Here is a 57,671-nt window from a genome sequence, read left to right as displayed (position 1 = left end):
CCTCCATTAGCCTACCGGTTTTGCCCACGGGAAATTACACAACATTTGTGGCAGGAATTTTCGTGCTTACCTTAGTAGCCAGTGCCGAATCCCTGCTTTGTGCAGTAGCCACCGATAAGCTTCATACCGGCCCTCGCTGCTGCCTGCATAAAGAACTAATGGCTCAGGGTGCCGGCAATACCATTTCCGGTTTGCTAGGAGGACTGCCTATTACCGGGGTTATTGTACGGAGTAAAGCAAGCATTTCTGCGGGAGCGAAAACAAGGGCTTCGGCAATCCTTCACGGATTATGGATTCTTATCTTTGTTGTATTGCTGCCCGGCCTGGTTACCAGTATTCCCCTGTCCGTCTTAGCAGGCCTTTTGGTGTACACCGGTATTCAGTTAGTTAACTTTCACCATGTAACCGAGCTGAGAAGGTATCAGGAAATGATTGTTTACCTGATAACCGTAATTGCCATAGTTGGTATAAATCTGCTGGCTGGGTTGGGCATCGGGCTTGCAGCGGCTTTAATCAGACTGCTTTGGAAACTTACCCGCATGGATATCGCCATTGAGAAGAGCGGGGGGGCATGGCATGTAACCATCTCCGGGGCACTCACTTTTGCAGGAATCCCCAAACTTACCTCCCGGCTTGCCGACATTCCTCCCTCTGAAGAAGTTAAAATACATCTTGCTTTGCGTTATCTGGACCATGCCGGCTGTGAAGCTCTTAATTCCTGGCAGGAAAGCTATGAAAAACAGGGCGGTCGTGTGCAAGCCGCCGCACTGGAGGAAAACTGGTCATCATGTCAGCCTGGTAAAGGAGAAAATTCTCCCTTGGTTGCCTGCAATGTCTTTGAAGACATCTGGACCCGCAATAACGGTACTGTAGAAGAAGCCATGACACAAACGAAGCAAGAAATTGGATTATAGTCAATAAAAGCCGGACTGGAAAACCCAGTCCGGCTTCATGTTTCAAAGTAAAAACAGGTAATTCAACAGGTAAAAAACAGCACTTAACACCACAAACAGCCCGAGATAAGACCCTACAGCAATGGCAAAACTCTTCAGGGACAACTTTGTGCTTGGAGGTTTTCTTTTCATCTGACCACCCCTTCTAGGGACATCTGCCCATGACACTTGTCGGTGACATCTATCATGATACATGGTGCAACTTTATATAACAAGAGACATTTGCCCCAAACGCTAAAGCAGGAAATCAAAAAAATAGTACAGCAAAGCCAGGCCCATCAGCAACCCGATAAACGACGCTATGGCCAGTAAAATGCTGCTTAGTGTCAATACAGTTCTTTGCCGTTTTGTTAATTTTTTGCCCATGCACTCTACTCTCCCTCTTGCCTGGGATAGGCAACACAAACACCGCCCAACACCTTTTGCCACAAGGCATCCATCTCTGCCTCTGAAAGATTTTCCTCTTTCTGCTTTAACACTGCTGCCGCATTCATGGCCAGCGGGGCTGAGAGCATCACCAGATTTGTCAGATTGGGGCATCCCTTTTCTCCACCCAAAACAGAAAGCACCTGTTTTGTAAAACCGGGCCCCACCTGGGCTCCTTTAAGCCGTGTCACCTTGGCTTCAATGGCAGGACAGTCCGGATGGGGAATGCGGTTCATATCCAGAGATGCTTCCGTAATCTCATAGGTAACACTGGATATCTGTAAAGTCAGGCGGATATCATGATAAATATCGGTAAGAGTGGTTATTAGAATTAATTGGCCATCAGTGCCGGGATTAATATCGATTTCAATATTGCGTCGAAACAGGCTCATAACAACCTCCATTTTTAGAAACCAAACTCACTTCTATATTATCACAATTTTCTGTAAATTTATACGGTAAATTTTTGCTTTGCTGACTGCAAAGCGTTATAATTCCCTGTGGCGCACAGCACTGCTGTGCTCCACAGGGAATACATTATTACGGAACCATCAGGGTTAAGAAGCGCAGACTGAAAACTATCACTAAAGTGACAATGATGATAAACAGGCAAAGGTCCAGGTTCATCAGTGTCAGCTTCTTATACAGATGATCTCCCCGGTGGTTGTAATCCAGTTTAATCATGGTGAAAAATGCCACCCATTCCGCCTCCCGGGTATATACCTGCACTTCGTGCACCATGCTCACCACATACGTATAAACGGACTCCCGCATTTGCGTCAGGCCAAGCAGCACAGCTTCTCCCACCCGGGGCAACAGGCCTGCATCAGCGCTGCCTGCTAAACGTGCCAGAAATACACTGGGCCGCACACTGCCCACCAACACTCCTTCAGTAACGAACTCAATCCCCCTTCCCACCGCCATAAACATGTTAACGGAAAAGTTAAGAACCGGCTTATAGATTAGCCGTTCCACACTGAGCTTTTGCGGCAGGGGAAGCGCGAAATCAATGCGGGACAGCAGGATAAAGGTGACGGCGCCTATACCCAGGGAGATGAAAATGGCGGACAAATCCTCCACATTCCAGACACCGGTTTTTGCCACATAATTCAGGTAATAATCGTTATAGACAAAACCGCTGCTCATGGGCAGAATCACCCGTTCAATCACATTGCTGTAGGCCAGCCCGCCGTAGAGCAGGAAAGCGGCAAAGCCGGCAAAAATGGTGCGCTCCAAAAACGTTTCCCGGGCATACTTATGAGTTCCATCCCTGGCCGGGCCCAAAAACAGTGAGTAAAAAAGCCGGGCAATATAGCACACGGTGAGGCCACCGGTGATGGTAAAAATCTTTTCTGCATACCACAGGGAAGTAACACCCTGAGCCTGCCAGGCATCCACAATGGCGTGGTGAAGCAAAGTTTTACTGACATACCCGTTAAAACCGGGCACTCCGGCAATTGCGGCACCTGCCACCAAAAATGCCGCAGCGGTGACGGGAAATCTGCGCCACAGCCCCCCTACTTTACTGTAATCCAGGCTGTGGGTTCGCAGGTAAATGGCACCCACCATTAAAAACATGGCCGATTTGAAGAAGGCGTGGTTTAAGATATGATACGCCCAACCGGCAAAACCTATGGCTCCGTCAAAGCCCAGATAAGCCGCAGCTCCTATGCCCATCAGGATGTAGCCCATTTGACTCACACTGCTGTATGCCAATACCCGCTTGGCGTGGCGCTGTACCAAGGCCAGGACAGCTGCGGTAAACATGGTGACCATTCCAAACCAGATCAAGGCATAGCCAAACTGTTCTGTGGTATACCACAGGGGTGATTCCCCTTGCGCCGGAGTATACAACAAGGTAAATACCCGGATAATGCCGTATGCCCCGGTTTTAATCATAATCCCTGAGAGCAATGCGCTGGCCGGGGTGGGTGCCACCGGATGGGCTTGCGGCAACCAGATATGCAGCGGCGCCGCCCCCGCTTTAATTCCAAAGCCGATAAAAAACAGTGCGGCCGCCACATATCCCATGGTACCCATATCTGCCAGGGATTCAAGGCCCGGGGCAATGGCAGTGGTTCCGGCATGCATGGTTACCATCATGATGGCCACCAAGAGACACAGCCCACCGAAAATACCCATGTAAAGATAGTTGCGCCCCGCAGCCATCGCCTCTTCGCTTTGTGCGTGAACCACCAACACATACGAGAACAGGGTCATGGCTTCGAAAAACAGGAACAAACTGAGGAAGTCGCCGGCCAGAAATACACCCAGTGTTCCGCCAAGCGACAGCAGCAAAAATACATAGTAGCGCGTGGAAGCATGCTCATGGCGCATGTATTCACCGGAATAAAAGGTAGCTAAAAACCAGATGAAAGAAGCCATTACGGCAAAGACAAACCCAAAAAAATCTACCCGGAACAAAAGGCCAAGGCCCATAAATTCCGGTAATGCGTAGCTAACCTCACCGGCGGCCACCATTGGATACATGGAAATGGCCAACACACAGGTTAAAAAAGCGGTACAGGTTGCCACACAATCACGTATATCCTTATTAGAGCGGCCGATGAGTCCGGAAATCAGGGCACCGGCAAAGGGCAGCAGCACCACCAAAAGCGGGGTAATATCACTTAACAGTTCGGAGCCGGGCAAAGTGCCGGTTAGGGGCACCGCCGCTGTAAATGACCTCTGGCCCAAAACGGTATAGAGCCACAAACCAATAAAAATTATGGCCACCACAAACTCACTGCTGAATAAATCCGCCTTTCTCACGCGGTAGCGGTTAAAAAGGCCTGCGCTATGTCCTGTAGACTGGGAGATCAGACCCCGCGCCACCACTCCCGCCACCGGCAGCAGGATTAAAATTACCGGCAAAAAACTGGGAATAGCCGCGGATTCTTGCGGGACAGACGCTGCACTAAACACATTTTCTCCCTCCCTTAGTGTACTATATTCAAACAGTTAAAAGATTACCGCTGAAATTTTGGCGGCAAATACCACCGGCCAGTGGGGTTGTATAAAGGCAAAGGCTACACAGAGTACTGCCAAAAGTGCTGTGGACCACACCATCCCGGCAGGCACCTCATCTCGCAGCCAGTGCCTTTTTTTGCTGCCCGGCTCCATCACGTCCCGGGCGAAGAAAGCATTAACCACGATGGGAAAATAGTACAGGGCGTTTAGCAGACTGCTGACAATCAACACTGCTACCAGGAATGTCTGGCCGCTATCCAACGACGCCATGGCCAGGTGCCATTTACTGATAAAGGCATTAAACGGGGGGATTCCCACCATTGTAACCGCCGCCAGAGTAAAGGCCAGCATGGTCACCGGCATTTCATAGCCAATTCCCCGCATTTCACTGATATACTTTTTGCCGGTCTGCACCATAATGGCCCCGGCGCAGAGAAAGAGGGCTCCTTTCATCAGCGCATGGGAGAAAATATGAAACAGTGCCCCCATCAGGGCCTGTTCGGAAAGCATGGCAATTCCCAGCAGCACATAACCAATCTGGGCCACGCTGGAGTAGGCCAACCGTCTTTTTAATTGGTCCTGCTGCAGTGCCAACGCCGAGCCTAACAGAATAGTTATTACAGAAAGCCAAAGCAGGATGGTATCAAAGCCGATGCTTTGCACCGCCTCCACAGTGAACACATAATGTATCAACCGGATGAATCCGTAAGCGCCGGTTTTGATCATGCAGCCGGATAATAGGGCGCTTACCGCAGCGGGAGCGGCAGGGTGTGCATCGGGCAGCCAGATATGAAGAGGAAACATCCCGGCCTTAAGCCCAAAGCCTATCAAAAAAGCAAATAAGGCGTAGCCTACAAGAGGTGAAGCTTCAATATATCCTCCGGCGACAAAATCCAGCCGGCCGCCTAAAAAGTAGGTCACTGCCAGGCCAAAGAAAATGGCCAAGCCGGCTACGATGGTCATAAACAGATATTTGGAGCCGGCATACATGGCCTTATCATCCTCTTCATGGATGACAAGTACGTAGGAGATGATGGCCATCAACTCAAAGAAGAGAAAGAGCCCAAACAGGGAATAGGCCATTACCACCCCCAGAATGGAACCCTGGGAACACAACATCAGCACATAGTAGCGCAGCTTTCCGTGCCCATGGCCAAGGTAACCAAAGGAATAGATAAACGCCAACATAAAACAAAAGGAAAAGATAACGGCAAAGAAAATGCTGATCCCATCGGCCTGAAATGATATGGCCAGGGGAAATGACATATAATGCATACCGGTTCCCAATGTCTGCCCGCTTGCCAATGCGGGGAGCATGACCGCACTGGACAGAAATGAAAGAACGGAACCGGCAAGGGCCATCACTTTCATGGCAGCTTCATTTCGTCGGCAGAAAACAAGCAGGAATATGGCAAAGATAAACGGCACTATAACAGTAATTCCCGGCAATAAATGCAAACTATATCCCTCCTTTGTCAGCTTAGTTGAAGAAAGCGGCGGCAATGTTTTGCGCCCAATTTAGCGGCACATTTTCAGCTCCCAGGCCAAATGCCACACTACCTATGGCCAAAAGAAGCATGGAAACCCACATCCCCAGCGGCAACCGGTCCCAAAGCAGTGAAGCGTGTAAATCCCGGTTTCTTTCGCCAAAGAATGCCGTAAAGGCAATGGGCAGGTAATAAGCGGCATTCATTACACTGCTTAAAAGCAGAATCAGAATCAAAAGCGGCTGTTCATTAACCAGGGCTCCCAGGCTTAAATACCACTTACTAATAAAAATATTCATGGGTGGCAAACCCACCGCAGTAAGAGCCGCAAAGGAAAAGCAGCTCATGGTCAGCGGCATCTGCCAGCCGATCCCGGCCAAATCGGCAATTTTTCGCTTCCCGGTTTTAGCTAGTATGGCGCCGGCACATAAAAGCAGTGTTCCTTTCATCATGGCGTGGCCCATAATATGATAGACTCCGCCAATGAGGGCTTCGGAGGTTAAAAGAGATATGCCAAACAGGATATATCCCAGCTGAGCAATACCTGAATATGCCAGGCGACGGGGCAGGTCCCGCTCAGCAAAGGCGCAGAGGGAACCATAGATGATGGAGATGATGGCCAGGACCAGGATTACCACATGCCAACCCTGCTCACGGATTAATTCCACACCGAATACCTGATGAAAGATACGAATCATGCCATAGGCCCCGGTTTTCAGCATTATCATAGACGACAGCGCCACCGCCGGCGGAGGCGCCTGCCCATATACGTCTGCCATCCACAGATGAAGCGGAAACATCCCTGCCTTCATGCCAAAGGCGATGGCAAAACCCACAAAGGCCAGCGAGGTATACGCTCCAGCCGTCATAAACCCGCCGTCCTGCCAGGAAAAATTCTGTGACTGCACAAAAACCACTGCCAGGGCCATAAAGTAGAGCACACTGCCTCCCACCGTCATGTACAGAAATTTCATTGTAGCGGCCACGGCTTCACGGGTACGATGGTGGATAACCAGCAGGAAAAAGGAGAGGGACATGGCTTCAAAGAAGAGAAACAGCGTAAGCAGGTCCCCTGCCAGTACCACCCCGGTGGCACAGGCCAGGATAAAGAGAAATATGGCCTTAAAGCGACGGTATCCCTGTTTCAGCGGGTAGGTTGCGGTATATAATGCAAGAACTGCACCGCAAAAGAGAAACAATAGCGCCAGCGAAAGGCTGAGAAGATCTATTTGTATTGACAGGCCAAAAGGCGGCAGCATATCTAAAGTAGCACCAAGCCGCTCCCCGGCCAGAACGCTTTTGACTAAAGTGACCAAAATAACAAATGCGGCGGTAAGCGAACACAGCGAAAGAGCTGAACCTGTTTTATGGTTTTTCTCGCCGCCAAGCCATACCATCAGGGCGGACACGGCCAAAACTCCTATGGCTGCCCACGGTTGCCAGAGAATTGTGTTCATATTTGTCTACAACTCCTTTCGCTATTGGAATATGGAGGCAACAATCAGATTAACCAGCGGGAGAGTGGTCTGCTGAGCATAAAATCCAAACACAAAGCACATCACCGTTAAAACCGCAGTGGGAATAAACATGGCAGGCGGGCTTTCCAATCCCTGGGGAGCAGAGTACGATCCTTCGGAAAAATAAGCCCGGATGATGATGGGGAAATAATAGATTGAATTGAGAATAGCGCTGGTTAACAGGACAAATCCAAGAATGGGCAGGCCGGATTCAATACTACCGCCCAAGAGGTACAGTTTGCTGACATACCCTGCCAGTGGAAGAACTCCGATAAGACCGATACTGGCCAAAGAGAAGAAAAACATGGTATAAGGCATCCGTTTTCCAATGCCGTTTAACTGCTCCAGATATTTGGCGCCGGTCTGTGTAATAATAGCTCCGGCACAGAAGAACAACACGATTTTAAGGAAAGCATGATTGATGATGTGCACTATGCCGCCGGTCAAACCGTACGGGGAGAGCATAGCCGCTCCCAGGGTGATATAGCCCAACTGGCCGATGGTGGAGTAGGCCAGCCGTGATTTAAGCTTTTCCTGACGAATGGCCAATACCGATGCAATAATGATGGTGAGTACCACAATGGCCGCCAGGATATTGGTTACACCCAGATACTGCAGTGCTTCCACCCCGTAAAGATAGAACATAACACGTAAGATTCCAAAAATTCCTGTCTTAACTATAGCAACTGCATGCAAAAGGGCGCTAACCGGTGTAGGCGCCACCATGGCCGAAGGAAGCCAGGAATGAAGCGGCATTATGGCGGCTTTGACACCAAACCCCATCACCGCAATAAAAAACATAATCCATAAAGTAAGTGCATGACTCTCCAGAACGGAGCCAAAGATGCCGGCAGTACTAAAGGTCAGGCTTTCTCCAATTCCGCCGAAAATGAACATGGTGAGAAAAACCATGGCTCCGCTGACAAAACAATAAATAATATATTTGGTACCCGCCGCATAGGCCTCCCGGGTCTGGGCGTGAATAACCAGCGGATATGTAATTAAGGCCAGATATTCATAAAAAAGATACATGGTAAACAGGTTTGCAGAAAATGCCACACCCATGGTAGCACTTAATGCCAGAATATAGAAGGTAAAAAAACGCCGGCAGTGATACTCATGGCCCATATAACCGGTGGCATAAATGGCGGCAAACACCCACAACAGGGATGCCAAAACGGCAAACAGCACGCCCAGAGGCTCCACTGCAAAGGAAATGCTTAAGCCCTGTGTAATCTGTACTGCAGTCCAGGTGATGGTTTCTCCTTGCAATACCACAGGGAGGGCCGGCGCCACTATCAGAAATGTGATTAAGGCAATAATGACGGCAAGTGCATTTCTGGCACGGGCCTGATGCTCCTTAACAAGAGCAATCAAACCACCACCGCATGCCGGGACCAAAATGGCCCAAAACGGCGATATCAACATAGACTCCCTCCTAAGCAACAGAAGTTTACTACACCACAAAGAGGGCGCCGCCCTTTTGGGGACAGTACCCTCCCATTTCCCAGCTCTATATCCGGATAAGTGTATTCTGGCAACAAAACACCGGATGCCGGCTTGTTAAAACGGGTTGGTATGAATAATTTGTATTTCCAGTGTCATAAACAGATACCAAACCGCCAGCACTCCGAAAATGACTATCACAAGCATGACGTCAAATTCCAGGTTTCTGACATTGATGAAACGAAAAAATCTGGACTCTCCCGGCTGGTAATCAAGTTTCTGAAACATGCGGAAGATGGCCTTAAAGCTCAAATCCCCGGCGCCGGAAACCAACTGCTGCATACCGCCGGTGATATAGTCCACCAAATGAACCGTTCCGGTTGCAGCAGAATGGGCTGTGCCGGCGGCAATCTGCGCCAAACCGTTGGCCCATTGTGGCGCATGAATCCCCCTTTCCAGTATATTTTTCATCAAAGCAAACACACCCACCGCCACAGCTATTACCTGCAGGGAAACGAAAATTCCCTGCATAGAATAAACATTCAGGGCGGATTGGTGCGGCAACAGCACCTGCAAAGCCTGTGGGTAGACACCAAACAGAACACAGGCGGCAGCCGAAATCATGATAGCTACCGTCATAGTGGTTCTGGGCGGGCGCAAAACCCTGGCCTGGGCCTTATAAAAACCGAAGTAGATAAACTTGGTGAAAGATAAGGCCGTCCCCACACCGGCAACCAGTAAAATCGTTTCCACCGGCTCCACACCGTAGGAGGCATTTTTTATAAGATATTTACTGATATACCCGTTAAACAGCGGAGTACCGGCAATGGCCAGCGCACCAACCACTGCCCCCACGGTAACCAGCGGCAATGACCGCCAGAGAGGAGGGCCCTCTTCCCCTTTAGGAGGATGGTGCAGTTGATGCAGATCTTCCGTTCCGGTACAGTAGAGAACTGCGCCGGCGCACATAAATAACAAAGCTTTATAGACCATGTTATTAGCCATATGCAGCAGTCCGCCGTCCACTCCATAGTAATTGCCCAGCCCTATAGCGGCCACCATATAGCCCACCTGGCTGACAATGTGAACGGATAAGAGACGCCGCATATCATGCTGAACCAGGGCAAAACTGACGGCAACAATGGCCATCAAAGCACCCATCAGTGCTATGCCTTCCGACGCCGGCAAGATACGGGCCACTGCAAAAACACCGGCCTTTGTACAGAGTGCTGCCAGCAGAACACTGGCGGAAAACGGTGCCACCGGATACCCCCAGGGCACCCAGACATGCAGTGGGAGAAAGGCCGCCTTTACACCAATGCCGGCAATGAAAAAGGGCAAGCCCGCTGCAGGAGCTGTCATGGCAAAGGACCCTGTGGCATGATAATGCAATACTATGCCCACCGTCAGAGCCAGCCCACCCAACAGTTGCAAAAATAATACCCGGTAGGCCATCTTAACTGCCTGCTCTGTGCGGCGCAAAAAGATCATGGTTGCCGAAGTGATGCTTAGCACTTCCCAGAAAAACAGGAATGTGAGAAAATTGTCTGCCAAGGCTACCCCTGCCGCACCGGCCAGTGCACAAAGAGCCACCGCCTGCTGGGCTTTTGTGGATACTTCCAACCCAAAAAGCATGCCCAGCGGAATAACCATGGTAAAGCCAAGCAGGGCAATACCACCAATGGGGTGCAGGCTAAATGACAAAAATGACACTCCCGTTTGCTGCTGGAAAGCGGAAGCAAAGACAGTAACCTGGCCGCCCAAATCCACTCCGGCCAACAGCGCCACAGCCACGGCGCCTACCGGCACCAGAGAAAGGCCAATAAATACACGCCTGACCCTGGCCGGCAGAAATAGCAGCACCACCGCTGTAACCACCGGGGCCCAAACCGGTACAAGCAGCAGAGTCACAATAATCACCCTTTCGTTTTATTACATCGCTAAGGGCATTAGAAAATCAACCATACTGCGCACAAACGGAATTGTCAGATCGGGTTTGATGCCCAGCACTATGCAAATCACCGCCAAAACACATACCGGCACCAGCATGGTAAGCGGAGCTTCCGGGCCTTTGGCCCGTTCAAAAGCTCCCTGACGGAAAAACGCTGTAATCACAATGGGAAAAAAGTATAAAGCATTTAATATAGCGCTGACAACAAGTACGGCGATAACCGCCAACATACCGGCATCCAAACTGCCCTGCAACAGATAGAGCTTGGAGATAAAGCCGTTAACAGGCAAAATTCCCACCATGCCGATACTACCTACGGTAAAAGCCATCATGGTCAGCGGCATGCGCACCCCAACGCCGTTTAGTTCACTGATTTTCTTCTTCCCGGTCACCGTAATTATTGCACCGGCGCAGAAGAACAAGGTGATTTTTAAAAGGGCATGATTAATCATGTGCAGCATCCCACCGGTGGCTCCCGCCACTGAGAGCAGGCCGGCCCCCAAAATAATATAACTTAACTGGCTGATGGTGGAATAGGCCAATCGGCGTTTCAGAGCATCCTGACGCAGCGCTATAAGTGAAGCGGAAACAATGGTGATACTGGCTATAACCACCACAAACAAACCCAGGCTTAGCTCCCCCAGGGTTTCCACACCAAAAACAGAATACATGGCACGCAGAATGCCAAAGATCCCTGACTTTACCACTGCCACGGCGTGTAACAATGCACTGACGGGAGTAGGCGCCGCCATGGCTGCCGGCAGCCAGGCATGCAAAGGCATAATGGCAGCTTTTACGCCAAACCCCAAAATAAAACAGAGGAAAATGAGCTGTAGATAGTGGGCGGGGCCGTCTGCCACCGTTAATATGCCGCCGGAAGCAAAGGTGATGGTTCCCACCGCACCGGCGGTCATCACAATGGCCGACAATATCAGTCCCGCTCCCAGGAAACTGTAAATAATATAGCGCTTACCGGCGGCCTGTGCTTCGGCGTTTCCGGCATGAATTACCAATGGATACGTAAAGATGGTGAGAAATTCGTAACATAAATATAGCGTAAACAGGTTAGCGGAAAAGGCAATCCCCATGGTAGCACCCAGGGAAAGAATATAGAAAGTAAAATAACGGCGGCGGTTATGCTCATGGGCCATATAACCGGTGGAGTACAGGGCGGCAAATACCCATAACACCGAGGCCAATGTGGAAAAAGCCGCTGCCAGGGGATCCACCCTGAAAACTATATCCAACCCCCTCATCAGTGTTATCACATGGACAGCGGGCACAGCACCGTTTAGCACACGCACAAACAGGGTGACTACAAAGGAGGCGGTAATCACTGCAGTGAGAACAGCCAATGGATTACGGACCCGGTTATTTTCCTCCGGAACCAACGCCAAAAGCAACGCGCCCACCATAGGGCAAATAATCGCACCCAGAATGAGTAGAGGGTCAGACATTTACGCCCACTCCCTTACAAATCATTTGCGCTGTAACATCTTTTATAAATATTGCTCTTATAGCGTTGTTTTCTGAGAACAACCGTCCTCCTTATGCTCCACAGGGTGCCCGGTCTTTAAGCACAGGAAGATGGCAATAACTGCTACAAACAATACGGTAATTTCAACCAGAGTATCATAGGCCCGATAAGCCACGATAATATTGGCTACCAGGTTATGGCCCCCCGTCTCCTCATACCCCTGCTCCACATACCGCTGGGGGACATAATTATTGGCCGGCACATCAACTTCACCGTAAGGGGGGATTTCACTGACGGTCATCAGCAGCATATAACCAATCAACACCAAAAGCAAAACAATCAACACGTTAAAAAGTGCTTTCACTGCTCTTCCCCCCTTACCCTGGTAACCACCGCCACCATCAGCACTGTGGTGCCCACGCCCACCGCAGCTTCGGTAATGGCAATATCCGGAGCGTTAAAGTGCTGCCAAAGCAGAGCCATAACCAGGGAAAACCCGCCGAAAATGATAACGGCATAGAGCAGGCTGCGGATAAATACCACTCCCAGAGCCGCTACAATCAGAAATGTCAGCAGAATGAAAACCAGCCAATCAGGCATGGACATCCTCCTTTCCCGCCATCTCCTTACCAGGGTAGGGAGAATCGTAACAGTCAATAAAAAATGTTTCCGGCACATGCTCTTCATCCCGCAGATAAGCCACATAACCGATGATGTGTGCAACCAATGGATTGATGGACCAGATAAAGGCCCAGATAATAGCCAGTTTAATCATGGCATTATAGCCGGACACTTGCGTCATCATGGCCAGCAAAATCAGCCCGACCCCCAGCGTATCGCACTTGGAAGTGGCATGCATGCGGGTATATAAATCGGGCAAACGGATTAGGCCCACAGTACCCACAAAGAGAAAGAACAGTCCGGCCCAGAGTAAAAAACTTACCGCCAACTCATAGAGTAAGGTCATGACAATTTCCCCTTCCCCAGACTTTTCATGACACAGATTGTGCCTACAAAAGCACTGAGCACATAAACATACGCCACATCCAGGTAGGTGTAGTTCTCAAAGATATGTGCCAGAATGATAATGGCCATAATTACATTGGTTAACACCACGTTGGTGCCCAAAATGCGGTCTGAGGCATGTGGACCCCAGATGATGCGGTACAGGGCCAGAAACGACAAAACTACAAGCCCCAGGAAAACCCCTTCCAGGCTGAGTTGAATCATTCGTTGATCACCTCAACTTCCCGCAGTTTATCCTGCATATACCAATCGGAGACATTATCCGCCGCTTCTTTTGTCAGGGCGTGAACAAGCAGCCGGTCATCTTTCAGGTTAATGGTGACGGTCCCGGGTGTAAGGGTAATGGAGTTGGAATACAGGGTCCGGGTAAGTTCTCGGGTAAGTTTTGTTTTCACCACAATAAAACCGGGTGAAATTGGCATATCCCTACTTAGCACAATACGCGCCACCTGGATATTGGCTACAACAATGTTAAAGACAAGCAATACTAAATAATAAAACAGTTTGAACAGCTGCAGCGGCTTAAAACCCATGGGCTCCCCGGGCTTAAACAAGTCGGTGTTCCAGAAATACGTAACTCCCAATGCACAACCGATACCCACAATCACGTTGTACGCATCCAGCGAAGGGGTCATTAAAAACCAGAACCCCAGCAAAATGCAAACAATCATCAGAAACCCCTTTTTGTCAATAATTGCCCGAATATAGTACATTAAACCACCTCCCTAATGCAGTAAGACCCCCACAGCTTTTGTTGCCAAGGCCAGCGGGAACTCGGGATTGATACCAAAATAGATAACCGCCATGGCCAGCACAACCAAGGAAACGGACATGGAAACAGGAATTTTATCCATGGTAAACGTTTTGGGTTCCTGCTCATCCACCACGAAAAACGCCTGCCAGACAATGGGCAGAAAATAACTGGCGTTTAGTAATCCACTTAAGATGATCAGTCCTACAAACATGGGCATTCCCGCCTCAATACTGCCCAGGGCCAGGTACCACTTGGATATAAATCCGCTAAAGAGGGGCAGCCCCACCATGGAAAGGGCGGCAATACTAAAGGCAAACATGGTGATGGGCATCTGAAAGGCCAGGCCCTGCAAACGGTTCACCCGTTTCTCACCGGTTTGGCGGTAAATGGCACCTGCTGCCAAAAAGAGACATGCCTTCATAACGGCGTGATTAAAGATGTGTAAGATGCCCGCCGCCAGGCCAATGGGACTGGACAATCCAAGCCCCAGGAAAATGTAGCCTATCTGAGCCACACTGGAATATGCCAGGCGCCTTTTTAGATCCAACTGCACGAAGGCAAACATGGAGCCGCCTAATATGGCCCCGGTGGCCATAATTAAAATCATATGGCGGATAAAAATCTGATCCAACAAATCAAAACCAAAAATCTGGAAATAAAATTTTGCCAATGCAACAATGTATGCTTTTACCACCAGGCCGGACAGGACGGCGCTGGAAGTGGTGGGGGCTGAGGAGTGAGCATCGGGTAACCAGACGTGAAGAGGAAAGAGTGCCGACTTTATACCAAAGCCCACCAGGAAGAAGCTAAGCACTGTCCAAATCAAATACGGATACTGCGGATACACCAGAGCAAACTCTGCGGCAACAAAGCTGATATTCAGATTACCGGTTATCACATAAATCAGGGCGATTCCAGTCAATACAAAACCGGAGCCCACAGTGGCCAGCAGCAGATATTTAAATGATGCTTCGGTGGCCAGGCGCCCTCCTTTGGCCAGCACCAGTGCACAGGCGGCAATCCCGGTTACTTCAATGAACACATACATATTAAACAAATCATTGGTCATCACCATTCCCATCATGGAACCAACCAACAATAAGAAAGTGGTATAATACCAGCCGATGCCGCTTGCCGGGATTTCCCGCCCCAGGGAACTCATACTGTAAATCATGATTACCAGACAAACAGCGCTAATAACAAGCAGCATAAATGCGGAAAAAGGTTCGATAATTACTTCAATGCCCCAGGGAGCATCCCAGCCCATTACCGAATAGGCGATAGTTTGACCGTCACGGGTAATAAGGGCAAAATGCAAACTGTAAATAAAAGCGGCAACCATGGTTAAAACGGCGGCCGGGCCGCAGGCTTTGCGTCCGAAATGAGCAAATGCAGGCATCAGAAAAGCGGCCATCAGCACTAACAATACCAACACCGGCGGATGTGTATCCAAAAGTTCAAACATTAGTCGCAGCTCCTTATCTCAAGGATTTCGTCTGCTTCAATGGTTCCATAATACTGATACAGCTTTACCACTATGCTTAAGGCAAAGGCTGTTACGCTGAGAGCCACAACAATGCCGGTAAGAACCAGCGCCGCCGGTAGAGGATTAACGTAATGCACCCCCTCCGGAAGTTGACCATCATGGATTGGTGCCACGCCACCACGGATATTGGCTGCTGCAATCAAAAACAGGAAGATGGCGTTGCCCATAATGTTAATCCCGATTATTTTTTTCATCAGATTAGAACGGGACAGTACAGTGTAGATGCCGATACAAAACAGCACCACAGAGACAAAATAAGGATAATTCTGAACAATCCGGGATATTACATCCAAGCGGTCACACCTCCTCCACCAGTGTTGAAAAAATTGACAGAGCAACCAAAGCCACTATAAGTCCAATGCCAATCTCAAATACATGGCCGATGAGAATTTCAGCAAAAATGGTAACTATCAGGATAATCCCCCCCACCATGGCCAAATCGAAGGGAACCCGTTTTTGGCCTTCACTCAGGCCAAAGACCAGTGAATACAAAACCAACCCAATCCCCAGTACCATTCCGCCGGCAAAACCTCCGCCCGGAGCTTCATGGCCGTGAAAGATGATATACAGGCCATAAATCTGCATCACCGGCACCACATAACGGGAAACCACGTAAAGAAGTGTATTTTGCAAGCTGCTCCCCCTTTTTTGTGACCTCATTCACATATAAGTGTAAAAAAACAAAGCTCCCTCTTATACATAGTATTAAGAGGAAGCTTAATTTACCCATTATTTCATGAAGTTTATAGCAGTTTGATAGGGTGCAAACCAACGACTTGATGACTGGTCTTGTTGCTCCCCCTTGCTATAATCTATTCGTAATGCTTTAGAAAATCCCTGCAAACTTCATCAGGACAATTGTCCCGGTTCTAATAATTCGAAATAGTAACCAATTCGCTATTCTGCGCCCAGTCGCTGGACAAGCTTGGCCATATTGCGGCCTAGCCGCTGACAGGACGTCAGCGCCACTTCATCCTGGGTTACTCTTTTGACAAAACGCATCTTACCCTCTTCACAGGAGGCAAACTTAGTTCCCATGGCTCCTGTGTTCACAATCCCTTCATCTGCGCCTCTATCGGAGGACACCAGCATTCCCTGTCCCTGCATATAAGCATTGAGGATTGCCAGTGCCAGCTCCTGACCGCCGTTACGTAAGTCGGCATGCACCACCGCGCCGCCAACCTTGCCATCCAGCTCATTGGCCACCATATGCAGCGGGCGGCTGCGATCTATAAAATCCTTCATCCGCCCCGTTACATTGGAAAAATAGACGGGCGAACCAAAAACAATTCCGTCGGCTTCACGCATTTTTTCGTACAGCTTATCCATGTCATCATCCTTGATGCTACACTCCGGCTTAAACAGGCACTTATTACAGGATATGCACTCTTTGATCTCATAGTCCATCAGTTCAACCAATTCCGTTTCCACGCCTTGAGCCTCTGCTTCCGCCAATACAGTATTTAGCATCTCCGCAGTATTCTTACCCTTGCGGTGACTGCCATTAATCGCCAAGATCTTCATAATTATCCTCCCCTTCTCTCTAAAATAACCTATAATCTAACTTTTCTTTTTTATATCTCCGATAACCTTCTTTTAAACCGCTTTTTTTGGTTCTACGCCGCCTGATTGCTTTACGCACCAAAAGCATGACAACGGCCAGTGAACTGGACAACAGCCAAAAGCGGGGCGTGGTCAAAAGGGCTCTCTGCACAGAATCAGCAGCCAAAAGCGAAATTGTGCCCACCTCTTGCCCATCGGCAACAATTACCACCTCACCGATGTGGTCACCTTTGTTCACCGGTGCCTGTACCTCAGCGACTTTTATCTCCATATCAACCTCTTTGTTATTAACGGGCCGGGTTAACTCAAAACTATCGGCTGCCTGTAAGCTTACCGCATCACCAAAACGAACTTCCGTGGTATGCATTATATCACCCTGCACAACAGGCTGTACCATGGTGAAATTGTCAAAACCATAATCCAAAAGGGCCACCGTGTCATCCCACAGTTCATTGCCGCTGGCCTGCAGAACCACTGTTATCAGCTCCAGGCCATCCCGTTGTGCAGCACCCACAAAGGTGCGCCCCGCCGGCGTGGTGTAGCCGGTCTTAATACCCAGCATGCCCTCATAGGTTGAAAGCAGGGGGATGCGGTTAATCAGGTACGAATCCTCGCCTTCCGGCCAGACGATGGTGTGACGCTGCGTCGCCGCCAAATCACGAAAACGCTGATTTTGCATTGCATAGCGGGTGATCATGGCCATATCATAGGCGGTTGTCAGGTGGTTCTCATCGGGAAGACCGTGGGGGTTGGTAAAAGTACTGTTTATAGCTCCGGCCTGCCTGGCCTTCTGGTTCATCAATTGGGCGAAACTATCCACACTGCCGGACACCAGTTCCGCCGCCACCACAGAACCATCGTTGGCCGACCGCAGCATCAGAGCATACAACAAATCCTCCACGGTAAGTTCCTGACCCCGGCGCAGATACAGAGAAGATCCACGGGTTTTTTCCGCCAATTCACTGGCCACCGCCACCTCATCTTCTGCAGCGTTTTCCAAAAGCAAAATGGTGGTAAGGATTTTAGTGATGCTGGCCGGAAACATTTGCTGATGAGAATTCTTTTCCCAGAGCACTTCTCCGGTTCTGCTATTTATCAAAATGGCGGCGGTGGATTGCACCACCGGTTCCGCCATGGCTGTACCGGTATAAAACAGTAATACAACCACAGTTATAATTACCCGGAACTTAGCTGCCAACAAATCCACATCCTGTCATTTATTATCTAACACGGAAATAGGACCCGCCAGGTCCTATTGTTCGTGCCCTTCACTATCTTCTTTTTGCGGCAGGGATGTGAGCCCTTCCACATGTGAAATATCTTTGTCACAGTAAGGGCAAAGCCACTTAACCGACGGAGATTCCGCAGCAGAGTATGAGGCTTTTCCGCAGTACGTACAGATTTTATAGGGCATAAAAATCCCCCTGTCCCGTTTACTGCTACGTATTCGACATTATTGTTAAATATCCTCTTTTTGGCTGGAAAATTTTACTGCCGGTTGCGTTCATGGATAATACGCAGCCCCTCCAGGGTAAGCAGCGGGTTAATAATTTCCAATGCTTCAGATTCCCGGGCGATGAGTTCCGCCAGGCCGCCGGTGGCAATAACCTTGGGCCGGGTGGGAAATTCCGGAATCATTTTGCGTACTATTCCGTCCACCTGTCCTACAAAGCCGTAAATAATACCGGACTGCATACTGGTTATGGTATCGCGGCCGATAACCCGCTTGGGCACAGCCAATTCTACCCGAGGCAGTTTTGCCGCACGTTGAAAGAGTGCTTCAGTGGAGATGCTGATTCCCGGCGCAATGGCTCCACCCAGGTAATGGCCTTGCTCAGAGATGGCGTCAAAGGTGGTGGCTGTACCAAAATCTACGATGATTAGCGGCGCACCGTACAGCTCAATGGCTGCCACAGCGTTTACAATGCGATCCGCGCCTACTTCCCTGGGGTTTTCCACCGAGATGTTAAGGCCTGTTTTCATTCCGGGCCCCACAACCAGCGGTTCAAGGCCAAAATAACGATTAGCCATTTCCTGCAGAGAAAACATCAGTGGAGGCACCACGGAAGAAACAATCATTCCGGTAAGATCCCGGTCATCCACTCCCGCCTGCACAAAGAGATTTTTTAAAATTACCCCGTATTCGTCCCCGGTCTGCAACCGGTTTGTTGAGACCCGCCAGGATACTTTCAAATCCCTGCCCTGATATACTCCCAGTACTATGTTAGTATTGCCTACATCCACTGCCAGAAGCATGCGTTAAACCTCCTATTTGCCGTCATCAGGCCGCAGGGAAACATCACCGGCCCAAAAAGTTTTCACTCCCGATTCCGTCCGGACCAGAAGGGCTCCCTGCTCGTCGATATCCACCGCTGTACCGGACTCCCGGTGATCCGCCAACTGCACATCCACCCCTTTACCCAAGGTGACCGAATAGCGGCGCCAGCGCTTTAGTACATCTTCAAAACCAATTTGTTCCGCCTGCATATATTCCTGCTCCATATTGCGCAAAAATGCCTGAACCCAGGCGACCCTGCTAACGGCTTCACCTGATTGGGCCATTATAGATGTGGCAATCTGCTCCAGTTCACCGGCAAACCAATCTGCCGGTATATTGGCATTGATCCCCAAACCCAGCACGATATAGTTCAACTGCTCCATTTCCGCAGATACTTCCGTAAGAATCCCGGCAAGCTTCTTACCGTTTATCATTAAGTCGTTTGGCCATTTAATCCCCGGCGTGACCGCTGAAACTGCTGCTGTGGCCTCGGTGGCGGCTACTGCAGCCATCAACGTTAACAGTTGCGCTTTATACGGCGGAAGTTTGGGGCGAAGAATCAGAGACAGCCAAATCCCGCCGCAGGGCGAATTCCAGGCCCGTCCCAGCCTGCCGCGTCCGGCAGACTGCGCCTCCGCCAACACCACGGTGCCTTCCGCTTCTCCCGCCCTGGCCAACTCCCGGGCCGCCCGGTTGGTGGAATCAACTTCACGGTAATGATAGACTTTCTTGCCCATCACTGCAGTTTTCAGGCCATCCTGTATCTCCAGCGGCAATAGCAAATCGGGCACCGCCACCAGGCGGTAACCCAGCCGTGGAGCAGACTCTATTTCGTAGCCTTCCTCGCGCAGACCGCCAATATGCTTCCACACCGCAGTCCGGCTGACTTGCATCCTGTTACTTAACTCCTCACCGGACACATACGCACCGGAGTGTTCTTTTAAAATCGCCAATAACGTCTCTTTCATTTTCCCTCCGGGACAAGGGGACAGGTCAACTGTCCCATTTTTTTAAACGCAGGTAACCATATAAAACAGAAATGTGGGACAAGGAACCTGTCCCCCTGTCCCATTTTTCATTGTAAGGATTGTATGAGCCTTTGTCAACAAAACTAGCCTTCGTTCAGCAGTTTTTTTAGTTTGTCCGCCAGCTTTGGCAGGCCCACCGGCTGGATGTGCAGGCTTTTAATGACCTGCCGGTACTGTTTTACGGTCCCCATCAGAATCACATCACTTTTACTCTGGCGGCAGTTTACCACACCGGCGTGGACCGCCGCATCCCCGCCTTTGGATAACATCTCCTGCTTGAGAATGTTGGCGGCGGTGGCAGAAACCCCCGTCACTTTAATTACACGGAACACCGCTTTGGGCGCCATAATGTTCACACTTACCGGGCTGGCACCTACACTGGCAATGGCTTCTTTGGCCTGAGCCAGATTTTCAATTTGCATCAGTTCAACTTCCATTTACAGTCCTCCTACCGGGGTAATGCTGTTAATTTCCTGCCGGTATAAAAAAACCTCTCTTCTCTTAGGATGGCAGAGTCGCCACACCTGAGAGAAAAGAGGCCTCTACTCTGTGAGTGCGGCAGTGGATGCGGTGACATATCGCAGGATAAACCTTTCGTCTAAGGGCAACTTCCCATCCCTTAGCACTTAACGCATGCCACCTACTCTGCAAAGTTGTCCGGGCCCGTAAACGGGCCCGGGACATTCAAAGTAGTTAAAACCGCTTATCTTCGGTTTTATTTTTTTAGAATAAACCTTCTACTTTACCGGTTTCGGTGTCCACATCAATGCGGCGGTATGCCGGGTTAGCAGCAGTACCGGGCATCAGAGAGATGGCACCGGCCACGGGGACCACAAAGCCTGCGCCCTGATAGGTCAGGATGTCGCGGATGCGCAGCTTCCAGCCACCGGGAACGCCTTTTAGCATGGGATTGTCGGTGAGGGACAGATGGGTCTTAACCATGCAGGTACCCAGCTTCTGGATTTCGGGATCTTTTTCCATACGCACAGCCTTCTCCATAGCTTCCGGAGTATACTCTACGCCGTCAGCACCGTAAACTTCCTTGGCGATGAGCTCAATGCGCTCACGCAGCGGAGTTTCCAGCTCATAGAGGTACTTAAAGTCGTTAGGCTCGTTGCAGGCTTCGATAACGGCGTCGGCAAACTCCAGGGCGCCTTCTCCGCCATACTGCCAGTGCTTGGAAAGAGCAACACGGGCACCGGCATCTTCAGCCAGACGACGAACGGCTTTAATTTCGTTGTCGGTATCGGTATGGAATGCGTTAATGCAAACAACGGGGTTGATACCCGCTTTCTTAACGGTGTTAATGTGATGAATGAGGTTTTCACAACCTTTTTCCACCCACTCAACATGCTCTTTGCTGTAGGCCGGATCAAGAGGCTGGCCGGGCATGGGTAGCGGAGCACCACCGTGGGCTTTCAGAGCACGGATGGTTGCCACAACAACGGCGCAGTTCGGGGTCAGGCCGGACATGCGGCACTTCAGGTTCCAGAACTTCTCGAAGCCGATGTCGGCGGCGAAACCGGACTCGGTCACAACATAGTCACCCAGCTTCAATGCTACGCGGTCAGCGATAATGGAGGACTGACCGATGGCAATGTTGGCGAAGGGACCGGCATGAACGAAGGTAGGTTGTCCTTCCAGAGTTTGCATCAGGTTCGGGTTCAGCGCTTCTACCATCCAGGCAGTCATGGCGCCGTCAACTTCCAGGTCACCGGTGGTAACCGGGTTACCCCTCTTGTCGTAGGCTACAACAATTTTGCCCATGCGCTCGCGCATATCTTTTAAGTCTTTGGCAACGGAAAGAATCGCCATAACTTCAGAGGATACGGCAATGGCAAAACCGGAGCTCATCATAAAGCCGTCGCGACGTCCGCCGAGGCCGATGATGATGTTGCGCAGAGCCTGGGCGCAGAAGTCAATGATCCACTTCATTTCTACGTTGCGGGGATCAATGTTTAAGCGCTTCAGGTTGCCTCTTTCCAGAAAAGCATCAGTGGAGTTAAACTCGTGCTGCAGACGGGATGTCAACGCAACCATACCCAGGTTATGAGCATTCATGATGGCGTTGATGTCACCGGTCAGGCCCAGGGAGAACGGAGTCAGGGGAATGCACTGTGACAGGCCGCCGCCTGCTGCAGAACCCTTAACGTTCATTGTGGGGCCGCCGGATGGCTGCCGGATGGTGGCGATAACGTTCTTACCACGCTTACCCAGACCCTGTGTCAGGCCCATGGTGGAAGTAGACTTCCCTTCACCCAGGGGAGTCGGGGTGATGGCGGTCACATCTATGTATTTGCCATCAGGACGATCCTTTAAACGATCTAAAACTTTAGCAAAGTCAACCTTTGCTACGTAATGGCCATAAGGCAGGAGTTCCTTCTCCTCCAGCCCCAGCTCGTCCCGAAGTTGATAGACCGTTTTCATTCTCGACTCTGCCTCTTCGGCGATTTCCCAGTCCGCGTGCTTGGTGGGGTCAAGTACCATTAATTATTCCCTCCCATATAGAATTCTGTTTTTTTGATACCTTTCAATTAATTTCTACGCACCCCAAGATTCTCCTGCTTAATTTCTGAATTTTTTCGCATGTTGTCCAAGTGCCAATGTTCTACAATCTTCTCAGGATGCTTACCTGTATATTGTGCCCCGGTTAAAACGGGTTATGTTTTTCCACATAAAAATACCTGCCGGAATAGGCAGGTATTTATTTACTCAGACTTATTTGTTTCAGAATCTATTTTCTTTTCATTGATCATCACGGAAACGGAATCACTCTTTGCCGTTACCGACCGTCCGGGCTGGGACTGGACAGTGTCCTGACCTGCATTTTCAGCATCAGCCTGCTCAGCCTGCCGTTTGCTTTTAACCTCTGACAAGTCCTTACCCTCTATAAGGGCGGCAATTTCCACAGCATCCAGTGTTTCCTGATCCATCAAAGCTTCAGCAATACGGTTTAGCTTATCCCGGTTATTAGTGATTATTTCTTCCGCGTGTTTATAGCTGGCATCAATGGTGGCGCGAATTTCCATATCGATGGCACGGGCAATATCTTCAGAAAAGTCACGATCCCGGGTCAAATCCCGTCCCAAAAACACCTGTTCCTGCTGCCGACGGCCTAATGTTATGGGGCCAAGCTCATCGCTCATGCCGTACTCCATAATCATCTGCCTCACAATGGAAGTGGCTCGCTCCAAATCGTTTTGTGCTCCGGTGGAAATCTCATCCAGCACAATCTTTTCCGCCACCCGTCCTCCCAGCAAAGTGGTGATGCGGGAGACCAACTCTGACTTAGTCATATAGTAGCGGTCCTGTTCCGGGAGCATCAGTGTATAGCCGCCGGAGCGTCCCCGGGGAATAATAGACACTTTGTGCACCGGATCCGTATTGGGGAGAATATAACCTACCAACGCATGGCCCGCTTCATGATAAGCCACGATTTTTTTCTCAAAATCGCTGATGACCCGGCTTTTTTTCTCCGTACCGGCCACAACCCTCTCAATAGCTTCTTCCAGCTCCGACATGCTAATCAGTTTTTTACTGCGGCGGCCGGCCAAAAGAGCCCCTTCGTTAATTACGTTTTCCAGGTCCGCTCCGCTAAAACCGGGCGAACGCCGGGCAATCACGCTCAAATCAACATCGGGCTGCAGCGGCTTGTTGCGTGCATGAACACCGAGAATCTCTTCCCTGCCCCGCACATCAGGAAGCGTCACCGTAACCTGACGGTCAAAACGTCCCGGCCTCAAAAGCGCCGGGTCCAGAATATCGGGACGGTTTGTAGCGGCAATAATGATAATTCCTTCGTTGGCATCAAAGCCGTCCATCTCCACCAGCAATTGGTTTAGAGTTTGTTCCCGCTCATCATGGCCACCGCCAAGCCCGGCACCACGCTGACGGCCCACGGCGTCAATCTCATCAATAAAGATAATGCAAGGTGCACTTTTCTTGGCGTTTTCAAACAGGTCACGCACACGGGAAGCACCCACACCCACAAACATTTCCACAAAGTCGGAACCGGAAATACTGAAAAACGGTACCCCGGCCTCACCGGCCACAGCCCGGGCAATAAGAGTCTTACCGGTGCCCGGAGGGCCCACAAGCAGTACACCTTTAGGTATTCTTGCACCCAACTCAATAAACTTCCGCGGCTCTTTAAGAAACTCTACTATTTCCACAAGCTCGGCTTTTTCCTCATCTGCTCCGGCTACATCGTTAAAGGTAACGCTTTTCCGGGAGCCGTCATGCAAGCGGGCCTTGGACTTACCGAAGTTCATTACCCGGTTGCCGCCGCCCTGGCTTTGCTGCATAAAGAGAAAAAAGATCACCATGATGATAACCAGTGGAATCATGAAAGTGGCCAGACTGGCCCACCAAGCCGGCTCAGCCGGAGCTCTCCCGGTCACCTCAATCCCCTTGCCTTCCAAACGCTCAAAGAGCTGATCTCCTTCTAGGTTAAAGGACTGAAACTCGGTCCCATCGCGCAACTCTCCGGTAATTTCTCTGCCTTCTATCTCTACCCTTTCAACCTGTTCAGCCTCTACCAGTTCAATAAAACGTGTATAGGTCAGCTCCTCAGGTCCCTCAGGTGCTGCACTGAGATACTGAATAATTACTACCGCGATTAATAGAATCAGCAGGTAAAAAGTCGCCTGCCTGACAAATCTATTCAAGTTAAATTGCCCCCTCTCTAAAGGCCCAAAATCTCCCGTCAAGTCATTGTAACATATATTAACTGAAGCGACAAGATTTCATACAGCTACAATAAATTTCTTTAAGGTTTCTTTAAGAAAGGTACGCTTATTCAGTTCCCTCGACGCGTGCGTTTCAATGCTGGTTACCTTAGCAGCTTCGCAAACTGCGAAGCGTTATAATTTCCAGCATAAGAAAGCACAAGCATGCGTGCCTCTAGGCACGCATGCTTGCTGGATACAAATTATCGGACTTGAATCTTGCCGCCGGCTGAAGCCATCTCCGTTACAGGAATATCGGCTATGTCGATTCCCAGCTCTTTGGCTCCCTGCGGTGTTATGTTGCGGTATAACAGTCGCACCTTGATGTCCACGGTACCCGGGCGTGACAGGCCGGGAATCTCAATGAATTCATCTACATACTTCTGAGGAGGGATCCGGTTATCGCTTAGCACCCGGGCCGCCTCCCAGAGATTATCGGTTTCGTTGCCAGCCGCATCGGCAAACGTTGTCCCAAAAACGATACTGTCCTCGGGAATGGTTCCGTCACTGCCGGTAACTCCACTTTGAAAAACAACGCTTCCCTGCTCATCGGTGACCACCATCTCCACCCACATATCATTAAACACAGACAGGCCGGTGGGCAAATAATGACCGGCTCCGTCGTTACGGATGCGAATGTTGACTCGCGCCGGCTGATAAGGTGTAAGACCGTCGGGCAAGCCTAAAAAAATCACCGCCGCAGACTGCAGAGTTTCTTCGGCCAGGGCGGCATGATCTTCAAAGCCGGCCTGTTTAGAGCCAAACACATTGGTTCCCGGCATATAGTGGGTGGAAATATGGTCCCGCACCTTGGGGGCGCCGGTGGCCGCCACTCCCGGATTTGGCTTCTCTACTCCCGGCCCCGGGGTCATGTGGCAGTCCTGACACTGAATCCGGCGGGAGCCATATGGACCGGCTTTCCATTCGCTGTACGTTGATGATAACACCAGGCCGTTTTCCGGATGTATTATCTCATGGCAGGCGCCACAATATTCAGCCTGAGAATAGATTCTCTTATATTCGCTTTCATGCATGGCCGACTGCAGAGCATCGTCAAAGGGGCCATACTTAACCTTCCCCGGGGAAACACGGAAACCGGCATTTCCCACCTGGGGAACCTCGGTTATGGCATGGCATAAATCGCAGCTGACTCCCTGCTGGGCTACCGCATCTGTTCCTTCACCGTCAATGGGCGGAATTTGCTCTGTCAGCCAACCTATTGGGGCATGGCAGCTGACGCAGAATTCATCGGCAGCTCCCTGCGATTCATTGCTTACCCTGGCTAACTGTTGCCTATAAAGCGGATTTATAAAAGACCGGGCATGGGCCGAGCCCTGCCACTGCTGATAAATTTCGATATGACAGTACTGGCACTGTCCTGCCGAAGAAAATGCCGACGAATCCACCGTTTGCCTGGGCAAAGATTCGGGATTTTCCGTGGCCACAGTCTCCTCGCTCCCACAACCTGTCAGCAGAAGAATACTCAACATTGCACAAAAAGATAAAACCCATGTCGCCCTGTTCATTGCAGTCACAGTCCCCTGTCCTTGAAATTTTATCTGAAACCAGCCGGTACATTTGTAACAAAAGAGCAGTCTTTTGCCACTAATTATCCTTACCAGACATAGTTTCGCCACATTTGTGCTAATTCCTGCAATTCAATACCCTTTCAATTTCAGGATCTGAGCCCAAGATGGCGCAAAAAACCGCCCGGAAGGGCGGCTTATCGGCTTGCTCTTTATTGTTGTTGCTCCAAGACCTGTATAGCGTCTCCCGGTGACACACGGCCTCCTGCCAGCACGCGGACAAAGATTCCTTCTCTGGGCATGACGCAGTCTCCCGCCTGATAATAAATTGCGCAGCGGTCATGACACACTTTGCCGATCTGGGTGACCTCCACCAAGACGTCTTCCCCGATGTTTAGCCTGGTTCCCACCGGAAGGGCTGTCAGCTCTATTCCCTCGGTGGTCAGGTTCTCGGCAAAATCGCCGGCTTTGACATCCAGGCCCATTTTCTGCATTTTTTCAATGCTTTCTTTAGCCAGCAGGCTAACCTGGCGGTGCCAGTCTCCGGCATGGGCATCTCCTTTTATTCCATGCTCCACTGCCAGAAATACTTCATCCACATTGGTTTTACGCATACCTTTTTTTTCACTGACCGAGACGGCTGCAATCTTTGCCATATCCATCCTCCTGTTATCCGCCAATCTCTACCATGCCCTGCGGCCCACAGGCAGATCCCTGGGACGCCGGACTGACATCGGAGTTGGCAGGCTTGTTCTGCGCTGCGCTTTGGTAATAAGGGCCCAAATCTGCATTTGCTGCCAGGGCGGGCTGCAAATCAATTTCGTTTGCGGAAAACAGGCAGGGTTTCAGCTTGCCGTCGCTGGTGAGTCGCAAACGGTTGCAGTTGGCACAAAAATGCTGGCTAACCGGTGTAATGAAGCCCAATAGCCCCACAGCATCCGGAAAACGGAAATTTCTTGCCGGGCCGTTAAGATCCTCTTCGGGAACCGCTTCCATTGGCAGCACACCATTGCACAGCTCCATGATTTCCGACGAAGGCAAATAGTGCCTCCTCCAGACATCATCCTGGCCTAGCATGGGCATATACTCAATAAACCGAACATGAATATCCCTGTCCAGTGTTAATTTCGCAAAATTTTCCACCTCATGGTGGTTTAAGTCTTTCATAACCACCATGTTAATTTTCACCGGTGTAAGTCCGGCATCAAAGGCGGCGTCAATTCCATCCAGCGTGGCCTGCAGCTGCCCGCCGCAGGTTATCTGTTCAAAGTTATGGCCATCCAGCGAATCCAGAGAAATGTTGACCCGTTTCAGGCCGGCCGCAGCCAAGGGCTCAGCCAGGTCCTTAAGCAGGGTTCCGTTGGTGGTCAGGCTTAAGTCTTCGATACCTTCTATTTGGGCAATATCGTGTACCAGTCCTACAATATCCCTGCGAACCAGCGGCTCTCCCCCGGTAAGCCGGACTTTTTTAATACCCGCCTTGGCTGCAGCGGTTACAGCCCGCACAATATGCTCACGGCTCAACTGCCCGCGTAAACTGCGCGGTTTGCAGGATTCTCCGGGAGAACAATAAAAACAACGCAAATTGCAGCTGTCCACCACTGAAACCCGCAAATATTCCAGCTTCCTGCCCAATGGATCCAGCAATGTGGCCATCTTTTTTCCTCCGTTCTTCAGGACTTAATGCCCAGTTCCTCGATTTTCCGATACAGTGTGGTTCTGCCGATTCCCAGCAGTCTGGCAGCAGGGGCAATTTTACCGTTAGTTTCGGCCAAAGCCTGCATAATGGCTTTTTTGGTCTGCTGCTCCAACAGTGTTTCACCGCAGGAGACTGCGCTGACGTTTTTGGCAATTTCAGCAGGCAGGTCATCGGTGGTCAGATATGAATGCTCCGCCATGGCCACCATGCTCTCCATACAGTTTTCCAACTCCCGGATATTGCCGGGCCAGTGGTAATTAAGCAATGCCTCATAAACTTCATCGGTGACCCCCATTGGTTCCCTGCCGGAGGCCCGGCATATTTTTTTAACAAAATAGGGAACAAGGTCGTAGATATCATCGAGCCTCCGGCTCAGCGGCGGCACATCAATGGTCACCACTTTAAGGCGATAGTATAAATCCAGGCGAAAATCCCCCTGCTCAATCCTGGTGGACAGGTCGCGGTTGGTAGCCGCCACAACCCGCACATCTACCGGACGGGGCCGACTGTCTCCGATGCGTACCACTTCCCGCTCCTGCAGCACCCGCAAAAGCGAGGCCTGTACATTGGAGGGCATATCACCTATCTCATCCAGGAATACCGTTCCCCCCTGGGCCACTTCGAACTTCCCGGGGGCGCCGCCCTTTTTGGCGCCGGTAAATGCACCGTCGGCATAACCAAATAATTCACTTTCAATAAGAGTGGCGGGAATGGCCGCACAGTTTATGGCCACAAAGGGCTTATTATGCCGCGGGCTTTGCTGATGGAGATAGCGAGCCACAATCTCTTTGCCCGTACCGCTTTCCCCCTGTATTAATACGGTGGAAGAGGTCTGCGCCGCCTTATCTGCCCGGCTGAACACGCTTTGCGTAGCCTGGCTGCGGCCAACCCACATGGTTTCCTGACTTCTTTCTTCCCGGGGGGCGGGGCTAAGTACGCCAATGGCACCCATGGGTGCCCCCTGCTCATCAGTTACCTTAACCAGACGTGAAGTCAGGTTATCGCTTTCTGAGGATTGCATATAAAGGGACTTGCCGTTAAAGGACCAGCGCCGGTTATCAAACACATCGGCAGCCAGGTGCCCCACCAGCTCTTCCCGTTTACGGCCCAGCAGCTTTGCACCTTCCCGGTTTATTTCGGTAATAATGCCGCGACTGTCAATGGCGATAAAGCCATCGCGCATCATTTCACCGGCTTTCTCAATTCCCTGCCTGGCAAAATGAAAATCACGCTGCAGTTCAGTGAGATGAAGGCTCTGTTCAATGAGTTTGGCGCCCATTAACACCACTTCCGCCAGGCGCTCCATACCACGCTCAATCCCCGCTTCACCGGAAACGTCCAAAACGCCCACCACGTCACCATCGGCATTACAGATTGGTGCGGCCCAGCAATTCAGCACATGGTTTTGCTCCACATAGTGTTCCCAACCCAATACTTGCAGCGGAACTTTTTCCACCAGAACAGTACCGATGGCGTTGGTTCCCCGCACAGCCTCACTCCAGTTGGCGCCGGGGGACAGGTGAACCTGCTGGGCTTTGTTGATAAAGGGAGGGTCGCCCAGGGAATCCAGAATATATCCCTGGTCATCACACAACATCACTATATTGTTGGAGCCTTCCAAAAAGCGGTACAGATAGGGCAACACCGGCTTCCCGGCCCGTACCAGGTCTTCGTGTTCCAGACAACGTTCATTTAATAGCGCTGCCGGCAATATTTCATCATTATATACTCGTTTATGGCTGAGCTCGCGTTGTTTGCTGCGCTGCCAGGAGCGGTATATCACGGGAGAAACTTCTTGTGGACTGGCTTCCCCGGCCACAAAGCGCTGCCAAACTCTGCTCATAGCTGTAACTCCTCCAGTTCCATGTCCAGTAAATTAAGATAAAGAACCCTGCGGCGTAAAGTCTCACCCTGGCCAAGCAGAACCTTACATACTTCCGCCACCTGCAGACTGGCAATTACTGCCGGCGTAAACGAAGGGTTGCCGTATATTTTTTCCATGCCCTTATCCTCAGTGCAGGAGCGATACAATTTTTCAACAACGGCATCTCCGGGATATTGGGTAGCTACCTGCCCGTACCAGCCACATATTGCCCCGTGTACAAACGGTAGCTTTAACTCATTACAAATATCGGCTAACGTCAGGCGGGCTCCCACACTGTCCAGAGCATCAACAGCTACCTGGACGCCCTCCAGTATAACAGGCCCGTTTTCAGTGGCAAAAGCCTCGCTGAAAGCGGTGAATTTCACTGCCGGATTTATTTTTGCCACGCGCTCTGCTGCTGCATCCACCTTTAGGCGCCCTATTTCGTCGGGGCAGGAAAGAAGCTGGCGGTTTAGATTGTGTTCTTCAAACACATCGAAATCCACCGCCACAATATCTCCTACGCCCAGGCGCGCTAATTCCTCAAGAATATAGCCGCCCAGGCCGCCGCAGCCGATCACAGCCACCCGGCTTTTAAAAAGCTTGTATTGCTGCTCCACGGAGAGGGTTTTGCCGTTACGCTGATAGCGTGCTGGCAATATACCGGCCGCCAGCGCTGCTTCCTCCACCTGATGCAGTGTCAGGCCAAAGCGTTCTGCCGACTCTTCCTGCGCTCCCCATGGGAGCAGACCGTCAGGGGCATGACTGGTCAAAAAACCCTGCAGTTGGTGCACATCAACCGCCCCCCACCGGCGGGAAAAGAGCTAGGGTATCGCCGTCCTGCAACACATGCTTAACATCTAACAGGATACCGTTTACCATGGTGATGGCCAGCTCTTCTTCAGGAATCTCCAAATCTTCCGCCACCTGCAGCACCGTGGTTCCCTCCGGGTACTCCCGGATATCCACTTTAAAACGGTTATTACGCAAGGTAGCAAAAAGCTTTACAGTAATCTGCACCATCATCACCTCTTAAGAACATATTACCATACCCGGGAATGGCAAACAATCGCCACATGCTGGCATTGCAGCCAACAACGAGGATATGGCATAAGTTTGGAAAAAGAGGACTTTTCCTAAACGGAAAAGCCCTCCTGTGGCTTTAAGCTTAGAGCCCAAGCGCTTTCTTCTTATCTTCGGTGGGAACCCCGTCGGCGCCCCAGCCGCGAACTTCATAATACTTGGGCAGCAGCTGATCCAGAGGGAAAACCTTACCTTTGGTAGCACCTTCAGGCAAAGAATCTTCCAGGAAACGCTTCGGCAGCGTATCATCCGCGGCAGTGTATCCTTCAGCCAGATTGAAGAGACGCTCTACATTATTGCAGCGGTCTCCTGCTTCCAGGACACTTTCAGCAGTATACTCAAACCCTGTAGCATAGGTCAGAAGATCTGCGTAGTCCTGTGCACCCAGGGCAAAGGAAGTAAACAGGCAGAGACCAGAGCTGTCAATGGCAGCAGTGAGGTCCTGGAAAATTTTCACCCATTCAGCTTTTCCTTCCAGGGAGAAACGGTCCAAAGCTTCCGGCAGACCCAGAATCTCCGGGGAAACCATGTAGCCACGGACGTGACAACCACCACGGTTTGCAGTAGCATAGTTCAGACCATGTCCCATCAGACCACGGGGGTCATAGGCAGGCAGTTCAAGCTTCTTAACCGCCATGGAAACTTCGGGAGCGCCGTACGATTCGGTCAGGCGGGCAGAACCCATGGCCAGCTTGGCACCGAAACCATCTTTGTCGCTCATACGCTTTACCCATTCGATAACAGCTTCACTGTTACCCCACTTGAGATCGGGGCCACCGGCCAGCTCTTCTTCTTTTACCAGGCCGCGCTGGTAAAGCTCCATGGCTGCCGCAATGGTGGCTCCGGCGGAAATGGTGTCTACACCCACTTCGTTACAGGCGTTGTTGGCTTTAATGATTGATTTCAGGTCTCCAACACCGCAGTCACTGCCAAAAGCCCAAACTGTTTCGTATTCCGGGCCGCCACCTTGTTCACCGTCAACTTCACAATAACGGCCGCAGGCGATGGGGCAGCGGAAACAGGGATCCTTTTTAATCATATACTTCTCGGCAATAGCCTCACCGGAAATTTCATCAGCCTGGGCAAAAGTTCCATACTGGAAGTTATTGGTGGGAAAAATGCCGGCTTCGTTGATAATATTAACCAGGATGGCTGTACCATATGCGGGCAGCCCTTCACCGGTTACACCATTGGCTTTAATTTTGGCCATGGCATCTTTTATGGTAGCCTTGAACTTTTCAGGCTCGGCTACTTCTACTTTACCGCTGCCGCGGACAACGATGGCTTTCAGGTTCTTGGAACCCATCACAGCACCAACACCGGAACGACCGGCAGCACGCGAGCGGTCATTCATGATACAGGCAATACGGGAAAGCTGCTCACCGGCGGTGCCAATGTTGGCTACCCGTGCTTTGGCATCGCCAAATTCTTCCAGCAGCATATCGGTGGTTTCATTGGTGTTTTTGCCCCAGACATGGTCGGCAGGCTTAACTTCAACGACATCGTCCTTAATGCTGATGTATACCGGTGCATCTGCTTTACCTTCCACAATCAGCATGTCATACCCGGCAAACTTTAACTCAGCGCCCCAGAAACCGCCGGAGTTAGAAGATGCGATAACGTCATTTAGCGGAGACTTGGTGACCACCATATAACGGCCGCCGGTGGGAGCGGCGGTACCGCTCAACGGCCCGGTGATAAAGAACAGCTTGTTCTCTTCAGACAGCGCATCGATACCGACGGGGATTTCATCCGCCAGCATTTTGCCGCCCAGACCCCTGCCGCCGATAAAAGCTTTTGCTTGTTCGTTAGACAGTTCTTCTTTTTTAACTTCCCCGGTTGTGAGGTTAACCCTCAAAATTTTACCCAATACAGAACCCATGAAACAATTCCTCCTGTCTCTCATTGGTTTATGGTAATCTCTCTATATTATTATGCAAGATGCGTACCATGACTGTCAATGTGATAAGAATAACTTTTAGGGAATTTGGGAAAAGGCACGCTGTTTTAGTGAAAGAAAATCCAGATAAGGGCCAAGGCCCTCATCTGGATTTGGTAAGCCTTTAGCTTACATGGAGTTTTTGAAGATGCCGATTACGTCTTCCAACTTAGCGGTTACAGGGTTTGTGAAGCTGCAGGCATCCTGCATGGCATTCTTGGCCATAACTTCGAAATCTTTCTCCTGAACGTTAAGATCGGTTAAACCGGCAGGAATGGCAATATCAGAGGAAAGCTGCTGAATTGCAGTCAAAGCTTTTTCAGCGGCTTCGCGAACCGACAGGCCGTCTACGTTTTCACCCATAGCTACCGCAATATCTACGAAGCGCTGCGGGTTGGCAATCAGGTTGAAGCGCTGTACGTGTGGCAGCAGGATGGCGTTGCAGACACCGTGGGGCAGGTCATAGAAGCCGCCCAGCTGGTGAGCCATGGCATGTACGTAGCCCAGGCTGGCGTTGTTAAAGGCCATACCTCCAAGGAGCTGAGCGTAAGTCATGGCGTCACGCGCTTCCATGTTGTCACCGTAAGCAACGGCACTGCGCAGATACTTGGAAATCAACTCAATGGCCTTAAGAGCACAGGCATCGGTGATGGGTGTGGCAATGGTGGACACATAAGCTTCCACAGCATGGGTCAGAGCGTCCATACCGGTGGCTGCGGTGAGGCCGCGAGGCATTTTAGCCATGATTTCCGGGTCGTTTATAGATACCTGAGGAGTAACTCTCCAGTCAACGATAGCCATTTTAACCTTGGTATCAGTGTTGGTGATGATGCAGAAACGTGTCATTTCAGAAGCTGTACCGGAAGTGGTGTTAACAGCAATCATGGGGGGCATGGGCTTGGTGGACTTGTCTACACCGGCGAAGTCGCGAATGTTGCCGCCGTTGCCTACAACCAGGCCAATACCTTTGGCGCAGTCATGGGAGCTGCCGCCGCCCAGAGAGATAATCATGTCACACTTTTCATCTTTATAAACCTTTTCTCCGTCATGAACGTTGGTATCGGTGGGGTTGGGGATGGCACCGTCATAAATCACGGTTTCAATACCGGCATCTTTTACGTATCCGGCAATCTGGTCGGCCAGACCCAGCTTGTTCAGGTCTTTGTCGGTTACAATAAGAGCCTTTTTGGCACCCAGAATTTTAGCACGTTCTCCAACCTCTTTAACACAACCGGCACCCATCAGGTTAACAGTCGGCATAAAAAAAGCATACGTCATAATTTACTCCTCCTTGTTTTTTAAGTTCATTGTTTGGGAATCCACAGACTTACAAACTAATGCTTTTAATCCCTCCTCATTGCTGGCAGCTCTGCTTTCATTAGCGTAAAAGCAATGCCATTTGTTCTTGTTGGCGTTGGTATCAATACTATGAAGCAAGGACCGTGCCATTTTCCAAATAGTGAAAACATTAACTACTAAATGGGATTTTTATTGCTCTTAGCATACTCTGGAAATCAATATTTAACCGCTTTTAGAACAGAATTCTGTCCCGGCGTGGCGATGGCGCCAGACATTCTGACCCGTTTTGGTACACTATGGAACACTTTAGTCCCAATTCGGCACACTTTAATTTTCCCTGTATCCAAAATCAATATCCATAAAAAAGCACTTCATATTCAGTTCCATTAACGCGTGCTTTTGATACCGGTTTCCTAAGCAGCTTCGCAGACTGAGAGTTATAATTTCTTACCGGTATAAAAAAAAGGAAAAACAGCCCTGTCTGGCAGGGCTGCTTCCAAAATTTGCTGTCTCCACCGCTCTTGCAGCTGCGGTCGGTTAACGTTGTAAAAACTTTTTTTCAATTAAATTCACCACTGCGATATAATCGTCGGTGGCAAAAACCGGCACACCCAAATCGGGGCTCACATCGCTGACAATGGCCAACAGATTGTCGGTTTCCGAGCACAGCGGCTCTTTGTGCACCGAAGAGCGGAAAATTTCTATTTTTGGCTTGGGGTTACCCTTGTACCCTTCGGAAATTATGATATCCACACCACGGATTTTGTCAATTACTTCGTCCATGGTAAGCTCTTGTACCACTTTCTCAATCATGGCCACTTTCTGAGGGGAGGAAATAACCACCGTATCCGCTCCGGCCTGGGAGTGTTTCCACGTATCCTTACCGGGTTTGTCGATATCAAAGCCGTGAACATCATGTTTGATGGTAGCCACTTTGTAGCCACGCCGCTTTAACTCCGGCAGCAGGCCGCAAATAAACCTGGTTTTGCCGCTGTTGGATTTTCCCACGACTGAAACAACCGGTATACTCACCGTTTACCCCCCTCATCTAAATTATCATTGCCGGCAATAAGGGCCCGGGCTTTCTCGTAATCTTCCGGCGCATTTACATTGAAAAAGGAAATGCGCCCGGGGTCAAGGGACTGCAGACTGCTTACATCCACCTCCCGGACCCGCACAGAGGGGAAAAAGTCAGCTACTTTATAATGTCCTTTGTTTAACATATCTTCAATATGCGGAAGGCAGTTTTTGTGGTAGATGGCACATAGCGGCTGGAAATGCGGCCCGTCCCGGAAAATCACCACGTCCTCGTCACTGCCCCGGGAACAAAGATACAGCAGCACGTCCCTGCTTATAAAAGGCATATCCCCGGCAACTGCCAGCACATAGTCATGGCAGGCCATGCTGAGCCCGGCATGAATGCCGGCCAGGGAATTTTTTTCCGGCCTGCGGATTAAATCCTCGGTGACACGAACGGCAAAGCCACTGAAACTCTGGGGCCTGTCGGTTACCAGGATACACTCGGCAAAAAGGCCCTGCAATGTGTCCAGCACATGACTAATTAACGGCTTACCGCCCAGCGGCAAAAACAGCTTATCCCGCCCCATGCGGGAGCTTTTTCCACCCGCCAGAATCACCGCCGACATCTTAGCCGGGTTCATCTTCAACTTCCTTTACCGCCTTGCCTGTCCTCTTGCCTTAGCCATTCCTTAATTTCTTCCTTCTGCGGCACACGGCCACAGACCTTTACAGAGCCGTTAACAATCAGCGCCGGCACACCGTCAACGCTGCAGGCGGCTATTTCTCCCGCCTCCGTTATCCTAACCACCTCGGCGGCCAGATCCAGCTCTGCCAGGGCGTTAATCACATTGGACTCCAGCGCCTGGCAGTTGTAACACCCGGCCCCAAGAATTTTAACTTCCAAAATATAGTCCCTCCCCACTTCCGGCAAAATAGTTCCCGTTAATTATATCCAGCGCGCAATTCATGACAACACGGCAAGGGACATTACTTCTTTACGGGAAACAACATCACCGGACGCGAACTGTGCCGCGCCACGTTTTCGGCGGTACTGCCCAAGAGCAGTTCCGTTACATTTCCCGCTCCCCTGGTGGGCATCATCACCAGAGTAACTGCGTCCTCTTCGGCAATTTGTGCCAGATATTTGGACGGAATACCGGTCCGAATACGAATCTCCGTCTCTACGCCCGCATCAGCCAGATTCAGGCGCAGTGCCGCCAGCCGGTCCTGGGCTTCATTCTTCATTTTCTCCACCACTTTTTTACTGCTGCCCTGATCCACAATATGGGCCAGCACCGCTTCATCAACCCAGGGAGCAAGCTTATCCCGCACCAACTCGTAAATGCGCAGCGAATCTTCGGAGAAATCCAGTGGCAACAGAACCCGCCGGAATTTCCTGGTGCAGACCGCGGCACACTCCTGTTCATCTTCCAGCATTTTAAACTTCTCCACCAGCACCGGTTTGTCACAAATGCGTATCAGGTCACGGGCAGTGCTGCCCAGGAAAAATTCCCGGATGCGGTTTTCCCCTTTGGCACCCAATAAAACCAAGTCAACATCTTCTTCCTCCGCCACATCCCTGATTTCCTGCGCTGCCGGGCCGGTGCGCACCAGCGAACGGACCTCGAATCCCAAATCTTTTAGCTCTGCCAGATGTTGGTCCAGTTTTTCCTTGGCATGGTCGCTTAACCGGCCGCCGGTCAACGGTGCCACATGAACGGCCACCAACTCTTTTGCTCCCAACTCCCGAAGTTCACCGGCACAATTCCAAAGCTGCTCCGCGCACTGGGAAAAATCTGTGGCCAACAATATCTTCTTAAACAACATATCACCCCCTGCTATTTATATTCACTTCTTGCCAATTGTACCGGCCGGAATGTTCCAACAAAAAGGCGCTGTATATGCGAAAGCGTTATAATTTCCGGTATTTCCTCTTTGCTGCTCTCTTATTTATCAGCCAACACACAGATTTCCGGTAAATGGCGGTAGTTTTCATCGAAATCAAGTCCGTAGCCCACCACGAACTCATCGGGAATCCGAAAGCCGCAGTAATCAGGTTTAATATCCACACGGCGTCTCTCCGGCTTATCAAGCAGTGTAACAATTTTCAAAGATGCCGGTTGGCGGGACATCAGGTTTTCTTCCAGGTATTTTAAGGTAAGCCCGCTGTCTATAATATCTTCCACAATCAGGCAGTGCCTGTTTTCGATACTGCAATCCAAGTCTTTAAGAATTCGCACCACTCCCGAGGATTCGGTTGAGGCACCATACGAAGAAACCGCCATAAAATCAATGGAAACAGGGATAGAAATCTCCCGCATTAAATCGGCCAGAAAAATCACCGCTCCCTTTAACACGCAAATCATAAGCAGCTCTTTATCCTGATAATCTTCGCTGATTTGCCGGCCCAACTCAGCTACCTTCTCCTTGATTGCGGCTTGGTCCAGCAACACTTTTTCTACGTATTTCTCTGACATTCTGCATCATCCTTTTCTCTTATAGAATCAAGCCTTAATAGCAGCACCCTTTTGGTATCCTTTGTTATACGAAAAGGTTCCGCTATCTCCACGCCTCCCAGCCAGGCAATTTCTTCCCCGCTTAATACCAGGGGCACTTCTTCACGTTGCCGGCGTGGAACTTTTCTGTCGGCCAATACCTTCTTTACTTTTCTTTTTCCCGGTGCACCCAACGGGTGCATGCGGTCTCCCGGCTTGCGCCGTCGCACAACCAGCGGCATTTTCAGCCGGTCCAGGTCCAGGCACGCTTGGTTTCTGTCTGAGGACGGCAGGCTCACTTCCTGCACCGGCCGGATTTCTGCCTCGATTTTCTGCCCTACGCTTTTAAGACAAGTCTGTCCCGGCACCACCACTTCAATGCCTTCTATTTGTGGCTCAGCCTCCGGGCGCCCGATACAGAGCCGGTGGTATTGCCGCCAGGCCCGGACTTCATCGGGCAGAGTTAATTGAGCTGAAGGCGACTCTTTTTTCGTCAGGGCCACCACCTGTTCCACATGCAGGCGTCCGGGGCGCTTGACGCCGCTTTGCCACAAAGCACTGCGCACAACCCTGGCCTGCAATGCCGGCGGCAGAGCATGAAGTTTATTTATGTTCAGCACAACGCTGTTTCTTCCGGCCGTCTCACATACCCGGGCAAAAGCATCCGAGGTTACCTCTGTCAGCAATGTACTGTCCTGCCCCAACAAAGCCGCCACCCGGGCCAGGGATTGACGCACGTGACTGCCGAACTCCCTTTCCAAAAACGGCAACAGGCGCAGGCGCACCCGGTTTCGCAAATAATCAGCCTTCCTATTTGTGGGATCGTGGAGCGGTTTTAGCTTATAGGTTCTACAATAGGCTTCTATTTCCTTCCGGGTGACATCATAGAGGGGACGAACCACAGACAGGCCTGAGGGCAAAACGCGCTGCATGGGAAATCCTTTTAATCCGTCCAGGCCGCTACCGCTCAAAAGGCGTAGCAATAGCGTCTCCACCAGATCATCCCGGTGATGGGCGGTGGCAATACAGGCGGCGCCCACCCTGTGCGCAATCCGTTCCAGAGCGCCGTAGCGGACCTGCCGTGCTGTAGCCTGTAGCGAAGTGCCGGTTTTTTGCCGCCGATTTCCCACATTCACCCTGCTAACTGATACGGGCAATCCTAAACCAAGGGCCATCTTTTTTACCGCCACAGCTTCTTGGTCGGACTCGGCGCGCAGGCCGTGGTGTATGTGGGCAACATGCAAAGTAATGCCAAGCTTTGCAGACAACTCCCAAAGAACGTGCAAAAGCATCAGGGAGTCCGGTCCGCCGGAGACGGCCACCACCACCTTCTGCCCCGGTAAAAACAGCTGATTCTTTTGGATTGTCCGCAGAACCCTTTCCCGCAAGCCGTGCCCCTCCCCTAAAATTTCGATTTAACTCTACGACGTTATTGTTCTTCTCGTTAGCCCGGGAAATTCCTTCCTGCAGCAACAAAAGCGCGTTTGAGGAAAAAAAGCAGCCCCTCGGCAGAGGGGCCTTCATCAGGACACCAGGTCCCGTATTTTATGTTTCAGACGCTTGGCGCGACAGACAAGAACGGTTACATCGTCACGCAGTTCAGGACGGCCTGAGAGAAGCCGGGACTGGTGAATAACTTCATCGGCCAAAACCTGCGGGTGATGCAAGTCGTGGCTCGCCAAAGATTTTTTCAGCCAATCCGGCTGGCTGGGCAGCACCTCAAAAATGCCGTCTGTGGCCATAACAATCAGCGCGTCATCATCCAAAGTAATTTTTACCGGTTTTAGTTCCACATCATTTAAAATCCCCAAAGGTACCGAGGGGCTTTTAATCTCCCGCACCCTGCCGCTGTGGCGCAGATAACTGGGTGCGGCGCCTATTTTCAAAAATTCAGCCTCGCCATGTTCGGTATCCACCAAAAGCACATCCAACGTGGCAAAGTTTTCTTCGCTGGAACGCAACTGTAAAATGGTATTTACGGTCCGCACCACTGCTTCATTGCGAAAGCCGGCCAATAATAACTGTTCCACCAGTTGAACCGCCGAACGGCTTTCCTGATGAGCCTTGCTGCCGTTACCCATGCCATCGCTTAAAATGAAAGCCTGTTTTCCGTCCCGCAGTTCAAGATAGCTGTAATAGTCACCACAAACATCGGCGTCCCCTTTGGCTGCCTGCGCCACGCCAATCTCCACATGGAAAAACTGATGTCTGCTGCGCTGATGCATTTCCCCAACGCCCTGTCTAACTTCTTTAGATAATTCTAACATAATTTGTGATAACCCCGCTAATTGTATTGTCATCAGTTCACGGCCCTCTTCCAGCCTCATGTTACAGTTCTGCTGATAAGATTCCAGCTCATGAACCAGATGCACCGCCCGTAAAAAGTCATCCTTTTTACGGCATATTTTCACAAAGAAATCAGGACCCTTTATCTCCCGGATATTTTGTCCGCTGTTTAAGTCGGCCAAAACACGGAGCATGGCGTTATACGTCCGCTGAGCATCCTTTTCCCAACAGCGCCGGCGTGACGGGCAGAACTTGCAGACCCGCTCCACCACCGCCTCCACCGTGGATGCCATGGGCGGCTCCTTTTCTCTTTTTTCCAGAGCCGCCACCTGCTGAAACGCAGCTGCCAGTTCCCGGAAAACAAGAGCATAATCTTTAATGCGTACCGCTGTTAGCTCCCGTACTTTTTCTGCTTCATCCTCCGCCCCCTGACCGACAAAAGGAGCCAGGGCCTGCAACCTCTCAGGAAAGACAGGCCCCAGGAGGAAAAACACTATTGCCGCCGAGGTGACCGCCGCTTCCATGGGAACCGATTCCCATCCGCTTATATAAAGGGACAGCGACGTGGTTGCCAGCAGAAAGCCAACGGCAGTAAACACTTTACCGTAGGGTCTGAACAATCCGGCCAGAAAGCCGGCAAAGGCCAGCACACCGGCCCAGATAAAACCTACTCCCTGAATGCCCAGGAAAAAGCCCAGCAGCGCACCGGCGGCAGCAGCCATCCCCGGCCCAAAGGCCAGAGCTGCCGCCATCACAATCAGCCGTGCCAAACCATGGCTTACCTGCGTTAAAATCCCGCCTCCCTGCATCAGGGCCAATAACAGCAGCCCTAAAAAAACAATCCAGGACGTAATGCCCTCAATATGCTTGTCCGGCGCCAGTTTAGCCGGTGGGTGCCTGTATACCTGCATAAAAACTGCCGTAGAAAGCATGGCCAGAATCGCTTCCAGCACCAAAAGCAATACATCATAGGTATGGAATTGACTAAGCCAGGCCACCGGTAGCATACCCGCAGGCAATGCCAGTCCCACAATAACTATCAGCGGCAAACGCGGCCTGGACAGCTTGTACCTGAGAAAACCAAATACCAGCATGGCCAAAAACATGCCCGCCGCAAAATGGATCCCGCCTGAAATAAATGCCGTTGTTAATGCGATTAGCCCATAGAGTAGCAGGCGGTACCGCTCTCCCCGCGCCGCCACAGCCCAGAATGCCAGGCCAAAAGGCGCCAACTCCCCCATCAGACGAAGGTTTGTTAAGAGAGCCAATGCAGCGCACGCACCGGCCGTTTCCCAACTGATAAGTCCAGCGGGGAAATTCAGCCTGCGCATCTTCAGTGCTTTGGCATATTTTTTTTCCCGGGTCTTTCTCACCCTGACATACGGCTCAATGACCGAGCTGTGCTCCGGCATAAGAACCCCCCTTTATGTTCACCTTCTTCACATTATAGAATCTTTATGCACAGGAATTTGTCAAAGCGGGGCAGGGGAAGCAAAAAACTTTTCGACAAATTACCTCCTATTTATTTCCATAATAATATGGGCGGCAAACCTTTGATCCAAGGCCACTTTAGTGTGCCCGGCCTGCACCAGAAAACCGGGGCCACGCCTCAGCAAGCGCACCCTCACCCCCGGAACTATGCCGAGACTCATCAGTTTACCAAGGATTGTGCGGTCTTTAGTTCCTAATTCAGTGATTTTCCCCGTGTCCCCGACACGGCATTTATCCAGAGAAATACGGCTGGCCATAACATCACTCCCTAAAAAGTTGCCAGACCCAATACCGTGCTGAGAAGCAGGCCGGTACCAAAGGCCAAAATGGACACCAAAAGCAGAATCAACATGGATATACCGATACCGCGCTCGCGAATCATAACACCCAGCTGCGCAAGGCAGGGGAAAAACAGGGTCAGCACCACCGCCGCCACCAACAGTTGAGCACCGTCTAAAAAACCCCCGCGATACAGGTCAAAGAGCCCGGCTGCACCATAATCCCGCCGGAAAAAGCCATAGAGAAAAACCAACGACAGGTCGTCCGGTAAACCCATCCTGCCCAGAAGTGGCGCCAGCAACGCTGCCAGTCGGTCTAGCTGCCCCAACTGCCCCAGCGTAAACAGAACCAGGCTTACCACCAAAAAAACGGGGATAATCTCCAGGAAATACCAGCGCATTCTCGCCAGCGTTTTTTGAAAAATTGCATTCAATGAAGGAAAGCGCAGCGGCGGCAGTTCCATAAAAAATGGTGGACGGTACCCCGGCAGTACGGCATGAAGAATTTGCCCGGCAAACAAAAAGACTGCACCCACCACACAAACCCATATCAGTAAGAACACAGGCTCTGCGGACAATAAGGCTAATATCAATCCTAACTGCGCTGAGCAGGGGATTGCCAGCGCCAAAAGAAAAGTGGCAATAAACCTCTCCCGGGCCGATTCCAGTGTTCTGGTTACCAGCACCGCCATGGTGCCGCAGCCTAAACCCAGGGTTAAAGGAATGACTGCTCTGCCGTTTAAGCCCAGCTTTGCCATATACTGATCAACCCAATAGGCCAGTCTTGGCAAATATCCGGTATCCTCCAATACGGCAAAAACAAAGAAAAAGGTTCCCACAATGGGTAAGATAATGCCAAAGGCATAGCGAAACCCCAATGTCAGCACGCCAAACTCACCGGCAAGTAACTCCTGTACCGCCGGCCAGGGGAGAAATGCTTCCACCCATCTCACCAGCTGGGGAATAATCATCTGTCCCAAAAGAGTTCCTTCCAATAAATCCACCAGCGTGCCTGCGCCAAAACGGCCTACCAAAAGGTACAGCCCCACATACAGTATCATGGCGGTCACCAAAAATCCGCCCAGTGGGTTCAGGGTGAAGCGGTCCAGCCATCCGCGGCTGCTATCGGTTCCCATGGTAAAAATACCGGACAGGATTTGCTCAGCTTGCTGATGGCGCTGCATGGCGAAATGATACTGAAGGCTATCATCCTGTTGTCCCGAGATATGTTCCACTACGCTGCGCCCTTCTCTTTTCCGTACCAGGCTTGTGATTTCCCGGTCTTCTTCCAGCAAAAAACGGGCTATCATAGTTTTGGGCAGAGAATAGTTTTCTTTCAGGGACTGGCCTAGCCTTTGTACTGCAGCGGAAACTCCCTGCACAGGTGGTGTAACCTTTTTGCCCGTAGTAACCATTTGGCTTATCTTGCGTTTAAGCATCTGGGTACCGCGGCCCTCCACAAAAGCGGCCTCCAATACAGGGATTCCCAGCCGGGTTGCCAGTTCAGCAACGTGGATGCGTACACCCAGCTTTTCCGCTTCATCCATCATGTTCAGCACCAAAATCACCGGAAAACCGCAATCCATCAGCTCCAGGGTAAGCGGCAGCATGCGCGGCAGGTTTTTGGCATCCACCACATGGACCACCACATCCGGTGGATTTTCCATAAGTAGACGCCGGGTCACCGCTTCTTCTTCTGTGACCGGAGACAGGCTGTACATCCCCGGTGTATCATATATCATAAGTGTTTTGCCGTATAAGTTAGCCAACCCACGGGAAATTTCCACAGTTGTCCCGGGATAGTTGGAAACGGTTACGTAATTACCTGTTAAATGATAGAAGAGCACACTTTTACCTACATTGGGGTTGCCCAGCAAAGCCACCGTTTTCATTGACGTCCCCCCTCATAGGCATACATATGCAAGAAAAGGGCGCTTATTCAACTTCCTTAACGCGCTTCAGTGCCGTTTACCTTAGCAGCTTCACAAACTGCCAAGCGTTATAATTTTCGGTAAAAAAAAAAAAGCAGTCTTGCCGGAAAATTTTTTCCGCATAGACGCTTTGCCTGACGCACAAAATATGTAATGTTTAAAGGAAGGAGTCTTGATACAATGTTTTTGATTGCTCTTTTAATAGCGTTTATTGCCGGCGTGGCCATGGCGGTACAGGGTTCGTTGAATACCGGACTGGGTAAAATAGTTGGGCTGTTAGAAGCCACATTTATCGTCCACATTATAGGAGCGGCTGCTTTGGTCATTCTGCTGTTTCTTTTCCGGCTTGGCCAGGGCAATTTAAGCAAAGTTCCCCAGGCTCCTTGGTACCTTTACCTGGGGGGGCTTATCAGTGTAGTAATTATCTATGCCGTAGTTGCCAGCATCAGCCGTGTTGGAGTCGCCTCGGCCACAACAGCCATTATTGTGGGCCAGGTGGGCACCGCCATTCTAATCGATCATTTAGGATTGTTTGGACTGGAAAGAATCCCGTTCTCCTGGTTAAAGGCCGTTGGTGTTATCCTGCTGGCAATCGGGACAAAATTTATGCTGATGCGTTAGCATACAGGGCTCCCAGCAGAATATCCCCTTCTGATACCGTCAGGCTTTCAGCCTGACATATATCCAGCAAAACATCAATTACCAGGGTACCCGCAGGCAAGATAGGAGCGCGATCCTTGCGGATACCAGGTAACATACCCCTCTCTGCCACAGGTAAAGCCAGCATTTTTTTCAGCTGGCTTTTTATTTCTGCCCGGGTCAGGGCATAGCCATGAACCTTTGCCGGATCATAAACAGCCAGCTTTTGCGCCATGGCAGCCAGACTGGTCACGGTTCCGCCCACACCTGCCAGCGGTTTAAGGTCAAAACTATTTTTTTGCAAACATTCTGTGATGTATCGTCGCGCCTTGTCCACCTCCCCGGCATCAGGAGGGTCCTGTTGGAAAAATACATCGGTGAGATACACTGCCCCTATTTTCAGGCTAAGATAAGCAAGGCTGTCTCCATCAGGCCAAATCAGCTCACAGGAGCCGCCGCCCAGGTCAAACACCAGGCGGTCCTGCTCCCCCAGGCTTTTAATAACTCCCAGATAACTGTAGCGGGCCTCGGTTTGGGCACTGATAATTTCCACCGAGTTGTTAATAGCTTCCTCCAACTGCACAGCAAACGCTGCGCCGTCTTCTGCCTCCCGCAGCGCACTGGTGGCAAAAATACTGATTTTCTCCGCTTTTAACTCTTTTGCCCTAAGAACAAAAGCGGCAACGGCTTCCTGCGTTCTTTCCTTTCCCTGTACAGGCAAAACGCCGCAAGACATCAAGCCGCTACCCAGCCGGGTGGTTTGCAGTTGGCGGTCCAGAGCCTGCATTGCCCCTCCGTTTTCTTCGGCCACCAGCAGCCGCACTGAATTTGTGCCAATATCAATGGCCGCATGACGCATAGTGTCAACCCTCCAGGTCATAATGTCTGCAATATCTTGCAAAAAAATGCGAAAAAAGGTCCGCCTGTCCTCGCAGAGGGTCCCCGATTTGCAAAAAAAACAAGTATCCCGAATGGGATACTTGTTTTTTATAAGTTTACACGAAACGGTGATCCTTTACCGCCTCGCTTGGATTCGGTACTGCGGCGCAAATCCTGCAACCGTTCATCACTGTCTTTCATGAACTTATTGAGCTTATCTTCAAAAGAAAGGCGTGAAGCTTTGCTCTGGGAACCACGGCCGCGGCCACCCCCACCACTCTTAACCTGCTTTATGGACAAGCCGATTTTTCCATTTCCGTCTACGGAAAGGACTTTAACCTGAACCTTATCCTTTTTTTGCAGGTGTTCATTGATATCCTTCACATAGGAATCAGCGACTTCGGAAATGTGAACTAGACCAGTTTCTCCGTTGGCAAGCTGTACAAAGGCTCCGAAGTGAGTGATGCCAGTAACCACTCCTTCTACTATGGCGCCCACAACTAAAGACATACGAACAAAATTCCCCCTTGCAATACTATCTAACCTAATTATATATGCTTTTACCCATTTGTCAAGAATAATGGGCATTTTATAAAATTACTGTGGCAGGTTGTCCGGTTTCTGGAAAAAAAACAATAATTCTCCGGAACGGACCATGCCCAGTTCCTGTCGCGCCATTTCTTCCAGATAGGCCGGCGAGTGCAGCCGTTCAATTTCTGCCTGCATTTCTTCGTTCTGTGCCCTGGCACCGGCAATTTGCGCGTCAATCTCATCCAGTGTCTGGCGAAATTGGACAAGGCGCCAGTACTGTGCAGCAAAGAGCAGGCCAAAATAAAGAACCACCACAAGAATCAGGCCCATAATCAGCCGTTTTTGCCAGGGACGGCCTCCGCGGGCGCCCGGCAGATATGCTAAATTTTTGCTTTTTGCAGCCGTCACCGCTCTCATAGTACGCCCCTTCTGCCGCCTGGGGCGGCAATAAGTTAACTTATGGCACATACTATTCATTCGCGGCTCCCGGTGATTATTCCTTCTTTTTCCTGTTAATCTTAATTTTAATTTTTTCCATTTTATTCCTTGCCCCTTTTTTGCAACCCACCAGCACCCCACGCGTTTTAACGCCAAAGGCTTTAATCACCCTAAACGCCGCACGTATCGGCCTGGTCACAAATCGCCAGCAGGCAATGATTCTCTCCAGGATACTAACCATGAGGGAATGGCAAAAGCGGCTTAAAATCAGGGTATAAAAAATTCCACCGGTGCCTAAGCCGATAAAAACATACATCCGCACTTCTCCCCAGTTACTGGCCAACAGCGCCAAAAAAACCATAACGGTAACGGAAAGCCAAAACAGAAAATCCACGATAAACTGCATACCACGGGAAAAACGAATAAAGCGCTTCACAGCCCTTAGCATATCATAGCCCAGGCCGATGAGCAGACCCAGCATTATGGTAAGGGCAAATGTATGAACCTGTTGGGCAATAAAAGCATCTTGCACAGGCATCCCCCCCGGCTTAGCCTATTTAAAGAGACGCTCGAACAAGCCTTTGCCGCGATCACGGAACCGCTTGTCGTCGGAGTATGCCAACTCTAAAATCAAGCCCTCAATGCCCAGCTCCCCCTTTTCCAGGTTGAGCTGTTTAATGTGTAAATCTTCCCCGCGAATGGCCAGAAGCCCCTGTTCTGTCTCCAGAATAACTTCCTCATCATCAAAGCTGTCCACATGTAATACTCCGGTCACATCCATGACTTCCCGGTTATGAATAACAAGCTTATGACTGCTTTGCGGTTTGCTGTAAGAATGCTCCATATTTATGGCCCCCTTTTTCACTATGTTGGTTCTATTTCCATAAATATGATGTGGACAAGATTTTATGCACGAAAAAAGGCGGCCAGGCCGCCTTTTTTCGTTTTATTCCCAAAGGTTCACTATCTCGATGTTATCGTAATAGTACTGAACTATTTCTTCAGCACTCTGGCCGTCCTCGGCCATGGCCCTGGCACCCCACTGGCACATGCCCACACCATGGCCGTAGCCTGTGCCCGACATCACCAGTTCGTTTCCTTCCACCTCAATTTCATCCACAAAGGTGGCCCGCATCTCGGTGCTGCCCAAGGCCAGCCTGAATTCCGGCGCCGGCACCTCCACATCATTGACGCGAAAGACGGTTACACGGCCGGAAGGACCTTCATCGGCTATTTCCACACTGGTTACTTCTCCCGGATCATCTCCGGTGATGGATTGGACAGCTTGACGCACCTCAGAAAGGGGGAAGCTTTCTTCCCAGTCCCTTTCCTCTTCCGGGATAATATCCTGGGCCGGGCTGTCCACGATGTGGATGTACGGTGGGTTTGGCCCATCAAAGCCCAGTCCTTCATCGGCCAGTGCAGTGCGAGGTCCGGCATAAGCATGGAACCATCCCCGGATAAATTCCCCGCCGTGAACTGCTACCTGTCCGCGGGTTCTTTCCACTGCTTCCCGCACATTATCATTTATTTCGTCTGCATTATAGGCCTGAAACTCCTGGATATCCGTGGATGCATGGGCATTTCGCTGAGGGACTCCGCCGGCCTCGGCAATCTTTTGCAGAGTAAAGCTACGGGCAATAATGGCCTGAGCAGCCAGCGCCTCCTGATCCCAGTCGGGATTCATTTCCGCAGCCACCACACCCATCAGGTATTCTTCCATTTCCATTTCAGTTACCTGATTCTCCTCAGCGATGAAGACACGCAACCGGGGCTCCTGGTTATCTCCGGCATCAATCTCCTCCGGAATTGGGGGAGGTTCTGCAGCGGGCCTGCGGGGGTCCAGCGGTGTATCCTGCTCCGGATCCGGTGCCGGGATCATCTCCGGCGCCCTGCGCAATTGCGGACAACCGGCAACGAGGGTACCTAGCATAATAATCACCAACAATGCCAGCAAATATCGTTTTTGCTTACTCACTATTTTGCCTCCTCTTTCTTGTTCGGTACTGTTAGTATTCGAAGGAAGGAAAAAAATATAAGCAATTAAATAAAAAAAACACGCCTATTCAGTTCCTTCAATGCGTGTTTTTTAATACTGGTTACCTTAGCAGCTTCGCTAACTGCGAAGCGTTATAATTTCCTACCAGTACACAAGAAAGGCGCGCTTATTCGGTTCCCTCAGCGCGCGCCTTTCAGTACTGTATACCGCTGCAGCTTTTGCAAATGCAAAAGCGTTATAATTTTCTACAGTAAAAAAAAACCAGACTCTGAGAGTCTGGCGTCTTTGCAGCTATGTAGCTGGAAAGCTTGTCCCGTAATATAATTATTTTACAGTATCCTTTAAAGCTTTACCTGCTTTAAAGACAGGTACCTTTACCGCAGGAATGGTAATGGTGTCGCCGGTGGCGGGATTACGTCCCTCACGGGCTTTGCGCTCGCGCACATCAAAGGTACCGAAACCAATAACCTGCACCTTGTCACCTTTTGCCAGAGCATCGCCGATGGTGTCAAAAATTGCATTCACTACTTTTTCCGTGTCCTTTTTTGTCAAGCCAGCATTTTCCGCAACATTGCTGATAAGTTCAGACTTGTTCACAAAATTCCCTCCTATAACAGTGATTAAAATACTTGGAATACTTTAAGCTTATTCGCGATAATGTTAGCAAATCCTTCCTAAAACAAAGGTTTTTTTAACCATTTAGGCGTTTTTTCGCTTCATTCCACCATTCGTCAAGCTTCGACAAGGAATACTCTGCAATCTCTCCCCCTTCATCCCGTGCTCTATTTTCCACGTGACGGAGGCGCGTGAAAAATTTGTTTGTGGCCGCAGCCAAAGCTTGCTCCGCATCCACATCCAGGAATCTGGCCACATTTACTGCCGCAAAGAGTAAATCTCCCATTTCTTCCTTTATTTTAGCCCCATCCTGCTCTTTATATGCATCTTTTAATTCTTTTAACTCTTCTGCCAGCTTATCCCAAGCCCCCTGGGCATCGGGCCAGTCAAACCCCACACCGGAGGCCTGGCGCTGCAGTTTCTGTGCTCGCAGCAGGGACGGCAGGTAGTTTTCCAGGGTGAATAATGATTTTCTGTCCTTCTTTTCATCCTTTTTAATCTGCTGCCAGGTACGTACCACTTCATCAGCGGTCTTGGCATCACCCTGACCAAAGACATGGGGATGACGCCGCACCAGCTTTTCTGTAATGCCCGCCACAATGTCATGAAAAGCAAAGGCCTGGTTTTCATTGGCAATCTGACAGTGAAAGACTACCTGCAATAAAAGATCCCCCAACTCTTCACACAAATCGTCGTTATCGCCGCTGTCAATGGCGCCAATTACTTCATAGGCTTCTTCCAAAAGGTAGGGCTTTAGGGAATGATGATCCTGCTCGCGATCCCAGGGACAGCCGTCCTCACTGCGCAGCGTGCGCATCACCTGCTGCAAATCCGCAATACCGTAAGAAGCGATGGGCGGCACATAAATTGTGGTGAGGTGATCTATAAAGGAGAGCCTGTCCAGCTCATAAAGCGGTACGGTAACCATCATCTTTTGGGCCGCTAAGCCTGCACCACGGACTACGGTAACACGGTGCTCCTCGGGATATAAAGTAGCCAGTTGGAGCTTGACCCGGGAGGCAATCTGGCGGTTGTAAGCCTGAATAATCAAAAGATGCTTGTCCGGGTTGTCCAACAGCTTGTCCGGCTCCAGCGCATCATGAACTACCAGTTCCTTCTCCCGGGGCAGGCCAAGTTCTGCGCTCACCGCTTCCACAAAAGAAACGGCAGGCAGTGCCCGGCAGGAAATACCGGCAAGAGCGGATTTCTTTAAAATCAGCTCCACCGTTTTTTCCGCGAAAAAAGGGCTGCCGGGAACCGCATAGGCTACTTCGCCATGCTGCAGCGCGGCATTAATGACAAAGAAAGCAATTTTACGGTACGTCTCTTCGAAAGTGGCGGATTTTTTATAAAAGAAATCCAATGACTTATAGTCAATATTGTGCCTGTCCAGCATGGAAACGCCGGGATGCCTGTGGGTCCGGATATAAACTTTCTTCACTTTTTCCAGAGTTTGTAAAGAACGGAGGGTAAGGGCCTGCGGGTCTCCCGGCCCCAGGCCCACCAGATAGATTCGTTTCATACCTTAACCTCGCAGTAAATGGAATTTTTCGGCCAACCGCACCAACGGCTCACCGATTTTAGGCAGCAGGAGCAGATCTTCCCGCCGTATTCCGCCCAGCAGAAAAAGCAATACAGCATAAGCCAGGGCACCGACAATGATGGCAACCAGCGTCACTCCTTTTTCCGCTGCAGAGGGGCTCAAAAATGAGTGCAGCAGGTCAAAATTACTGTAAATACTCAGCACAGCCACCGCCATACCCACCGAGGCAACCAGCGGCTTTAATAGCGTCTCCACCGGGCGCAGCGGCATATCTGCCAGACGCTGAACGCGCTGCACGTTAAGAATGGCCGCTATCCCAAAGCCTATCACCGTAGCCAGGGCAGCGCCTCTGATATGTAACTGCGGGGAAGCCGTTAAGTACCAGGTAAGCCCGGTTTTAATTAACGCACCCCAAAACAGGGTAATTACCGGGTCCATGGTCCGGCCCAATCCCTGCAATATGGCGGATGTGGTCTGATACAGGGTTAAAAAAACCACTCCCAGGGACAGCACCGCCAGAACCTGGCCCGCTTCCGCATTATCGAATAATAATACCGTTATAGGTTCAGCCAACAGATACAACCCCACAGCGGATGGAATTCCCAATAATAGCGTCATCCGTACAGCCAGATACGACCTTTCCCGCACCAGACTGTTTTTCCTTAAGGCCAAAGCTTCAGACATTGCGGGAACCAAAGATATGGCCAGAGCAACGGTAATAATGGTGGGAATATGTATAATGGGGGTGGCCATGCCTGTTAGCTGACCATAAAGTGCCCTGGCGCGGATAGTATCAAAACCGGCGGCATTTAGCTGCTGCGGCACAATGGATAAATCCACCAGGGTAATCAAGGGCATTACCAGGCTTCCTAAAGTAATGGGTACAGACAGGGCAAAAATCCGGTAAATAATGGCACGAATGTTTTCGTCATCTTTAACGCGTTGCCTCTTTAGACGGTGCATAAACTGTTTTTTCTGCCTTAACCAGACCACAACCAGGATTAACAGGCCGCAAAATGCACCGGCAGCAGCGCCGAAGCTGGCCCCGGCAGCGGCATACTCCAGGCCCATAGGTAACAAAAACAGCACCAGCAGGAGGGCGATAACCACCCGTCCCAATTGTTCGGCAATCTGCGAGATGGCGGTGGGCATCATCTGCTGCTGCCCCTGAAAGAAACCGCGGTAAGCAGACATCACTGTCACCAGGAAAATAGCCGGTGAAATACTGACCAGCGGCAGATAAGCCAGCGGGTCGGTAAGAAATCCCGCAAAATATTCAGCTCCCAGATAGAGCAGTGCCGAAATCAGAAAGCCGGAGAGAGCCAGGATAGAAAGGGCCACACGAAAAGTCCTGTATGCCCCGCGATAATTACCGCGGGCCAGGTTTTCCGCCACCAGCTTGGAAATGGCAATGGGCACTCCGGCGGTGGAAACGGCCAGCAGTGTGCTGTAAACCGGATATGCCATCTGGAAAAGGCCAATGCCTTCATCCCCGATGAACATGGCCAGGACAATGCGGAAAAAAGCGCCTACAAAGCGCACGGAAATACCGGCCAGTGTTAAAATTGCCGCACCTTTAAGAAAAGATTGCTTTGTCAAGTCCTCACCTCGAAGCTAAGACTTAATCCCTGCAATCTCATATTATTATAACACACGTTGGAAAAATAACCATCAGTGAAGAATTTGTGTAAATAAGAGAAGAAAGCAGCAACCGCAGTCACTGCTTCCCTGATAACATTTACAATTTGTGCCATTAGTTACTGCTCCATTTGCTTTGCCAAAAATCCGGCCGCCGTTTCTACCAGCTTCAATTCCAAATCACCCATCTTGGCGCCTTGGTCCTTGGCACCGAAGATTACGGCACCGATGGGGTCACCTTCGGAAATAATGGGAGCAATGACCTCTACGGCAAACTTGGGCGCATTATCCTCATCCACATCCTTATAATACTTATGTTCCGCCGTATTATCGATATGGATACTTTTGCGCGTTTCCATTACCTGTTCCACAGCCGGAGAAAGCGGTTTATTCATGAACTCTTTCTTGGGCGCACCTGCGACGGCAATTATTGTATCCCTGTCGGCAATTAAAGCAATATGACCCATAGCCTCATAAAGAGAATCGGCATACTCCTGTGCAAAGTCGCCTAATTCACCAATCGGTGAATATTTCTTCAGAATCACTTCACCGTCCCGGTCCACAAATATTTCCAGTGGATCGCCTTCACGGATTTTCAGTGTTCTGCGAATCTCTTTGGGGATGACAACACGTCCCAGGTCATCGATCCTGCGTACTATACCTGTTGCCTTCAAGCAGACTTCCCCTCCTTTTTCTGCATAGAATTACAGTCTTAACCTCTAATCATAGTATATATCGGAGGGAAGTCTTTTATTCATTTAATTAGAATCGCTAGAAAAGATTTGCTATAGCGTGGTTTCGATTTCAGCAGCTGCAAATACGCCGTCCAGATGCTGGTTCATCAGATCCACACTTAAAGCAACAAAAGCATCCTCGCGGGCTTCTTCAAAGGAAAGCTCCACTTCCGGTGTGCGGGCATGCAGCTTAATCAAATGCCAGCCACCCTGGGTTTCCACCGGTGGGGACACTTCTCCGTCTTCAGAGATGTTGTTGGCGCCTTCCATAAAATCTGACCAGAAATCCTGAGTGTCTTCTGCAATATTATCGCCCAGGTAACCACGATAGCCGGGATGGCCTTCATTTTGTGCCGTGGGATCCTGGGAAAGCTCCACTGCCAGGTCGCCAAAATCTTCACCGGCCAGAATACGCTCCCGCGCTTCCAGCGCCTCTTCCTCTTCATCAAAGAGGATATGGCTTAATTCCAACGTGGCAGGCTGTCTGCCAAAAGACGGATTTTCATCAATAAAAGCCTGAATGTCTTCATCTGTGATATCGGAAGCAAAGTGTTGTTCCAGTTTGTCCACGTAGACATCGGCACGCAAAGATTGCTTCAGGTCTTCCTCGTTAATGTCATACTCTTTGAGTACTTCCTGGAAATCTTCATCAGACATGCCGCCCATCATGGCCCTGAATTCTTCATATTCGGCCTGAAGCTCCTCATCGGAAACGGATAACCCCAAATCTTTGGCGGCCTGTTCCACAACCACGTTTTGTACCATAACACTTAAAATCTCGCCTTCAATCATGCCCCGCAGCTCTTCGCTCTCAAGCATCTGCTGCAGCTCAGGCATAAACAATGCCAACACATTCATATACGCATCAAGTTCAGCGCGGGTGATTTCCTCACCATTTACGTTGGCCACAGTATTGGCTGCAGAGTTTCCGCCGCACCCGGCCACAACCAGCATCGCCAGCAAAAGAACTGCCAGCACCCCTGTGAGCACGCGTTTTTGTCTGAAGAACATGTTACACTCTCCCCTTTTGTTTTTGGACATAACCTAATTATAAGTGAATATTATCTTTAATTGCAAGCTTTTTCAGTTCGTCAAATAGTTCCAAAATAAACAGCAACCGCTCGCCGGCAGAGCGTGTGTTCAAACGGAAGGCCAGGATAAACTGCTTTCCCGTTCCGGCGGTGAGACGCCCCTTAAACTGTTTAGACAGCTTGAGCAACAGGTCCCCGCTCAGGGTAAAATCCTTGGTAAAACGAATCTGAATTTCCCCTTTTTCCTCACTGACCGACGAAACATACAATTCCCGGGCCAATAGTTTTACATGCGCTACGTTTAACAGGTTTTCGGCAGCGGCGGGCAGCGGACCGTACCGGTCGCATAGTTCTTCTTTGGCCTCCAGTACTTGTTCCACACTCTCCACCGCCGCCACTTTTTGATAAAACACGATTTTTTGCCTGGCATCGGAGATATAGCTGGCGGGCAAATAGGCATCGGCCTGAATCTCAATGCGCGGTTCCTGCCGGGTATCTTCTTCCTGTCCTTTATAAGTGCGGATGGCATCCTCCAGCAGCTTAACATACAAATCAAAGCCAACCGCCATCATAAACCCGTGCTGTTCCGGTCCCAGGATATTGCCGGCGCCCCGAATTTCCAAATCCCGCATGGCAATCTTAAAGCCGGATCCCAGTTCGGTAAATTCTTTAATGGCCTGCAGCCTTTTTTCCGCCACCTCGGTGAGCACCTTATCTTTCTGGTAAGTGAGATAAGCATAGGCAATGCGGTTGGAGCGTCCCACCCGGCCGCGCAGCTGATAAAGCTGAGCCAGGCCGAATTTATCGGCATCCTGAATAATAATGGTATTTACATTGGGGATATCAAGGCCCGCCTCCACTATGGTGGTGGATAAAAGCACATCATATTCACCTTCCAAAAAGCCCATCATCACTTTCTCCAGCCGGTCCTCCGGCATCTGGCCATGGGCCACCGCCAGCCGCACTTCCGGCATCAGCTCCTGCAGCTTAGCCGCCCAGCGGTTAATACTCTGCACCCGGTTATGCACAAAATATACCTGCCCGCCGCGGTTCAGCTCCCGCATCACCGCTTCCCGGATCAGGGCATCGGAATACTCCAGCACATAGGTCTGAATAGGATAGCGGTCTTCCGGCGGGGTTTCAATTACACTCATGTCCCGCACGCCCACCAAAGACATATGCAGGGTGCGGGGTATGGGGGTGGCGGTCATGGTCAGTACATCCAGATTTTTCTTAAGCATCTTAATCCGCTCTTTATGGCGCACACCAAAGCGCTGCTCCTCATCCACCACCAAAAAGCCCAGGTCACGGAAGCGAATATCCTTGGAGAGAATACGGTGTGTTCCCACCACCAGGTCAATGGTGCCTTCTTTTAACCCCTTGATGGTTTCTTTCTGCTCCGCCGGGCTCTGGAAGCGGCTTAAAATGCCCACATTAACGGGAAACCCTTCCAGCCTTTCTACGAAGTTATGATAATGCTGCTGGGCCAACACCGTGGTGGGCACCAGAAATGCGGCCTGCTTGTCGTCCATTACAGCCTTAAAGGCTCCGCGCAGAGCCACTTCCGTTTTTCCATAGCCCACATCACCGCATAGCAGCCGATCGGTAACGGTACTCTTTTCCATATCCTGCTTTACTTCGGCAATGGCCTGCAGCTGATCCGGTGTCTCTTCGTAGGGAAAGGCCGCTTCAAAATCTTTCTGCCAGGAATGGTCGGGGGAAAAGGCATGGCCCGGTTCCGTTTCCCGGGCGGCATAGAGCGCCAATAACTCCTTGGCCAACTCCTGTACCGACGCCTGTACCCGGGCTTTGACGCGGCTCCACTCTCCGCCGCCCAGCGCAGACATTTTAGGCTTTTTCCCTTCCACGCCGATATATTTGCGAACCACATCAATCTGCTCTATGGGAATATATAATTTATCATTGCCGGAATATTGGATATAAAGATAGTCCCGTTGCGTTCCGCCCACATCCAGGGTACGCAAGCCCAGGTATTGGCCGATGCCGTGCTGCTCATGCACCACAAAATCACCGACCTGCAGCTCCTGATAGTCGCCGACCCGCACCCCTTCTTTACCTTTGATGCGGCGTTTCTTTTTCTTTTGCGGCAGGATATCCTGCTCGGTTAACAGCACCAACTTTATCTCCGGCAACACAAAACCGCTCTCCAGGCTGCCGTGCAAAAGCGTTACCGAACGCTGGGCCAAATCCGGCTCTGAGAGGGTATAATGGGCCGGAATATTTTTTTCCGCCAACACCTCCACAATACCGGTGCTGCGCTGCCTGGAGGAAGTAAGAATCACCACGCGGTAGCCCTGCCGGCGCCATTGGCCCACCTCTTCTCCAAATAAGTCCCACTGACCCAAAAATTTCGGCACCGGTTTGGCACTGAGTGAAACGCTGCGACGGTAGGGATGATGGTCACTGCTGTGGGCAAAAAGGGAAAAGGCCACCAATTGGGTAAGCAGATTGGCCAGCAAACTCTTATATGACCAGACCATATCTGCCGACCGTGCCGGAAGGTCGCCCTGGGCAAACAGCGTACTTTGCATTTCGCCGATTTCACGGACCAACTGTTCCGCGGTATTTTCACAGCGCTGAGGCTCATCAATAAAAAGCAGGGTATTATCGGGAAAATAATCGGTTATTTTGGCCGCCTGGTCATAAAAGTATAGCAGATACTGCTCCATCCCGGGGAAATACACTTCCTCACGGATTTTTTCCATATGTTCCGCCAGTCTTTCCTGCAGCTTTCCTTCCGCCTCGGTGCGCACTCCTTTGGCCAACTGCTCCGAGAGCTTGGCATCTTCTTTGGCCAGGGCCGAAAGGGCGTTTTTACGTTCCGCCGCCGTCACCACCAACTCCCGCGCCGGAGTCAGCTCTAACAGATCCACCCGTTCCCGGGAACGCTGACTCTCCGGATCAAAGCGACGGATGGAGTCCACCGTTTCTCCGAAGAACTCAATCCGGTAGGGATACGGTTCCCCGGCGGGGTAAATATCAACAATGCCGCCGCGCACAGAGACCTGACCCTGCACATCCACCATTTCCACCCGTTCATATCCGCCATCCACCAGCTTTCCCAGCAATTCATCAATGGGGATATCATCATCGGGGCGTAAAGTGAAACAAGCCTCCTGCCAGGGTGCAAAGGGAGGCATCTTGGTTACCATGGCGGACACGGTGGCCACCACCACAATATTATCGCCACGGGCCAGACGTTTCATGGCAGCTATTCTTTGCGCCGCCGCATCACCGCTCTCCGAAAAAAGATTGCTGTAATAAAGCAGTTCTTTGCCGGGAAAAAGGTAAACATCCTCATCTTTAAAAACCGAGAGCATATCTTCATATATTCTGCCGGCATGGGTTTGATCCGGGGTTACAATTAATACCGGCCTGTCTGTATGGAGCCTCAGTGCCGCCATCAGCATGGTGCGGGCGCTTTCATCGAGTCCGTAGACAAGCTGGTAGCGGCTTTTAACCTTTAATCCCTCCAGCAGGGGTTGCAGTGAGGGCAAGGCCAGCAGCTCTGCAGCAACTTCTCTAAGCATGAAAAATACCTCC

55 protein-coding genes and 1 riboswitch (1 of these 56 running past the window's edge) are annotated in these 57,671 nt (G+C 50.7%); of the genes, 2 read left to right on the top strand and 53 right to left on the bottom strand.

Going from position 1 to position 57,671, the window contains the following annotated elements:
* Positions 1-914: the 3' portion of a SulP family inorganic anion transporter gene (locus DEALDRAFT_RS12350; protein WP_008517959.1), read on the top strand. It extends 691 nt beyond the left edge of the window; 914 of the gene's 1,605 nt are visible here — the last part of the coding sequence; its start codon lies beyond the left edge, outside the window; it ends in the stop codon at positions 912-914.
* Between the two features lie 273 nt (positions 915-1,187).
* On the opposite strand, the gene DEALDRAFT_RS17440 is transcribed toward DEALDRAFT_RS12350, so the two are convergent.
* The 41 genes from DEALDRAFT_RS17440 to feoB all read right to left on the bottom strand — a co-directional run bounded on the left by DEALDRAFT_RS17440 (position 1,188) and on the right by feoB (position 44,021).
* Positions 1,188-1,319: a hypothetical protein gene (locus DEALDRAFT_RS17440; protein ID WP_008517955.1), complete on the bottom strand. Its 132-nt coding sequence runs from the start codon at positions 1,317-1,319 to the stop codon at positions 1,188-1,190.
* 5 nt (positions 1,320-1,324) lie between these two features.
* A complete protein-coding gene (locus DEALDRAFT_RS12345; protein ID WP_008517954.1) occupies positions 1,325-1,771 on the bottom strand; it encodes a DUF2889 domain-containing protein in 447 nt (148 codons plus the stop codon).
* A gap of 148 nt (positions 1,772-1,919) precedes the next feature.
* Positions 1,920-4,304, bottom strand: a complete 2,385-nt coding sequence (locus DEALDRAFT_RS16175) for a complex I subunit 5 family protein (protein WP_008517952.1) — start codon at positions 4,302-4,304, stop codon at positions 1,920-1,922.
* A gap of 36 nt (positions 4,305-4,340) precedes the next feature.
* Positions 4,341-5,807: a complex I subunit 5 family protein gene (locus DEALDRAFT_RS12335; RefSeq protein WP_008517949.1), complete on the bottom strand. Its 1,467-nt coding sequence runs from the start codon at positions 5,805-5,807 to the stop codon at positions 4,341-4,343.
* Positions 5,808-5,829: 22 nt separating this feature from the next.
* Positions 5,830-7,293: a complex I subunit 5 family protein gene (locus DEALDRAFT_RS12330; protein ID WP_008517947.1), complete on the bottom strand. Its 1,464-nt coding sequence runs from the start codon at positions 7,291-7,293 to the stop codon at positions 5,830-5,832.
* A 21-nt stretch (positions 7,294-7,314) separates the two neighbouring features.
* Positions 7,315-8,781, bottom strand: coding sequence for a complex I subunit 5 family protein (locus tag DEALDRAFT_RS12325; RefSeq protein WP_008517946.1), 1,467 nt, complete (start codon positions 8,779-8,781; stop codon positions 7,315-7,317).
* 135 nt (positions 8,782-8,916) lie between these two features.
* Positions 8,917-10,710: a proton-conducting transporter transmembrane domain-containing protein gene (locus DEALDRAFT_RS12320; RefSeq protein WP_008517944.1), complete on the bottom strand. Its 1,794-nt coding sequence runs from the start codon at positions 10,708-10,710 to the stop codon at positions 8,917-8,919.
* Between the two features lie 21 nt (positions 10,711-10,731).
* Positions 10,732-12,207: a monovalent cation/H+ antiporter subunit D family protein gene (locus DEALDRAFT_RS12315; protein WP_008517942.1), complete on the bottom strand. Its 1,476-nt coding sequence runs from the start codon at positions 12,205-12,207 to the stop codon at positions 10,732-10,734.
* A gap of 57 nt (positions 12,208-12,264) precedes the next feature.
* Positions 12,265-12,591 carry a hydrogen gas-evolving membrane-bound hydrogenase subunit E gene (mbhE, locus tag DEALDRAFT_RS17095; protein ID WP_008517941.1) on the bottom strand — a complete coding sequence of 109 codons (327 nt, stop codon included), beginning with the start codon at positions 12,589-12,591 and terminating at the stop codon, positions 12,265-12,267.
* Positions 12,588-12,827 carry a hydrogenase subunit MbhD domain-containing protein gene (locus tag DEALDRAFT_RS12305; RefSeq protein ID WP_008517939.1) on the bottom strand — a complete coding sequence of 80 codons (240 nt, stop codon included), beginning with the start codon at positions 12,825-12,827 and terminating at the stop codon, positions 12,588-12,590. Before DEALDRAFT_RS12305 ends, mbhE begins: the two co-directional genes overlap by 4 nt.
* On the bottom strand, positions 12,820-13,194 hold the full coding sequence (gene mnhG, locus DEALDRAFT_RS12300; protein WP_008517937.1) for a monovalent cation/H(+) antiporter subunit G: 375 nt from the start codon (positions 13,192-13,194) through the stop codon (positions 12,820-12,822). The genes DEALDRAFT_RS12305 and mnhG overlap by 8 nt, the downstream gene beginning before the upstream one ends.
* Positions 13,191-13,457, bottom strand: a complete 267-nt coding sequence (locus DEALDRAFT_RS12295; RefSeq protein WP_008517935.1) for a monovalent cation/H+ antiporter complex subunit F — start codon at positions 13,455-13,457, stop codon at positions 13,191-13,193. Before DEALDRAFT_RS12295 ends, mnhG begins: the two co-directional genes overlap by 4 nt.
* Positions 13,454-13,966: a Na+/H+ antiporter subunit E gene (locus DEALDRAFT_RS16170; RefSeq protein ID WP_008517933.1), complete on the bottom strand. Its 513-nt coding sequence runs from the start codon at positions 13,964-13,966 to the stop codon at positions 13,454-13,456. The genes DEALDRAFT_RS12295 and DEALDRAFT_RS16170 overlap by 4 nt, the downstream gene beginning before the upstream one ends.
* A 12-nt stretch (positions 13,967-13,978) precedes the next feature.
* Positions 13,979-15,472: a complex I subunit 5 family protein gene (locus tag DEALDRAFT_RS12285; RefSeq protein WP_008517932.1), complete on the bottom strand. Its 1,494-nt coding sequence runs from the start codon at positions 15,470-15,472 to the stop codon at positions 13,979-13,981.
* Positions 15,472-15,846 carry a sodium:proton antiporter gene (locus DEALDRAFT_RS12280; RefSeq protein ID WP_008517930.1) on the bottom strand — a complete coding sequence of 125 codons (375 nt, stop codon included), beginning with the start codon at positions 15,844-15,846 and terminating at the stop codon, positions 15,472-15,474. The genes DEALDRAFT_RS12285 and DEALDRAFT_RS12280 overlap by 1 nt, the downstream gene beginning before the upstream one ends.
* 4 nt (positions 15,847-15,850) lie before the next feature.
* Positions 15,851-16,186, bottom strand: a complete 336-nt coding sequence (locus DEALDRAFT_RS16165; RefSeq protein ID WP_008517928.1) for an MnhB domain-containing protein — start codon at positions 16,184-16,186, stop codon at positions 15,851-15,853.
* Between the two features lie 264 nt (positions 16,187-16,450).
* Positions 16,451-17,077: a flavodoxin family protein gene (locus tag DEALDRAFT_RS12270; RefSeq protein ID WP_008517926.1), complete on the bottom strand. Its 627-nt coding sequence runs from the start codon at positions 17,075-17,077 to the stop codon at positions 16,451-16,453.
* A 19-nt stretch (positions 17,078-17,096) separates the two neighbouring features.
* Positions 17,097-18,314, bottom strand: a complete 1,218-nt coding sequence (locus DEALDRAFT_RS12265; protein WP_040379024.1) for a D-alanyl-D-alanine carboxypeptidase family protein — start codon at positions 18,312-18,314, stop codon at positions 17,097-17,099.
* A gap of 54 nt (positions 18,315-18,368) precedes the next feature.
* Complete coding sequence (locus tag DEALDRAFT_RS16935) at positions 18,369-18,530, bottom strand: hypothetical protein (RefSeq protein WP_008517922.1); 162 nt, start codon at positions 18,528-18,530, stop codon at positions 18,369-18,371.
* A gap of 74 nt (positions 18,531-18,604) precedes the next feature.
* Positions 18,605-19,372: a type III pantothenate kinase gene (locus DEALDRAFT_RS12260; protein WP_008517919.1), complete on the bottom strand. Its 768-nt coding sequence runs from the start codon at positions 19,370-19,372 to the stop codon at positions 18,605-18,607.
* 12 nt (positions 19,373-19,384) lie between these two features.
* Entirely contained in the window at positions 19,385-20,362 is a 978-nt protein-coding gene (locus tag DEALDRAFT_RS12255; protein WP_008517917.1) for a biotin--[acetyl-CoA-carboxylase] ligase, read from the bottom strand.
* A gap of 143 nt (positions 20,363-20,505) precedes the next feature.
* Entirely contained in the window at positions 20,506-20,859 is a 354-nt protein-coding gene (locus DEALDRAFT_RS12250) for a hypothetical protein (protein WP_008517915.1), read from the bottom strand.
* Between the two features lie 120 nt (positions 20,860-20,979).
* Positions 20,980-21,072, bottom strand: a riboswitch (THF riboswitch).
* Positions 21,073-21,145: 73 nt separating this feature from the next.
* Positions 21,146-22,909 carry a formate--tetrahydrofolate ligase gene (locus tag DEALDRAFT_RS12245; protein WP_008517913.1) on the bottom strand — a complete coding sequence of 588 codons (1,764 nt, stop codon included), beginning with the start codon at positions 22,907-22,909 and terminating at the stop codon, positions 21,146-21,148.
* Positions 22,910-23,130: 221 nt separating this feature from the next.
* Positions 23,131-25,089, bottom strand: coding sequence for an ATP-dependent zinc metalloprotease FtsH (ftsH, locus tag DEALDRAFT_RS12240; protein ID WP_008517910.1), 1,959 nt, complete (start codon positions 25,087-25,089; stop codon positions 23,131-23,133).
* Between the two features lie 263 nt (positions 25,090-25,352).
* Entirely contained in the window at positions 25,353-26,594 is a 1,242-nt protein-coding gene (locus DEALDRAFT_RS12235; RefSeq protein ID WP_008517907.1) for a multiheme c-type cytochrome, read from the bottom strand.
* 293 nt (positions 26,595-26,887) lie between these two features.
* Positions 26,888-27,331, bottom strand: a complete 444-nt coding sequence (locus DEALDRAFT_RS12230; protein ID WP_008517906.1) for an MOSC domain-containing protein — start codon at positions 27,329-27,331, stop codon at positions 26,888-26,890.
* A gap of 13 nt (positions 27,332-27,344) precedes the next feature.
* Positions 27,345-28,331 (bottom strand): GTP 3',8-cyclase MoaA, encoded by a 987-nt coding sequence (gene moaA / locus DEALDRAFT_RS12225; RefSeq protein WP_008517903.1) that lies wholly within the window; start codon positions 28,329-28,331, stop codon positions 27,345-27,347.
* A 17-nt stretch (positions 28,332-28,348) separates the two neighbouring features.
* Positions 28,349-30,217 carry a sigma-54-dependent Fis family transcriptional regulator gene (locus tag DEALDRAFT_RS12220; protein WP_008517901.1) on the bottom strand — a complete coding sequence of 623 codons (1,869 nt, stop codon included), beginning with the start codon at positions 30,215-30,217 and terminating at the stop codon, positions 28,349-28,351.
* Positions 30,214-31,032: a HesA/MoeB/ThiF family protein gene (locus tag DEALDRAFT_RS12215; RefSeq protein ID WP_008517898.1), complete on the bottom strand. Its 819-nt coding sequence runs from the start codon at positions 31,030-31,032 to the stop codon at positions 30,214-30,216. Before DEALDRAFT_RS12215 ends, DEALDRAFT_RS12220 begins: the two co-directional genes overlap by 4 nt.
* Position 31,033: 1 nt before the next feature.
* Positions 31,034-31,264: a MoaD/ThiS family protein gene (locus tag DEALDRAFT_RS12210; RefSeq protein WP_318026063.1), complete on the bottom strand. Its 231-nt coding sequence runs from the start codon at positions 31,262-31,264 to the stop codon at positions 31,034-31,036.
* A gap of 142 nt (positions 31,265-31,406) precedes the next feature.
* A complete protein-coding gene (locus DEALDRAFT_RS12205) occupies positions 31,407-33,203 on the bottom strand; it encodes an aldehyde ferredoxin oxidoreductase family protein (protein WP_008517895.1) in 1,797 nt (598 codons plus the stop codon).
* A 186-nt stretch (positions 33,204-33,389) separates the two neighbouring features.
* Positions 33,390-34,538: an iron-containing alcohol dehydrogenase gene (locus DEALDRAFT_RS12200; RefSeq protein ID WP_008517893.1), complete on the bottom strand. Its 1,149-nt coding sequence runs from the start codon at positions 34,536-34,538 to the stop codon at positions 33,390-33,392.
* A gap of 558 nt (positions 34,539-35,096) precedes the next feature.
* Positions 35,097-35,591 carry a molybdopterin-guanine dinucleotide biosynthesis protein B gene (gene mobB / locus DEALDRAFT_RS12195; RefSeq protein WP_008517891.1) on the bottom strand — a complete coding sequence of 165 codons (495 nt, stop codon included), beginning with the start codon at positions 35,589-35,591 and terminating at the stop codon, positions 35,097-35,099.
* Positions 35,588-36,220, bottom strand: a complete 633-nt coding sequence (gene mobA, locus DEALDRAFT_RS12190; protein ID WP_008517889.1) for a molybdenum cofactor guanylyltransferase — start codon at positions 36,218-36,220, stop codon at positions 35,588-35,590. The genes mobB and mobA overlap by 4 nt, the downstream gene beginning before the upstream one ends.
* Positions 36,221-36,222: 2 nt before the next feature.
* Positions 36,223-36,483: a thioredoxin family protein gene (locus DEALDRAFT_RS12185; protein WP_008517887.1), complete on the bottom strand. Its 261-nt coding sequence runs from the start codon at positions 36,481-36,483 to the stop codon at positions 36,223-36,225.
* 83 nt (positions 36,484-36,566) lie between these two features.
* A complete protein-coding gene (locus DEALDRAFT_RS12180; RefSeq protein WP_008517885.1) occupies positions 36,567-37,406 on the bottom strand; it encodes a universal stress protein in 840 nt (279 codons plus the stop codon).
* Positions 37,407-37,525: 119 nt separating this feature from the next.
* Positions 37,526-38,056: a hypoxanthine phosphoribosyltransferase gene (gene hpt, locus DEALDRAFT_RS12175; protein WP_008517883.1), complete on the bottom strand. Its 531-nt coding sequence runs from the start codon at positions 38,054-38,056 to the stop codon at positions 37,526-37,528.
* Positions 38,038-39,462 carry a tRNA lysidine(34) synthetase TilS gene (gene tilS / locus DEALDRAFT_RS12170; protein WP_008517881.1) on the bottom strand — a complete coding sequence of 475 codons (1,425 nt, stop codon included), beginning with the start codon at positions 39,460-39,462 and terminating at the stop codon, positions 38,038-38,040. The genes hpt and tilS overlap by 19 nt, the downstream gene beginning before the upstream one ends.
* Positions 39,463-39,597: 135 nt before the next feature.
* Positions 39,598-41,772 carry a SpoIIE family protein phosphatase gene (locus DEALDRAFT_RS12165; protein WP_008517879.1) on the bottom strand — a complete coding sequence of 725 codons (2,175 nt, stop codon included), beginning with the start codon at positions 41,770-41,772 and terminating at the stop codon, positions 39,598-39,600.
* A gap of 99 nt (positions 41,773-41,871) precedes the next feature.
* A complete protein-coding gene (locus tag DEALDRAFT_RS12160; RefSeq protein ID WP_008517877.1) occupies positions 41,872-42,108 on the bottom strand; it encodes a FeoA family protein in 237 nt (78 codons plus the stop codon).
* Between the two features lie 11 nt (positions 42,109-42,119).
* Entirely contained in the window at positions 42,120-44,021 is a 1,902-nt protein-coding gene (gene feoB / locus DEALDRAFT_RS12155) for a ferrous iron transport protein B (RefSeq protein WP_008517875.1), read from the bottom strand.
* 219 nt (positions 44,022-44,240) lie between these two features.
* Here feoB and DEALDRAFT_RS12150 point away from each other — a divergent pair, with 219 nt between their 5' ends.
* On the top strand, positions 44,241-44,681 hold the full coding sequence (locus DEALDRAFT_RS12150) for a DMT family transporter (RefSeq protein WP_008517873.1): 441 nt from the start codon (positions 44,241-44,243) through the stop codon (positions 44,679-44,681).
* On the opposite strand, the gene DEALDRAFT_RS12145 is transcribed toward DEALDRAFT_RS12150, so the two are convergent.
* The 12 genes from DEALDRAFT_RS12145 to mfd form a co-directional block, all read right to left on the bottom strand.
* Positions 44,665-45,558: a Ppx/GppA phosphatase family protein gene (locus DEALDRAFT_RS12145; protein ID WP_008517871.1), complete on the bottom strand. Its 894-nt coding sequence runs from the start codon at positions 45,556-45,558 to the stop codon at positions 44,665-44,667. The two genes, DEALDRAFT_RS12150 and DEALDRAFT_RS12145, sit on opposite strands and share 17 nt — an antisense overlap.
* A gap of 128 nt (positions 45,559-45,686) precedes the next feature.
* A complete protein-coding gene (locus DEALDRAFT_RS12140) occupies positions 45,687-46,088 on the bottom strand; it encodes a S1 RNA-binding domain-containing protein (RefSeq protein ID WP_008517869.1) in 402 nt (133 codons plus the stop codon).
* 87 nt (positions 46,089-46,175) lie between these two features.
* Positions 46,176-46,526, bottom strand: coding sequence for an FtsB family cell division protein (locus DEALDRAFT_RS12135; RefSeq protein WP_008517867.1), 351 nt, complete (start codon positions 46,524-46,526; stop codon positions 46,176-46,178).
* Positions 46,527-46,602: 76 nt separating this feature from the next.
* The gene (yabQ, locus tag DEALDRAFT_RS16160) at positions 46,603-47,079 is read right to left on the bottom strand and encodes a spore cortex biosynthesis protein YabQ (protein ID WP_008517865.1); all 477 of its coding nucleotides are present in this window, start codon (positions 47,077-47,079) and stop codon (positions 46,603-46,605) included.
* A gap of 21 nt (positions 47,080-47,100) precedes the next feature.
* On the bottom strand, positions 47,101-47,391 hold the full coding sequence (gene yabP, locus DEALDRAFT_RS12125) for a sporulation protein YabP (protein ID WP_008517862.1): 291 nt from the start codon (positions 47,389-47,391) through the stop codon (positions 47,101-47,103).
* Between the two features lie 102 nt (positions 47,392-47,493).
* The gene (locus tag DEALDRAFT_RS12120) at positions 47,494-48,525 is read right to left on the bottom strand and encodes a SpoIID/LytB domain-containing protein (RefSeq protein ID WP_008517860.1); all 1,032 of its coding nucleotides are present in this window, start codon (positions 48,523-48,525) and stop codon (positions 47,494-47,496) included.
* Positions 48,526-48,870: 345 nt separating this feature from the next.
* Positions 48,871-49,143, bottom strand: coding sequence for an HU family DNA-binding protein (locus DEALDRAFT_RS12115; RefSeq protein ID WP_008517859.1), 273 nt, complete (start codon positions 49,141-49,143; stop codon positions 48,871-48,873).
* A gap of 94 nt (positions 49,144-49,237) precedes the next feature.
* Complete coding sequence (locus tag DEALDRAFT_RS12110; RefSeq protein ID WP_008517856.1) at positions 49,238-50,683, bottom strand: bifunctional methyltransferase/pyrophosphohydrolase YabN; 1,446 nt, start codon at positions 50,681-50,683, stop codon at positions 49,238-49,240.
* Between the two features lie 3 nt (positions 50,684-50,686).
* Positions 50,687-52,303, bottom strand: a complete 1,617-nt coding sequence (locus DEALDRAFT_RS12105) for a putative polysaccharide biosynthesis protein (RefSeq protein ID WP_008517854.1) — start codon at positions 52,301-52,303, stop codon at positions 50,687-50,689.
* A gap of 158 nt (positions 52,304-52,461) precedes the next feature.
* A complete protein-coding gene (spoVT, locus tag DEALDRAFT_RS12100) occupies positions 52,462-53,016 on the bottom strand; it encodes a stage V sporulation protein T (protein ID WP_008517850.1) in 555 nt (184 codons plus the stop codon).
* A 111-nt stretch (positions 53,017-53,127) separates the two neighbouring features.
* The gene (locus DEALDRAFT_RS12095; RefSeq protein WP_008517848.1) at positions 53,128-54,087 is read right to left on the bottom strand and encodes a SurA N-terminal domain-containing protein; all 960 of its coding nucleotides are present in this window, start codon (positions 54,085-54,087) and stop codon (positions 53,128-53,130) included.
* Positions 54,088-54,124: 37 nt separating this feature from the next.
* Positions 54,125-57,671, bottom strand: a 3,547-nt coding sequence (gene mfd / locus DEALDRAFT_RS12090) for a transcription-repair coupling factor (protein WP_050780823.1), incomplete at its 5' end; no start/stop codon positions are given.

Origin of the sequence: Dethiobacter alkaliphilus AHT 1, assembly GCF_000174415.1 — a bacterium.
Lineage (GTDB): Bacteria > Bacillota > Dethiobacteria > Dethiobacterales > Dethiobacteraceae > Dethiobacter > Dethiobacter alkaliphilus.
The sequence above is the reverse complement of the archived record's forward strand: the minus strand, read 5'-3'. Positions and strand labels throughout refer to the sequence as shown.

What these genes read in the sequence shown, in the direction of transcription:
- DEALDRAFT_RS17440 (WP_008517955.1), bottom strand. Translation starts at nt 1,319, where the DNA reads ATGGGCAAAAAATTAACAAAACGGCAAAGAACTGTATTGACACTAAGC.
- DEALDRAFT_RS12345 (WP_008517954.1), bottom strand. Translation starts at nt 1,771, where the DNA reads ATGAGCCTGTTTCGACGCAATATTGAAATCGATATTAATCCCGGCACT.
- DEALDRAFT_RS12330 (WP_008517947.1), bottom strand. Translation starts at nt 7,293, where the DNA reads ATGAACACAATTCTCTGGCAACCGTGGGCAGCCATAGGAGTTTTGGCC.
- DEALDRAFT_RS12325 (WP_008517946.1), bottom strand. Translation starts at nt 8,781, where the DNA reads ATGTTGATATCGCCGTTTTGGGCCATTTTGGTCCCGGCATGCGGTGGT.
- DEALDRAFT_RS12315 (WP_008517942.1), bottom strand. Translation starts at nt 12,207, where the DNA reads ATGTCTGACCCTCTACTCATTCTGGGTGCGATTATTTGCCCTATGGTG.
- DEALDRAFT_RS12305 (WP_008517939.1), bottom strand. Translation starts at nt 12,827, where the DNA reads ATGCCTGATTGGCTGGTTTTCATTCTGCTGACATTTCTGATTGTAGCG.
- mnhG (WP_008517937.1), bottom strand. Translation starts at nt 13,194, where the DNA reads ATGACCTTACTCTATGAGTTGGCGGTAAGTTTTTTACTCTGGGCCGGA.
- DEALDRAFT_RS12295 (WP_008517935.1), bottom strand. Translation starts at nt 13,457, where the DNA reads ATGATTCAACTCAGCCTGGAAGGGGTTTTCCTGGGGCTTGTAGTTTTG.
- DEALDRAFT_RS16170 (WP_008517933.1), bottom strand. Translation starts at nt 13,966, where the DNA reads ATGTACTATATTCGGGCAATTATTGACAAAAAGGGGTTTCTGATGATT.
- DEALDRAFT_RS12285 (WP_008517932.1), bottom strand. Translation starts at nt 15,472, where the DNA reads ATGTTTGAACTTTTGGATACACATCCGCCGGTGTTGGTATTGTTAGTG.
- DEALDRAFT_RS12270 (WP_008517926.1), bottom strand. Translation starts at nt 17,077, where the DNA reads ATGAAGATCTTGGCGATTAATGGCAGTCACCGCAAGGGTAAGAATACT.
- DEALDRAFT_RS16935 (WP_008517922.1), bottom strand. Translation starts at nt 18,530, where the DNA reads ATGCCCTATAAAATCTGTACGTACTGCGGAAAAGCCTCATACTCTGCT.
- DEALDRAFT_RS12260 (WP_008517919.1), bottom strand. Translation starts at nt 19,372, where the DNA reads ATGCTTCTGGCAGTGGATGTAGGCAATACTAACATAGTACTGGGAGTA.
- DEALDRAFT_RS12255 (WP_008517917.1), bottom strand. Translation starts at nt 20,362, where the DNA reads ATGAAAGAGACGTTATTGGCGATTTTAAAAGAACACTCCGGTGCGTAT.
- DEALDRAFT_RS12250 (WP_008517915.1), bottom strand. Translation starts at nt 20,859, where the DNA reads ATGGAAGTTGAACTGATGCAAATTGAAAATCTGGCTCAGGCCAAAGAA.
- DEALDRAFT_RS12245 (WP_008517913.1), bottom strand. Translation starts at nt 22,909, where the DNA reads ATGGTACTTGACCCCACCAAGCACGCGGACTGGGAAATCGCCGAAGAG.
- DEALDRAFT_RS12230 (WP_008517906.1), bottom strand. Translation starts at nt 27,331, where the DNA reads ATGGCAAAGATTGCAGCCGTCTCGGTCAGTGAAAAAAAAGGTATGCGT.
- moaA (WP_008517903.1), bottom strand. Translation starts at nt 28,331, where the DNA reads ATGGCCACATTGCTGGATCCATTGGGCAGGAAGCTGGAATATTTGCGG.
- DEALDRAFT_RS12220 (WP_008517901.1), bottom strand. Translation starts at nt 30,217, where the DNA reads ATGAGCAGAGTTTGGCAGCGCTTTGTGGCCGGGGAAGCCAGTCCACAA.
- DEALDRAFT_RS12210 (WP_318026063.1), bottom strand. Translation starts at nt 31,264, where the DNA reads ATGATGGTGCAGATTACTGTAAAGCTTTTTGCTACCTTGCGTAATAAC.
- DEALDRAFT_RS12205 (WP_008517895.1), bottom strand. Translation starts at nt 33,203, where the DNA reads ATGGGTTCTGTATTGGGTAAAATTTTGAGGGTTAACCTCACAACCGGG.
- DEALDRAFT_RS12200 (WP_008517893.1), bottom strand. Translation starts at nt 34,538, where the DNA reads ATGACGTATGCTTTTTTTATGCCGACTGTTAACCTGATGGGTGCCGGT.
- mobA (WP_008517889.1), bottom strand. Translation starts at nt 36,220, where the DNA reads ATGAACCCGGCTAAGATGTCGGCGGTGATTCTGGCGGGTGGAAAAAGC.
- DEALDRAFT_RS12180 (WP_008517885.1), bottom strand. Translation starts at nt 37,406, where the DNA reads ATGTTGTTTAAGAAGATATTGTTGGCCACAGATTTTTCCCAGTGCGCG.
- hpt (WP_008517883.1), bottom strand. Translation starts at nt 38,056, where the DNA reads ATGTCAGAGAAATACGTAGAAAAAGTGTTGCTGGACCAAGCCGCAATC.
- DEALDRAFT_RS12165 (WP_008517879.1), bottom strand. Translation starts at nt 41,772, where the DNA reads ATGCCGGAGCACAGCTCGGTCATTGAGCCGTATGTCAGGGTGAGAAAG.
- DEALDRAFT_RS12160 (WP_008517877.1), bottom strand. Translation starts at nt 42,108, where the DNA reads ATGGCCAGCCGTATTTCTCTGGATAAATGCCGTGTCGGGGACACGGGG.
- feoB (WP_008517875.1), bottom strand. Translation starts at nt 44,021, where the DNA reads ATGAAAACGGTGGCTTTGCTGGGCAACCCCAATGTAGGTAAAAGTGTG.
- DEALDRAFT_RS12150 (WP_008517873.1), top strand. Translation starts at nt 44,241, where the DNA reads ATGTTTTTGATTGCTCTTTTAATAGCGTTTATTGCCGGCGTGGCCATG.
- DEALDRAFT_RS12145 (WP_008517871.1), bottom strand. Translation starts at nt 45,558, where the DNA reads ATGCGTCATGCGGCCATTGATATTGGCACAAATTCAGTGCGGCTGCTG.
- DEALDRAFT_RS12140 (WP_008517869.1), bottom strand. Translation starts at nt 46,088, where the DNA reads ATGTCTTTAGTTGTGGGCGCCATAGTAGAAGGAGTGGTTACTGGCATC.
- DEALDRAFT_RS12135 (WP_008517867.1), bottom strand. Translation starts at nt 46,526, where the DNA reads ATGAGAGCGGTGACGGCTGCAAAAAGCAAAAATTTAGCATATCTGCCG.
- yabP (WP_008517862.1), bottom strand. Translation starts at nt 47,391, where the DNA reads ATGGAGCATTCTTACAGCAAACCGCAAAGCAGTCATAAGCTTGTTATT.
- DEALDRAFT_RS12110 (WP_008517856.1), bottom strand. Translation starts at nt 50,683, where the DNA reads ATGAAACGAATCTATCTGGTGGGCCTGGGGCCGGGAGACCCGCAGGCC.
- DEALDRAFT_RS12095 (WP_008517848.1), bottom strand. Translation starts at nt 54,087, where the DNA reads ATGTTCTTCAGACAAAAACGCGTGCTCACAGGGGTGCTGGCAGTTCTT.